Origin of the sequence: Pandoraea sp. E26 (assembly GCF_000681415.1) — a bacterium.
Classification (GTDB): Bacteria; Pseudomonadota; Gammaproteobacteria; order Burkholderiales; family Burkholderiaceae; genus Pandoraea; species Pandoraea pnomenusa.
In genome coordinates this window covers 1-40,691 of record NZ_AYXJ01000003.1, presented here as the reverse complement: position 1 = coordinate 40,691, position 40,691 = coordinate 1, and the positions used below count along the sequence as shown (strand labels likewise).

At 66.0% G+C, this 40,691-nt stretch carries 37 protein-coding genes and 1 tRNA gene; 26 read left to right on the top strand and 12 right to left on the bottom strand.

The genetic code is table 11. The features are described 5' to 3' along the window. Positions 1 to 122 precede the first annotated feature (122 nt). The 3 genes from W930_RS0102895 (at position 123) to W930_RS0102885 (ending at position 2,686) form a co-directional block, all read left to right on the top strand. A complete protein-coding gene (locus W930_RS0102895) occupies positions 123 to 1,016 on the top strand; it encodes a LysR family transcriptional regulator (RefSeq protein ID WP_023594792.1) in 894 nt (297 codons plus the stop codon). Between the two features lie 147 nt (positions 1,017 to 1,163). Beyond that, a complete protein-coding gene (locus tag W930_RS0102890) occupies positions 1,164 to 1,931 on the top strand; it encodes a LuxR family transcriptional regulator (protein ID WP_023594793.1) in 768 nt (255 codons plus the stop codon). 488 nt (positions 1,932 to 2,419) lie between these two features. Beyond that, positions 2,420 to 2,686, top strand: coding sequence for a DUF4148 domain-containing protein (locus tag W930_RS0102885; protein WP_023594794.1), 267 nt, complete (start codon positions 2,420 to 2,422; stop codon positions 2,684 to 2,686). Between the two features lie 243 nt (positions 2,687 to 2,929). On the opposite strand, the gene W930_RS25840 is transcribed toward W930_RS0102885, so the two are convergent. From W930_RS25840 to W930_RS25835, 6 genes are all read right to left on the bottom strand, one after another. Beyond that, positions 2,930 to 4,393 carry an efflux transporter outer membrane subunit gene (locus W930_RS25840; RefSeq protein WP_023872024.1) on the bottom strand — a complete coding sequence of 488 codons (1,464 nt, stop codon included), beginning with the start codon at positions 4,391 to 4,393 and terminating at the stop codon, positions 2,930 to 2,932. Further along, the gene (locus W930_RS0102875; protein ID WP_023594796.1) at positions 4,390 to 5,346 is read right to left on the bottom strand and encodes an efflux RND transporter periplasmic adaptor subunit; all 957 of its coding nucleotides are present in this window, start codon (positions 5,344 to 5,346) and stop codon (positions 4,390 to 4,392) included. Before W930_RS0102875 ends, W930_RS25840 begins: the two co-directional genes overlap by 4 nt. Then, positions 5,343 to 5,552, bottom strand: a complete 210-nt coding sequence (locus W930_RS0102870) for a DUF1656 domain-containing protein (protein ID WP_023594797.1) — start codon at positions 5,550 to 5,552, stop codon at positions 5,343 to 5,345. The genes W930_RS0102875 and W930_RS0102870 overlap by 4 nt, the downstream gene beginning before the upstream one ends. Beyond that, positions 5,549 to 7,567 carry an FUSC family protein gene (locus tag W930_RS0102865; protein ID WP_023594798.1) on the bottom strand — a complete coding sequence of 673 codons (2,019 nt, stop codon included), beginning with the start codon at positions 7,565 to 7,567 and terminating at the stop codon, positions 5,549 to 5,551. Before W930_RS0102865 ends, W930_RS0102870 begins: the two co-directional genes overlap by 4 nt. A gap of 3 nt (positions 7,568 to 7,570) precedes the next feature. Then, on the bottom strand, positions 7,571 to 8,044 hold the full coding sequence (locus tag W930_RS0102860; RefSeq protein WP_023594799.1) for a MarR family winged helix-turn-helix transcriptional regulator: 474 nt from the start codon (positions 8,042 to 8,044) through the stop codon (positions 7,571 to 7,573). A gap of 211 nt (positions 8,045 to 8,255) precedes the next feature. Further along, positions 8,256 to 8,771: a MarR family winged helix-turn-helix transcriptional regulator gene (locus W930_RS25835; protein WP_023594800.1), complete on the bottom strand. Its 516-nt coding sequence runs from the start codon at positions 8,769 to 8,771 to the stop codon at positions 8,256 to 8,258. A 180-nt stretch (positions 8,772 to 8,951) separates the two neighbouring features. Here W930_RS25835 and badH point away from each other — a divergent pair, with 180 nt between their 5' ends. The 11 genes from badH to W930_RS0102800 all read left to right on the top strand — a co-directional run bounded on the left by badH (position 8,952) and on the right by W930_RS0102800 (position 23,499). Then, on the top strand, positions 8,952 to 9,719 hold the full coding sequence (gene badH, locus W930_RS0102850; RefSeq protein ID WP_023872022.1) for a 2-hydroxycyclohexanecarboxyl-CoA dehydrogenase: 768 nt from the start codon (positions 8,952 to 8,954) through the stop codon (positions 9,717 to 9,719). Positions 9,720 to 9,872: 153 nt separating this feature from the next. Then, positions 9,873 to 10,655: a 2-ketocyclohexanecarboxyl-CoA hydrolase gene (gene badI / locus W930_RS0102845; protein WP_023594802.1), complete on the top strand. Its 783-nt coding sequence runs from the start codon at positions 9,873 to 9,875 to the stop codon at positions 10,653 to 10,655. Between the two features lie 14 nt (positions 10,656 to 10,669). After that, positions 10,670 to 11,824 carry a cyclohexanecarboxyl-CoA dehydrogenase gene (gene aliB, locus W930_RS0102840; RefSeq protein ID WP_023872021.1) on the top strand — a complete coding sequence of 385 codons (1,155 nt, stop codon included), beginning with the start codon at positions 10,670 to 10,672 and terminating at the stop codon, positions 11,822 to 11,824. Between the two features lie 149 nt (positions 11,825 to 11,973). Next, on the top strand, positions 11,974 to 13,617 hold the full coding sequence (gene aliA / locus W930_RS0102835; protein WP_023872020.1) for a cyclohexanecarboxylate-CoA ligase: 1,644 nt from the start codon (positions 11,974 to 11,976) through the stop codon (positions 13,615 to 13,617). Between the two features lie 45 nt (positions 13,618 to 13,662). Further along, complete coding sequence (locus tag W930_RS0102830; RefSeq protein WP_023594805.1) at positions 13,663 to 14,832, top strand: acyl-CoA dehydrogenase family protein; 1,170 nt, start codon at positions 13,663 to 13,665, stop codon at positions 14,830 to 14,832. A gap of 372 nt (positions 14,833 to 15,204) precedes the next feature. Beyond that, on the top strand, positions 15,205 to 17,667 hold the full coding sequence (nirB, locus tag W930_RS0102825; protein WP_023594806.1) for a nitrite reductase large subunit NirB: 2,463 nt from the start codon (positions 15,205 to 15,207) through the stop codon (positions 17,665 to 17,667). Between the two features lie 10 nt (positions 17,668 to 17,677). Then, entirely contained in the window at positions 17,678 to 18,049 is a 372-nt protein-coding gene (gene nirD / locus W930_RS0102820) for a nitrite reductase small subunit NirD (RefSeq protein ID WP_023872018.1), read from the top strand. 57 nt (positions 18,050 to 18,106) lie between these two features. Continuing rightward, positions 18,107 to 20,818 (top strand): nitrate reductase, encoded by a 2,712-nt coding sequence (locus W930_RS25830; protein ID WP_023872017.1) that lies wholly within the window; start codon positions 18,107 to 18,109, stop codon positions 20,816 to 20,818. Between the two features lie 108 nt (positions 20,819 to 20,926). Continuing rightward, a complete protein-coding gene (gene cobA / locus W930_RS0102810) occupies positions 20,927 to 21,733 on the top strand; it encodes a uroporphyrinogen-III C-methyltransferase (protein WP_023594809.1) in 807 nt (268 codons plus the stop codon). Positions 21,734 to 21,735: 2 nt separating this feature from the next. Further along, positions 21,736 to 22,311, top strand: coding sequence for an ANTAR domain-containing response regulator (locus W930_RS0102805; protein ID WP_023594810.1), 576 nt, complete (start codon positions 21,736 to 21,738; stop codon positions 22,309 to 22,311). Positions 22,312 to 22,320: 9 nt separating this feature from the next. Beyond that, positions 22,321 to 23,499, top strand: a complete 1,179-nt coding sequence (locus tag W930_RS0102800) for a CmpA/NrtA family ABC transporter substrate-binding protein (protein ID WP_023594811.1) — start codon at positions 22,321 to 22,323, stop codon at positions 23,497 to 23,499. Between the two features lie 17 nt (positions 23,500 to 23,516). Here the strand turns inward: W930_RS0102800 and W930_RS25825 are convergent, their stop codons facing one another. Further along, a complete protein-coding gene (locus W930_RS25825; protein ID WP_023872016.1) occupies positions 23,517 to 23,774 on the bottom strand; it encodes a hypothetical protein in 258 nt (85 codons plus the stop codon). Positions 23,775 to 24,198: 424 nt separating this feature from the next. Here W930_RS25825 and W930_RS0102790 point away from each other — a divergent pair, with 424 nt between their 5' ends. Continuing rightward, positions 24,199 to 24,603 carry a hypothetical protein gene (locus tag W930_RS0102790; RefSeq protein WP_023594813.1) on the top strand — a complete coding sequence of 135 codons (405 nt, stop codon included), beginning with the start codon at positions 24,199 to 24,201 and terminating at the stop codon, positions 24,601 to 24,603. Between the two features lie 50 nt (positions 24,604 to 24,653). Here the strand turns inward: W930_RS0102790 and W930_RS0102785 are convergent, their stop codons facing one another. Further along, complete coding sequence (locus W930_RS0102785) at positions 24,654 to 25,139, bottom strand: PaaI family thioesterase (RefSeq protein ID WP_023594814.1); 486 nt, start codon at positions 25,137 to 25,139, stop codon at positions 24,654 to 24,656. 161 nt (positions 25,140 to 25,300) lie between these two features. Here W930_RS0102785 and W930_RS0102780 point away from each other — a divergent pair, with 161 nt between their 5' ends. Then, on the top strand, positions 25,301 to 26,641 hold the full coding sequence (locus W930_RS0102780) for a PLP-dependent aminotransferase family protein (protein ID WP_023872014.1): 1,341 nt from the start codon (positions 25,301 to 25,303) through the stop codon (positions 26,639 to 26,641). A gap of 99 nt (positions 26,642 to 26,740) precedes the next feature. Beyond that, positions 26,741 to 27,709 carry a bifunctional helix-turn-helix transcriptional regulator/GNAT family N-acetyltransferase gene (locus tag W930_RS0102775; RefSeq protein WP_023594816.1) on the top strand — a complete coding sequence of 323 codons (969 nt, stop codon included), beginning with the start codon at positions 26,741 to 26,743 and terminating at the stop codon, positions 27,707 to 27,709. 152 nt (positions 27,710 to 27,861) lie between these two features. Here W930_RS0102775 and W930_RS0102770 read toward each other — a convergent pair whose 3' ends face one another. Further along, positions 27,862 to 28,674, bottom strand: a complete 813-nt coding sequence (locus W930_RS0102770; protein ID WP_023594817.1) for a class I SAM-dependent methyltransferase — start codon at positions 28,672 to 28,674, stop codon at positions 27,862 to 27,864. Positions 28,675 to 28,798: 124 nt separating this feature from the next. Continuing rightward, positions 28,799 to 28,875, bottom strand: a tRNA-Met gene (locus W930_RS0102760). A 198-nt stretch (positions 28,876 to 29,073) separates the two neighbouring features. Here W930_RS0102760 and W930_RS0102755 point away from each other — a divergent pair. The 8 genes from W930_RS0102755 to W930_RS0102720 all read left to right on the top strand — a co-directional run bounded on the left by W930_RS0102755 (position 29,074) and on the right by W930_RS0102720 (position 37,749). Then, positions 29,074 to 29,718: a TetR/AcrR family transcriptional regulator gene (locus tag W930_RS0102755; protein WP_023872012.1), complete on the top strand. Its 645-nt coding sequence runs from the start codon at positions 29,074 to 29,076 to the stop codon at positions 29,716 to 29,718. Positions 29,719 to 29,906: 188 nt separating this feature from the next. After that, the gene (locus tag W930_RS0102750; protein ID WP_023594819.1) at positions 29,907 to 30,710 is read left to right on the top strand and encodes an ABC transporter permease; all 804 of its coding nucleotides are present in this window, start codon (positions 29,907 to 29,909) and stop codon (positions 30,708 to 30,710) included. Between the two features lie 244 nt (positions 30,711 to 30,954). Beyond that, complete coding sequence (locus W930_RS0102745; protein ID WP_023872011.1) at positions 30,955 to 31,953, top strand: ABC transporter substrate-binding protein; 999 nt, start codon at positions 30,955 to 30,957, stop codon at positions 31,951 to 31,953. A 74-nt stretch (positions 31,954 to 32,027) separates the two neighbouring features. Continuing rightward, positions 32,028 to 32,792 carry an ABC transporter ATP-binding protein gene (locus tag W930_RS0102740; protein ID WP_029754739.1) on the top strand — a complete coding sequence of 255 codons (765 nt, stop codon included), beginning with the start codon at positions 32,028 to 32,030 and terminating at the stop codon, positions 32,790 to 32,792. 82 nt (positions 32,793 to 32,874) lie between these two features. Next, the gene (locus W930_RS0102735; RefSeq protein WP_023594822.1) at positions 32,875 to 34,338 is read left to right on the top strand and encodes a mandelate racemase; all 1,464 of its coding nucleotides are present in this window, start codon (positions 32,875 to 32,877) and stop codon (positions 34,336 to 34,338) included. Between the two features lie 190 nt (positions 34,339 to 34,528). Then, positions 34,529 to 35,692, top strand: a complete 1,164-nt coding sequence (locus tag W930_RS0102730) for a Gfo/Idh/MocA family protein (protein WP_023872010.1) — start codon at positions 34,529 to 34,531, stop codon at positions 35,690 to 35,692. Between the two features lie 3 nt (positions 35,693 to 35,695). Further along, positions 35,696 to 36,865, top strand: coding sequence for a dihydrodipicolinate synthase family protein (locus tag W930_RS0102725; protein WP_023872009.1), 1,170 nt, complete (start codon positions 35,696 to 35,698; stop codon positions 36,863 to 36,865). Beyond that, entirely contained in the window at positions 36,862 to 37,749 is an 888-nt protein-coding gene (locus W930_RS0102720) for a sugar phosphate isomerase/epimerase (protein ID WP_024788748.1), read from the top strand. The genes W930_RS0102725 and W930_RS0102720 overlap by 4 nt, the downstream gene beginning before the upstream one ends. A gap of 173 nt (positions 37,750 to 37,922) precedes the next feature. On the opposite strand, the gene W930_RS0102715 is transcribed toward W930_RS0102720, so the two are convergent. Then, positions 37,923 to 38,666 carry a transporter gene (locus W930_RS0102715; RefSeq protein ID WP_023872007.1) on the bottom strand — a complete coding sequence of 248 codons (744 nt, stop codon included), beginning with the start codon at positions 38,664 to 38,666 and terminating at the stop codon, positions 37,923 to 37,925. Positions 38,667 to 38,945: 279 nt separating this feature from the next. Here W930_RS0102715 and W930_RS25820 point away from each other — a divergent pair, with 279 nt between their 5' ends. Continuing rightward, positions 38,946 to 39,404 (top strand): metal-dependent hydrolase, encoded by a 459-nt coding sequence (locus tag W930_RS25820; RefSeq protein ID WP_023594827.1) that lies wholly within the window; start codon positions 38,946 to 38,948, stop codon positions 39,402 to 39,404. Between the two features lie 96 nt (positions 39,405 to 39,500). Here W930_RS25820 and W930_RS0102705 read toward each other — a convergent pair whose 3' ends face one another. Beyond that, positions 39,501 to 40,511 carry a serine/threonine protein kinase gene (locus W930_RS0102705; protein WP_023872006.1) on the bottom strand — a complete coding sequence of 337 codons (1,011 nt, stop codon included), beginning with the start codon at positions 40,509 to 40,511 and terminating at the stop codon, positions 39,501 to 39,503. Positions 40,512 to 40,691: the final 180 nt, after the last annotated feature.

Genomic DNA, 40,691 nt, shown 5'->3' with positions numbered 1-40,691 from the left:
GGGGAGGGAGAGGGGGAGGCGGGCGCGCGGCCCAGGGGCGAGGACACATTCTGCATGGTGCGCCTCCGCCATCCCTTGGTAAAGTCTTGGCATCTTATTCGCGCCATAAGGAAAACTTTGAGATGCGACGCCTGAACCTGGACCAGCTTCACACGTTTGCCGAGGTGGTCGACGCGGGGAGCTTCTCCGCCGCCGCCGCCCGCCTGGACTTGTCGCAGCCGGCCGTGAGCCTGCAAGTCCGGCAGTTGGAGCAGCGTCTTGGCGTGCGGCTCATCGAGCGTGTCGGCAAACGGCTCAAGCCGACGTCGGCGGGGATGGCGCTGCTCGAACATGCCCGGCGCATCGACGCGGCGGTCGACGACGCCATGCAGGCCGTATCGAGCCACGCGCGCGGCGTGGCGGGCGAGGTGGCGATCGGCACTGGCGCGACGGCGTGCATTCACCTGCTGCCGCCCATGCTGCGGGCCATGCGCAAGCGTCACCCGAAACTCGACATTCGTGTGAGCACCGGCAACACCGATGGCGTGGTGAGCGCCGTGACCGAGAACCGGCTCGATATCGGGCTGGTCACGTTGCCCGCCGCCGGGCGCAGCCTGCACATTACCCCGGTGCTCGACGACGCGTTCGTGGCAATCGCCCCGGCCGGCGACGCTGACTGGGTCGACGAGGCCTCGCCCCACACACTGGCCGACAGGCCGATGGTGGCGTTCGAGGCGGGCAGTAGCACGCGCCTGCTGATCGATGAATGGTTTCTGCGCCAGGGGCTGCGCGTGCGGCCGGTGATGGCGCTCGGCAGCATCGAGGCGATCAAGGAAATGGTGGCGGCGGGCCTGGGATACAGCATTGTTCCCCGCATGTCGGTGAGTTCCGCCCATTACCGACGTGGATTGCGTATATCGACGCTGGCCCCGGGCCTTTCGCGAACGTTGGCGATTGTCGTGCGGCAGGACAAGCCGCTCACGCCGGGATTACGAAAAGTCCTGTCGGCGCTGGAGGGATTGGGCGGCCCGGCATGATACACAATGCGCAATTGATTCGCAGTCCACGAGAAAAGCGATTGTTGTTTTATTGGGCAAAATTACTGCCCGCAAAAACCAAAGCTGGGACTACAATGCGCGGATATTGGCAATTCGCCGGCAATTATAGAGAACGTGCAATTCGCAATGCATCACAATATTCATCGATATGAGGGGCTGCTCGGAGCACGCTCGGTGGAGGCGCTGGACGCCGAGTTCCAGAAGCTGACGCATGCGCTGGGTTATGACGCGTTGTTCTATGCGCCTTTATTACCGAGGCGCGAAAGGGAGGCGGCGGCCTTTCAGATCGAAGACCAACGTATTAGCGCGCAGGGAATGCCGAGTCGCCATATCTTCACGACGTTTCCCGCTTCTTGGATCGAGCGCTATCAAAGCGCGGGATATGCGGAGGTCGATCCCATTCTCGTCGCGGCGAACCTGTCGCCGCTGCCGATTCTCTGGCGCACGTTTTTACAGCAGAAACGGCCGCATCCCATTTTCGCGGACGCGCGTGCGCATGGCCTGAGCTGCGGCGTGTCGATCCCGATCTACGGGGCCGCCGGCGAGCGCGCGATTTTCAGCGCGGCGACGGCCCGGTCGCCCGAGGAGTCGGCGGAGCACGAAGCGCGCATGGTCGGCGAGATCTATCTGAGCGCGGTGTACTTCCATCAGGCGATCCAGCAGCTCGACATGCAGTGGGTGGCAAGCCGTAGCACCGGCAAGCTCAGTCCGCGCGAGATCGAAAGCCTGTTGTGGGCTGCGCGCGGCAAGACGGCATGGGAGATCGGTCTTATCCTCAAGATCTCGGAGCATACCGTCACGTTTCATATCAATAACGCCAAGCGCAAACTCGGGGCCGTGAATCGGCATCAGGCCATTGCCGCGGCGATCAGCAGCGGTTTGATTTCTCCCTGAGCTGATCCCGATTCGAGCCTGTTTTGATCCGGCTTTGTTCCTGATTCGTTCTCGATTCGTTCCCGATTTGCCGCGGGCTTTTCCCCGATTTCTTCGCGATTGCCTTATTCCCGTGAGTGTTTTTTAACGCTGGCTCACGGGGGCGGTTCGCTTGGATTCGCTGGTAATTGCGCGCGCGCGTCGTTCGACGATTTCCGGTAACAGCGCAAAACATTCCGTCGCTTTTCAGGCGGACGATTCGCTCGATCGTCGAGGGATCGCTGTGCTTTCGCGTGGTCCGGAAGACCGACGTCCCGTCGGCGATGCGTCTTTTTCGGGACATTCCGCATCCCGATCCTGTCGATTTCCCGGCGTTTCCGAAACAGTGTGTTGCCGCTTTAGGGCTGGTTCATTACCTAGGGAAAACTATAATTTACTCATGGCGAAAACTGATTGGTTGGTGGTTTTCGTGTCCATGAGCGACGTACTAACGATAAAAGGAGTTTTCCATGAAAAAGAACCTGTTGACTGCCGTCGCGCTGGTTGGCCTGACGATGGCTGCCGGCTCGACCTTTGCCGCCGAGCAGATGCAGACGGGCGGCGTGACGCGCGAACATGTACGCGCCGAACTGCAAGCCGCACGTGAGCTGGGCCTCTCGCCGGTCACGGAATTCAATTTCCCGTACACCTACGAACAATCCCTGCAGCTGCAAAAACTGACGGCGAAGATCGAAGCGCAGAATCAGGGCGCACCGAAGGCACCCGTCGCCGACTGAGCGGCGCACGGAATTACTATTGCGGCTATCGGGCCAGTCCCGAATGTTCGTGAAGTTGCTTGTCGTTCCCGCAGTCCCTGTTGTTTTCGCCGTTTCCGCAGTTCCTGGATTCGGCGCCGGCCCGCCCGATTCACCATCGAATCCCGCCCGAGCCGCGCGATTCCAGCCTTCGACGCCGTACCGCGTCACTGTCCACAGCCCCGCCCGAGAATTCGTTCCCGACGGGGCTTGTGCATTTCCGGACTACTCCTTCGCCGCGGTCTTCGTGGTGTGCGCGCCGGTATTGGCGCTCGACTGCCATCCGCCGCCGAGCGCGAGGAACAGGTTGACCTGATCCATTGCCAACTGGGTTTCCGATGCCGCCAGGGCCGCTTGCGCGCCGGCGTACGTGCGCTCGGCGTCGAGACTGGTCAGGTATGGCGCGCGGCCGGCCCGATAGAGCCTGCGATTCTGATCGGCCGCGGCGCGCGACTTGTCGCGGGCGTCGCGCAACGCGTCGTCGCGTTGCAGTTCCCGGCTGTAGGCCGAGAGCGACGTTTGCGTTTCCTGCAATGCCTTGAGGACCACACCGTCGAAGTGGGCGAGCGCGGCGTTCGCGCCGGCTTCCATGCCCTTGATGTGCGATCGCACGCCGTTGGTCGGCAACGACCATGTGATCAACGGTCCGACGGACCATTGTTCCGTGCGCGCCTGACCGAAGTGCTCCAGCATGCCGCTGGCGCCGACCGAGGCGCCGATCCGGATCGACGGATAGAGATCCGCGGTCGCCACGCCGATCCTGGCCGTGGCCGACGCCAGTTCCCGCTCGGCCTGGCGCACATCGGGGCGGCGCTTGAGCAGTGCGGTGCCGTCGCCGACCGGCAGCGGTTGGCGCAATTTCGGGATGTGTCGACATTGCGTGGCGCTGGTGTCGATCGTGCCGGGCACTTTGCCGAGCATCACCGCGAGGCGATAGGTCGCCGCATCGTGCTGCGCCTGAAAGCGCGGCAGCGTGGCGCGCAGCATGTCGGCCTGCGCCTGGGCGCGCAACAGATCCGTCGGCTGTTCCCGACCGGCGTCGACGAGCTTGCGCGTGATTTCCACGCTTTTTTCCTGCAGCGCCAGCTGTTCGCGGGCGATGTCGTATTCGTGATTGGCGGCGCACCCCTGCACGTAAGCGCGCACGGTCTCCGCCGCCACGCTCACGCGGGCGACGTCCAATGCCGCCTGACTAGCTTCGGCCGCCGCGAGGGCGGCCTCATCGGCGCGCGCGAGCTTGCCGAAAAAGTCGATCTGATACGAGACGGACAAGGCCGCCGACGCCAGATTGATGACCGGCAACTTCTCTTCCTGCAGGAAGCTCTCCCCCGAGAGCTGCGCGCGGGCGGCGTTGGCTTCCACGCCGCCCTGCGGCAGATTCTCCGACGCCACTTCGTGATACATCGCCACGGCGCGCCGCACGTTGGCGACGGCGACCCGCACCTGCGTGTTTGCCGCGAGCGCTTCCTTGACGAGCGCATCGAGTCGCGCGTCGTCGTAGAGTTGCCACCAGTCGTCGGGCACGGCGCCGATCGAGACGCCGCGTTGCGTGCCACCGACGAGCGGGCCGTTCGCTTCAGGCGCGCGCATCACCGACGTCTGCGGCAGGTGGTAGTCGGGGCCGACGGTTGTGCAGCCGGCCACGAGCGCCGCGGTCACCGCGCTCGTCAGCAATATCCGCGGACTCATTGACCGGCCCCGGTGCGGGTGCCCGCCAGCGTGGTGGCAGTGCCGTCGTTCCGCGCCGCCTTGCCCCCGGTCTTCGCGGTGCCGGTGCCCCCTTCCACGATAGTCACGGTCGCCGTGCGCCCGGCCACGAGGCGCATGTCGGCCGGTACGTCGTCGAGGGCAATGCGCACCGGAATGCGCTGCGCGAGGCGTACCCAGTTGAAGGTCGGGTTGATGTTGGGCAGCATCGACGCGCCGCTCGTGCGGTCGCGGTCTTCGATGCCGGCGACGATACTCTGCACGTGACCGTGCAACACCTTGTGCTCGCCCATGAGGCGAATTTCCACGCGGTCGCCGATGTGAATGCCGCGCATCTTGGTTTCTTCGAAATAGCCTTCGACGTGCAGCGAGTTGGCGTCGACCATCGACAGCACGGGGCGGCCGGTCGTGACGTAATCGCCCACGCGCGGCAGCCGGTCGTTCAGATAGCCATCGGCCGGCGCGACCACGCGCGTGCGCTCGAGATTGAGCTTCGCGAGCCGTACCGCCGCTTCGGCCTGTGCCACGGCGGCTTCGCCCGATTCGACCTTGGCCTGGCCGGCCTCCACGACCTCCTTGGCCACGACTTCCGCCAACTGATGGTTGCGTGCGTTTTCGCGGCGGGCCTGGGCGAGCGTGGCACGTTTGGCGGCCACATTCGCTTCGGCCTGTTGCAAGGCAAGCGTATAGCGGTCACGGTCGATCACGAACAGCAGGTCGCCGCGGCGCACAGACTGGTTGTCCTTGACTTCGACATCCGTGATGAGGCCGGAGACGTCGGGCGCCACCTGCACGATGTCGGCGCGGATGCGACCGTCGCGAGTCCAGGGGGCGACCGTGTAGTAGTCCCACAGGTGCAGCAGCACGAAGATCGCGACGCAGGAAACTGCGAGCGTCAGAACGACGGGGCCGAGAGAGCGAAGTTTCAGTTTCATGGATGGAAGGCGCGCGCGATGGCCACAATGCCGCCCAGCGCGATGATGTACACAGCAAGGTTGAATAACGAACGGTGCCAGACCAGCTTGTAGAAGCCGATGCGCGCCAGTACGAAACGAAGCGCGCCGGTCAGCACGAACGCCACGACCATCAGGGCCAGCAGCGTCGGCACGAAAACGCCATAGATATCGATCTCTCCGCTCATTGAGCACTCCCCGGGCGCGGCGCCGGGAACAACGCGACGTGGATGTCCATGAGCGAGGCGCGCGCGCTGCGCGAGGCCTGGTCGCTGTGGGCCACCAACGAGCGCACCGCGCCCAGCAGTTTGTCGCGCAGCGTCGTGTCGGGCTCGCTCACGTTGTCGTCGAGCCGCGCCTGATAGAAGCGCGCCACGTCGGTGAGCACGGCCTGCACGGCGTCGCGCTGCGATGGATTGAGGTGCGGCAGCTCGCGCTGCAGCGCCAGTGCGGAGAGTTCGACGCGCACTTCGGTAAAGCCGTCGCTCGACGTTTCGCTCTCGCTCGCGGCCAGGCGCGGCACGAGTTGCCCGAGACGATCGAGCAGGCGGGCGCGCAGGCGGCCGTGCTCGGCGACGGAGCGACCCACCGCGTTCTTCGCGATGTCGCGCCAGCTCGAGTGGATCAGCCGTCGCATGGCCACGCGCGTGCCAAACGGGCGCGTCTGCAACGTCCAGAGCAACGCGAACAGCACGCCTGCCAGACCGGCGACGTTGCCGTTGAGGAATCCCTGGAAGTCCGCGCTGTATCCGCCCTGGATGCCCACGAAGGTCGCCGTGTTCACCGCCACGAGCATGGCCACCATGGTGAAGCGCGGCTGCGGAATCAACGTTCCCAGCAACAGGAATGGCGGCGCGAACAGCGCCACGAGCAGGCCGAAGTCGTGGGCGTTCGTCAGGATGAAGAACACGTACACGGCGGCGAACACCACGCACACGGCCGTCGCCCAGAAGAATGAGCGGATGAACGGTGCCGGCTCGTCCAGCGCGGCGAAGAAGCAGCAGGCGACGGCGCCAAGCGAAACGGCGGCGGCGCCGTCGTTCCAGCCCGTGTAGATCCAGGCCATGCCCATGAGAAACGTGCACAGCGCGGCGGAAATCGTCGAGAAGAGCAACAGCCCGTGGTCGTAATGCCGCGCGCCGCCGAGTTCCCAGTGTTGGAAGGCGGGCGACCACGGGGCGGTGGCACCCTCGGCGCCGGGGGTATCGTGTTGGCCGAAGCGGCGTTGCAGCGTGGCGCAGTCCTGCCAGAGCTGAACGAGCGAGCGCAGACGGTCTTCGGTGGCCGAGACCAGCGCGCCGTACCAGTCCGACGCCTCGCCCGCGGACCTTGCCGGGCTGAGCAGGTGGGCCGGAGCAGGCGACGGCGCGCCCAGGCGCAACCACGCCACGACGTCGGCCATCTTGGCTTCGAGCGCTTGCGGCGCGCCTTGCGGATGCTGCCGCAGCGCATGCACGAGCGACGCCACGGTCGAGAGCACCGGCATCATCATCGTCATGCGCCCGCGCAATTCCTGCGCGTCGCGCACGCGCTCGGAAGTGTCGGCGTCGTACGAGAGCTGGCTGATCAACTGGTCGAGCGCGAGAATGTCCGCCGCCATGCGGTGGCGGCTCATGTGACGCGCGGCTTTGCCGTCGGGATCGGCCGAGAGCATGTCCGTGGTCCAGCGCGCGGCGTCGGTCAGCCAGCGCGCGGAGCGGTCGTGCAATACCCTGGCCACGCTGGTGGGCAGCACGATCGCGCCGACCACGCTCGCGCAGACGATGCCGAGAATGATCTCTTCGGCGCGCGCCACGGCGATGTCGAAGATGCCGCTCGGGGTGCTCACGGCGGGCAGGGCGATCAGTGGGAGTGTGTACGACGCGAGCAGGAAAACGTAGCTGCGCGGCGAGCGGTGGAGCAGCGAAATGTAAAGCAGCGTGCCGGTCCACAGGCCGACGGCCGCCATCAACAGCTCAGGCGTGTTGACGAGCGCGGGAACGAAAACAATGGCGGCGGCCGCGCCGAGCAGCGTGCCGAGCACGCGGTACAGCGCCTTGGAGCGCGTGGCCCCCGTGAGCGGGTGCGACACGATGTAGACGGTGGCCATCGCCCAATAGGGGCGCGGTAGTCCCAGCGCGAGCGCGATGTACAGCGCCAGCATCGAGGCGCTGAACGCCTTGATGGAGAAAATCCAGTCGCGTGAAGAGGGCCAATTGAGCACGGTTTACTTCTTGGGAGGCGCCATGGCGAGGATCGACCCGTCGGGTCCCGCCGCGCTGGAGAGGGCTTCGAACACGCGTAACACCGCCTCGAAATCCTCGCGCGGGATGCTCGCGAACACCTTCGCGCGCAATTGGCTGAGTTCGATTTCGAGCTTTTCGGCGAGCGCCTCGCCGGCCTGCGTCAGTCGCAGCGCATTGGCGCGGCGGTCGCTGATGTCGACTTCGCGCAGCACCAGCCCGGCCGCGCACAACTGGTCGAGCAGCCGCACCAGCGATGCACCCTCGAGCCCGACGTACTCGGCGAGCTCGACCTGACGCACCCCCTGGCCGAGCCGGCGGATGAACAGCAACGGGCCCGCGCTCGCCGCGGAAATCCCGTATTCGACGATCGCGCCCTGCGACAACTGGCGCCACTGTTTGCCTGCCAGCAGCAGATGGCTGGTGAAGACAAAACGGAGCGATTCTAGGGAGGTCATGGCGAAAGATTATATGTTAACTAATAATTAGGATGCTAGTTAATGGCGCATTGCGCCAGACGGCGGAGTCGTTGGAAAGCGAGGCGGGGCGGGGGTTTGCGGGAATTGAGAAACCGCGTGTGCGTGGGGGCGAGGCGTGATTTCGGCCCGTGCGCGCCGGTTTTATTTTCGAGGGTCGGCGCGTCACGTCCCGAAATCGGACGCTGCCTCGCTAGCGTTCATCCGCGTCTTCGTCTGCTTCGTCGGGCGTCGCCGAGGCATCCGCCGAGCCCGTGGGGCCCGCCGCCTCGTCGATGCGCTTCATGTTCTCGAGCAGTTTGAGAAGGTAGTGAAGTGTGTGCGTCATGTCGCCGGTCGAGAACTCGTCGAGCGCCTGGCCGTAGTAGCCGTGAATGCGCGGCACGGCTTCGCGGTGCCATACCTTGTGCCCTCGCTCGGTCATGGTCACGCGCCGCGAGCGGCGGTCTCGTCCGTCCGGGGTGCTCACGACATGTCCGTCGCGCTCCATGCGGCTGATCAGGCCCGACAGATTCTGACGGCTCACCATCAGGTACCGCGCAAGCTCCCCCACGCTCATGCCATCGGGCACCTCTGGGCGCGACAGTGCGCCGAGCACCGCCCATTGCTGTGTCGTCAGGCCCAGGCTTTCCACGGCACGGGTACCGGTTTTATGCAACATGTTGGCGCATTGATATAACCGGAAGAACAACCGGTTAGCCAACTCCATTCGCGTAATTTCCAGATTTTTATTAGGGTATTCCATATCGTTGTCTCCGCTTTCTCACGCTTGCGCATCACCGACGCCGTGACTAGTATGCGTCAATATGTTGACGTAATTTGATCGGCGGGCCGGGATCTGCGAGATGACCAAGGATACCGCGCCCCGCCAGCACTCTGGAGGCGAGACATGCAGCGGTTCGAAGGCAAGACCGTCATCGTGACGGGCGGCGGGGGCGGGATCGGCGGGGCAACGTGCCGGCGACTCGGGTGCGAGGGGGCGGCCGTGGCGGTGTTCGACCGCGATCGCGCCGCCGCCGAACGGGTCGCGGGCGACATCGTGGCGGCCGGCGGCCGCGCGCAGGCATTTGCCTGCGACATCACGTTGCGCGAACAGGTGGATGCGGCCGTCGCCGCCGCGTCGTCGGCATTGGGTCCGGTCGACGTGCTCGTCAACAACGCCGGGTGGGACATCTTCAAGCCGTTCATCAAGACGACGCCGCCGGAGTGGGAGCGCCTGATCGCCATCAATCTCGTGGGCGCCCTGCACATGCACCATGCGGTGCTGCCGCAGATGGTGGAGCGCCGCGGTGGCCGGATCGTGAACATCGCCTCTGACGCCGCGCGCGCCGGATCGTCGGGCGAAGCCGTGTATGCGGCATGCAAGGGGGGGCTGGTGGCGTTCTCGAAGACGCTCGCCCGCGAGCATGCCCGTCACGGCATCACCGTCAACGTCGTCTGTCCGGGGCCGACCGATACGGCCCTCTTCGCCGACTACAAGGAAGGCGCGGGCAATCCGGAGAAGTTGGTCGAAGCGTTCACGCGGGCGATTCCGCTCGGACGCATCGGCCAGCCCGAGGATCTGCCGGGGGCGATCGCGTTCTTCGCGAGCGACGACGCCGCGTTCGTCACGGGCCAGGTGCTCAGTGTGTCCGGCGGCCTGACGATGAGCGGCTGACGCGCTCCTGCCCGGGGTATTGGACCGACGCCCGACCGACATTCGAACGACTTACCGGCGATCGCTGGACGATGACACGACGATCGCCCGGCGACATGCCATCGACATCACGATCGCCATGCGCTCTCGCGCATGGCGGCAAGGAGCGAGACGATGCAGTACGAAGACATTCTGTATGAAGTGCGCAACGGCGCGGCCTGGATCACGATCAACCGTCCCGAGAAGATGAACGCTTTTCGCGGGCGCACCTGCGACGAACTGATTCACGCGATCAACCGGGCGGGTTACGACCGCGAGATCGCGAGCATCGTGCTGGCCGGGGCGGGTGACAAGGCGTTTTGCACCGGCGGCGATCAATCGGCGCATGAAGGTCAGTACGACGGACGCGGCACCATCGGCCTGCCGATGGAGGAGTTGCATAACGCGATTCGCGATGTGCCGAAGCCGGTCATCGCGCGCGTGCAGGGTTATGCCATCGGGGGCGGCAATGTGATCTGCACGCTGTGTGATTTCACGATCGCGTCGGAGCGGGCGGTATTCGGTCAGGTCGGCCCCAAGGTCGGGTCGGTCGACCCCGGTTTCGGCACGGCATTTCTCGCCCGTGTGGTCGGCGAGAAGAAGGCGCGCGAGATCTGGTATCTGTGCCGCCGCTATCCGGCCGGCGAGGCGCTGGCGATGGGCCTGGTGAACACTGTCGTGCCCCACGATCAGCTCGACGCCGAGGTGCAGAAGTGGTGCGACGAGATTCTCGAGCGCAGCCCTACGGCCATCGCGATCGCAAAGCGCTCGTTCAACATGGACACCGCGCAGCAGGCCGGCATTGCGGGCATGGGCATGTACGCCCTCAAGCTCTACTACGAGACGGAAGAGTCGCGCGAAGGCGTGCGCGCGTTCCAGGAAAAGCGCAAACCCGACTTCCGCAAATACGCAAAGTAAGCGAGGCAGACGCGATGCACAATCCGTATCTCGACGACGACCTCGTCGCGCTGGCCGAGCACACGCAGCGCTTCGCGCAGGCGCGCATCGCGCCCGGCTTTCTCGAACGCGACCGCACCCGGGTGCTCGACCGCGCCATCATGCGCGAGATGGGCGAGCTTGGCCTGATCGCACCGGAACTGCCAGAAGCGTACGGCGGGCAGGGCATGGGGCGGCTCGCCGCGGGGGTGATTCACGAAGCCGTCGCCCGTGCCGATCTGAGTCTGTCGTATATCAATCTGCTGGCGTCGCTCAACGGTCAGATTCTTGCCGAGCACGGGCAGCCGGAGATCGTGGCGCCCTGGCTTCACAAGCTCACCCGCGGACAGACGCTGCTTGCCATCGCCCTCACGGAGCCGCGCGGCGGCTCGGACGCCGCCAACCTGCGCATGCGCGCCGAGTTCGACGGCACCCACTATGTGGTCAACGGCGAGAAGACATCCATCTCCGCGGCCGATCAGGCCGATGCCGCCGTGGTCTTCGCGCGCACGGGCGATGTGGCATCGGGTGCTCGCGGTATTTCCGCGTTTCTCGTGCCGCTCGATTTGCCGGGCGTGACGCGCCAGCGGTTCGATTGCCACGGACAGCGCGCCATCGGGCGCGGCGCGCTGTTCTTCGAGAACGTGAAAGTGCCCGCCGACCACGTGCTCGGCGCGCCCGGCGAGGGCTTCGTGCAGGTGATGCAGGGCTTCGACTTCTCGCGCGCGCTCATTGGCCTGCAGGTGCTGGCCGTCGCGCGCGCCTCGCTTGACGAGACATGGGAATACGTCGCGCAGCGCGAAGCGTTCGGCAAACCGCTCTCGGCCTTCCAGGGGGTGTCGCATCCGCTGGCGGACTTCGACACGCAGGTCGAGGCGGCCCGTCTGCTGTGCCTGCAGACATTGTGGCTCAAGGATCGTGGCCTGCCGCACAGCGCCGAGGCCGCGATGTGCAAGTGGTGGGGGCCGAAGCTCGCCTACGATGCGATCCATCAGTGCCTGCTCATGTTTGGCCACGGCGGCTACGACCGGGGCTTGATGGAGCAACGGTTGCGCGACGTGCTTGGCTTTCAGATCGGCGACGGTACGGCGCAGATCATGAAGACGATCATCGCCCGGACCCGCGCGGGCCGGCAGGCGGTGCCCGTCTGAGGGCGCGAGCGGCCCATTGCTGCTCGTCGCCAGTCGTTGCCAGTCGTCGCCAGTCGTTGCGGCGACGGCGCGGTACGACAGCAGGTGCAGGACAGGCAGGCGCAAGACCATAACAACGTGAGCGTTGCGACAGCACAGGAGACGATGCGATGGAATTCGATGCGGTGTTGCTTCCCCCGAGGCGAGAGCAGAGCGTGGCGCGCGGCTGGTGGCCCGAGCGGACGATCAACGATGCGCTCGAGGCCGCGCTTGCGGCCACGCCGGACAAAGTGGCGCTCACGGCCGTCTCGACGGCCAACGGCGAGACGACGCAACTGACCTATGCCGCGCTTGCCGACGCCGCCGAGCGTCTGGCGCTCGGCCTGTGGCGACGCGGCGTGCGGCGCGACGACGTCGTTGCCTGCCAGTTGCCCAACGGCTGGCCGTTCGCGGTGAGCTATCTCGCCTGCGCCCGCATCGGCGCCGTGCTCAACCCGCTCATGCATATCTTTCGCGAGCGCGAACTCTCGTTCATGCTGCGTCACGGCGAAGCGAAGGTGTTCATCGTGCCGCATATGTTCCGAGGCTTCGATCACGCCGCCATGGCGCGTGCGCTGCAGGCCGACCTGCCGGCGCTGGAACACGTGATCGTGGTCGGGGACGCCGCCTCGCCCGATGGCTTCGATGCCGTGCTCATGGCCGGCGAGCCCGCGGCCACCGACGACGAGCGCGCCGGGATGCAAGCTTCGCGCGCGCGGCCCGACGACGTGATGCAACTGATGTACACGTCGGGAACCACGGGCGAGCCCAAGGGGGTGATGCACAGCGCGAACACCACGTTCTCGAACATTGGGGCCTATGCGGAGCGCATGCGGCTCGGTCGCGACGACGTCGTGCTGATGGGCTCGCCGCTCGCGCACCAGACCGGCTTCATGTACGGCCTGATGATGCCGATCCTGCTCGGGGCCAGCGCCGTCATGCTCGACGTGTGGGACCCCGCCACGGCGGTCCGCCTGATCCGCACGTATGACGTGACGTTCACGATGGCGTCGACGCCGTTTCTTGCCGACCTGACCAAGGCGGTCGCGGCCAGTGGCGACACGGTGCCGACGCTGCGGGCGTTTCTCTGCGCGGGCGCGCCGATTCCGGGCCCGGTAGTCGAGCAGGCGCGCAAGGTGCTCGGTGCGAAGATCGTGTCGGCATGGGGCATGACGGAAAACGGGGCGGTCACGCTCACGCGCCTGGAGGATGACGACACGCGGGCGTCGACCACGGACGGCTGCCCGCTGCCGGGCGTGGAATTGCGTGTGGTCGATGCGCAGGGGCGGGAGATGCCCCAGGGCGAGACCGGACGTTTGCTGGTGCGGTCGTGCTCGAACTTCGGCGGGTACCTGAAACGCCCGCAGTGGAACGGCACCGACGCCGAGGGCTGGTTCGACACCGGCGACATGGCCTGGCTCGACCCCAGCGGCTACGTGCGCATCGCCGGGCGCAGCAAGGACGTGATCATCCGGGGCGGCGAGAACATTCCGGTCGTCGAGATCGAGGCGCTGCTTTACCGGCACCCGGCGGTGGCGACGGTGGCCATCGTCGCCTACCCGGACGAGCGGCTCGGCGAGCGCGCGTGCGCGGTGGTGGTGCCGCGCCCGGGGCAGTCGATCGACTTGCCGGCGATCACCGATTTCCTGGCGTCGCACAAGGTCGCACGACAATACTGGCCCGAACGGATCGAAGTGCGCGACACGCTGCCGACGACGCCCACGGGTAAGATACAGAAATTCAAATTGCGCGAGATGCTGCACACGGGCGCGTGAGGACGCGCGTGCGCAGGCGCTGCATTCTTCAAGGATCGAAGATCGATGACATCGAAAGGACTGGATAGCGAATCGTTCGAGCTGCTGCTCGCCGCCGTGCAGCGTTTCATTCGGGAACGGCTGGTGCCGGCCGAGAACGACGTGGAGGAGCACGACGAAGTGCCCGCCGCGATCGTCGACGAGATGAAGGCGATGGGTCTGTTCGGCCTGTCGATCCCGGAGGAATTCGGTGGCATTGGCCTGTCGATGGCGCAGGAGGTGCGCGTGGCCTACGAGTTCGGGCAGACGTCGCTGGCGTTTCGCTCGGTGTTCGGCACCAACGTGGGCATCGGTTCGCAGGGCATTCTGATGGACGGCACCGACGCGCAAAAGCGCGAGCTGCTGCCGCGCGTGGCCAGCGGCGAGCTGATCATGTCTTTCGCGTTGACCGAGCCGGATGCCGGTTCCGACCCGGCCGCGCTCAAGACGCGCGCCGTGCTCGATGGCGACACCTATGTGATCGACGGTGTGAAGCGCTATATCACCAATGCGCCCCGCGCCGGGGCGTTCACGCTCATGGCCCGCACCGGCGGCGAGGGCGCGGGGGGCATCTCGGCGTTCATCGTGCCCGCCGACACGCCAGGGCTCTCGCTGGGCAAGCCCGACAAGAAGATGGGGCAGCGCGGCACGAAGACCTGCGACGTGGTGCTGCAGGGCGCGCGCGTACCCGCCGCGAACATCATCGGGGGCGAGGCGGGCAAGGGCTTCAAGACGGCCATGAAGGTGCTCGACCGGGGCCGTCTGCATGTGGCGGCGCTGGCCTGCGGCATGGCGCAGCGCATTCTTGACGAATCGGTCGCGTATGCGCGCGAGCGCAAGCAGTTCGGCCAGCGCATCGGCGATTTCCAGCTGGTGCAGGCAATGCTCGCCGACAGCCAGGCCGAGTTGTATGCCGGTTGGTCGATGGTGCAGGACTGTGCCCTGCGATACGACGCCAAACCCGCAGGCAGGCGCGACGCCGACGTCAGCACGCGGGCGTCGTGCGCCAAGCTCTTCTGCACGGAGATGGTGGGGCGCGTGGCCGACCGGGGCGTGCAGGTCCACGGCGGCGCGGGCTACATCAACGAGTACAAGGTCGAGCGCTTCTATCGCGACGTGCGTTTGCTGCGTCTTTACGAAGGCACGACGCAGATTCAGCAGTTGATCATCGGTCGCGCCCTGATGCAGGACGACTGACCGGCCCCCCCTCTGTGCCGAACGGCGGCGCGCGCCTGCCTCATCGTGGTGCGCGTACGCCGGGCTCCGTAGCGCGTTGCACTGCTGCGGTGCAGCAGATTTCGCACGCCTTTCGGGTATTTCCCATAGACAATTCTCCTGTTCTGCCTTGTCCTGCAACGCGCCGCGCGGGATCGGTCATCGCCTGGCACGCTTGTTGCGTTAGCGTCTAGGCCAGCGGCAAAGGCGTCGCAGGCAACGAATTCCGGTGCGACGTCAGGCGTGTCAGCTTGCGACGCACCCACAGGACAACGGCGTCCCTCCGTGCTGCGGCACGGTCGGACGCCGTTTTGTTTTTCGGGCGCTGCAAGCGCAGCAACAGGAGAAGACAGCATGGGCAAGCCTCGTCTGGTCGTCATCGGCAACGGCATGGCCGGCATTCGCACGCTCGAGGAGCTGCTCGAGATCGCGCCGAACCAGTACGACATCACCGTGTTCGGTGCCGAGCCACATCCGAACTACAACCGCATCCTGCTCTCGCCCGTGCTTGCGGGCGAGCAGTCGTTTGCCGACATCGTGCTCAATCCGCTCGACTGGTATGCGCAAAAGGGCATTACGCTGCATCTGGGCAAGGAGGTCACGCAGATCGACCGCCCGCGGCGCGTGGTGCGCTGCGCGGACGGTACCGAAGCCCCGTACGACCGACTGCTGATCGCGACCGGCTCCAGTCCGTTCATCCTGCCGGTGCCGGGCAAGGATCTGGCGGGCGTGATCAGCTATCGCGATATCCGCGACACGGAGATCATGATCGAGACGGCGCGCATGAAGCGCCATGCGGTCGTGATCGGCGGCGGCCTGCTCGGACTCGAGGCGGCCAACGGCCTGAAGCTGCGCGGCATGGACGTGACGGTCGTGCATCTGGCCGACACACTGCTTGAGCGCCAGCTCGACAGCACGGCGGGCAAACTGTTGCAGCAATCGCTCGAAGCCCGGGGCCTCGCTTTCCGGCTTTCGCACCAGACGTCGGCCATTCTCGGCGACGACAACGGCCACGTGCGTGCCGTGCAATTCGCGAGCGGTGACGAAATCCCGGCCGATCTCGTGGTGATGGCCGCCGGCATCCGACCGAATACCTCGCTGGCCGAAGCCGCCGGGCTGCACTGCTCGCGGGGCATTGTCGTGTCCGACACGCTGCAAACCTACGATCCGCGCATCTACGCCGTGGGCGAATGCGTGAGTCACCGAGGCGTGGCGTACGGTCTCGTCGCGCCGTTGTTCGAACAGGCCAAGGTGTGCGCGAATCACCTCGCGCTCATGGGCATCGGCAGCTACCGCGGCTCGGTGATGTCGACCAAGCTCAAGGTCACCGGCATCGATCTGTTCTCGGCGGGCGACTTCCTGGGCGGCGAAGGCACGGAGGAGATCGTGCTGTCGGACCCGGCGAGCGGCGTGTACAAAAAACTCGTGATCCGCGACGACAAGCTGGTGGGCGCGTGCCTGTATGGCGACACCGCCGACGGCGCCTGGTACTTCAAGCTGCTGCGCGAGGGCCGCGCGCTGGGCGAGTTGCGCGAGCGCATCATGTTCGGCGAATCGAGCGTGGGCGACGTCGGTACGCAGGGACAGAACCGCGCGTCGGCCATGGCGGACACCGACGAGGTCTGCGGCTGCAATGGCGTGTGCAAGGGCACCATCGTGAAGGCCATCACCGAGAAGGGGCTCTTCACGCTCGACGAAGTGAAGAAGCACACCAAGGCGGCCAGTTCGTGCGGTTCGTGCGCCGGGCTGTGCGAGCAGATCCTGATGAGCACGCTGGGGTCGACCTACGACGCGGCGCCCAAGGAGAAGGCCGTGTGCGGCTGCACGGACCTCTCGCATGCCGACGTGCGCCGCGCCGTGCGCGAGCACCGGCTCACCACGCACCGCGCCGCGTTCGACTTTCTCGAATGGCGCACGCCGAACGGCTGCGCCACGTGCCGCCCGGCACTGAACTATTACATGTTGAGCACGTGGCCGAAGGAAGCCGTCGACGATCCGCAAAGCCGTTTCGTGAACGAGCGCGTGCACGCCAATATCCAGAAGGACAACACGTTCTCGGTCGTGCCGCAGATGAAGGGCGGCGTGACGAACCCCGGCGAGCTGCGTCGCATTGCCGACGTGGCGGACAAGTACCGGATTCCGATGGTCAAGGTCACCGGCGGCCAGCGCATCGATCTGCTCGGCGTGAAGAAGGAAGACCTCGTCAATGTCTGGCGCGATCTCGGCATGCCGTCGGGGCACGCCTACGGCAAGTCCATCCGCACGGTGAAGACCTGCGTGGGCAGCGAGTTCTGCCGCTTCGGCACGCAGAACAGCACGCAGATGGGGATCGACCTGGAGACGATGCTCGCGAACATGTGGTCGCCCCACAAGGTCAAGCTGGCGGTATCGGGCTGTCCGCGCAACTGCGCCGAGGCGGGCATCAAGGATGTGGGCGTGATTGCCGTCGATTCGGGATGGGAACTCTACGTGGGCGGCAACGGCGGCATCAAGACCGAAGTCGCGCAATTCCTCGTCAAGGTGAAGACGGCCGAGGAGGTCAAGGAGTACACCGGAGCGTTCCTCCAGCTTTACCGCGAGGAGGCCTATTACCTTGACCGCACCGTGCACTACCTCGCGCGCGTGGGACTCGACTACGTGAAGCAACGCGTGGTGAACGACGCGGCCAACCGTCGTGCACTCTACGAGCGCTTGCTGTTCGCGCTCGACGGTCTGCCCGATCCGTGGAAGGCCCGCATCGACGGTGCGCAGGCCAACGAATATCGACCGCTCGCGGCGCAGGGCGCGCGATCGGAAACCGAACCGGCGACGGTCTGAGGAGACTTCCATGACGCAATCCCGAACGATCTGGCTGCATGTGTGCGACATGGGCGCGATTCCGCGCCTCGGTACGCGGGTGCTCTCGCACGAGAGCGGCGATATTGCCCTGTTTCGCACCGAGAGCGACAAGGTGTTCGCGCTGCGCGACCGTTGTCCGCACAAGGGCGGGGCGCTCTCGCTGGGCATCGTGCACGGCGAGAAGGTGACGTGCCCGTTGCATGCCTGGAACATCGATCTGGCCACCGGAGAAGCCTGCGCCCCGGACGTGGGCTGCGCACAGCGCTTTGCCGTGCGCGTCGAGGCGGGCGAAGTGTATGTGTCGCTCGACGCGCAGGCCGGCGGGGCCGCCGACGCGACGGCGCTTGCCGCCGTCGTCTGAAGCCGCTGTCCCTGTTCGCGCTGCCCGCGCGCTCGTCGCACGAATTCCGGAGTCCTCATGACAACCCTCACGCAAACCACCTGCTGCTATTGCGGCGTCGGTTGCGGCATGCTCGTCGAGAGCGATGGTGAGCGCATCGTCGGGGTGCGGGGCGACCCCTCGCATCCGGCCAATCACGGACGACTGTGCAGCAAGGGCATGACCTTGCCGCTCACCGCCAGTTCGCTCGCCGGGCGCGTGCTCACACCGGAGTTGCGCGCGACGCGCGACGCCGCTCGCGCGCCCACCTCGTGGGACGATGCGCTGGCGACCGTGGCGTCGCGCTTCGCCGACGTCATTCGTCGTCACGGTCCGCACGCCGTGGCGTTCTATGTCTCGGGCCAGTTGCTCACCGAGGATTACTACGTCTTCAACAAACTGGCCAAGGGGCTGGTGCGTACCAACAACATCGATACGAACTCGCGCCTGTGCATGTCGAGCGCGGTGAGTGCCTACAAGATGGCGTTCGGCGCCGACGGCCCGCCAACGTGCTACGACGATCTGGAAGCTGCGCGGACCGTGCTTTTCGCGGGCAGCAACATGGCGTATGCGCATCCGGTGCTGTTTCGCCGCCTGGAGGCGGCCAAGGCGGCCGACCCGTCGATTCGCTGGATCGTGGTGGACCCGCGCCGCACCGACACCGCGTCGATGGCCGATCTGCACCTGCCCATCGTGCCGGGCACCGACGTGGCGCTGTTTCACGGCATGCTGCATCACCTCATCTGGGAGGGACGGGTGGATCGCGCGTTCGTCGACGCGCATACCGAGGGATTCGAGGCGCTCAAGCAGGTGCTGCGCGCCTATCCGCCGCAACTGGCGGCCGACATCTGCGGCATCGAGGAAGCCACGCTACGGCAGGCGGCGGACTGGTTCGGCGAGAGCCCGGCGGCGCTCTCGCTTTATTGCATGGGGCTGAATCAGTCGAGTCACGGCACCGAGAAGAACCTCGCGCTCATTCATCTGCACCTGGCGACGGGGCAGATCGGACGCGCGGGCGCCGGGCCGTTTTCGCTCACCGGCCAGCCCAATGCCATGGGCGGGCGCGAGGTCGGCGGTCTGGCCACGATGCTCGCCGCGCATCGCGAGATCGGCAATCCGGCGCATCGTGCCGAACTGGAACGGCTTTGGGGCGTACAGGGGTTGTCGGAGACACCGGGGCTGCCGGCCGTCGAGATGTTCGACGCGGTACGCGACGGGCGCATCAAGGCAATCTGGATCGCCTGTACGAATCCAGTGCATTCGATGCCCGACAGCGCGCGCGTGCGCGAGGCGCTCGCGGCGGCGGAGTTCGTCGTGGTGCAGGAAGCCTTTCATCAGACCGACACCGTGCCTTATGCCGACGTGCTGTTACCCGCCAGCACCTGGGGCGAGAAGGCCGGCACGGTCACGAATTCGGAGCGCCGCATCTCGCGCGTTCGCGCCGCCGTGCCGGCGCCCGGCTCGGCGCGGGCGGACTGGTGGATCGCCAGCGAAGTCGCCCGTCGCCTCGCGCCGGCACTCGGCGTGAGTGCCGAACCGTTCACGTTCGCGTCGACGCAGGAAATCTTCGACGAGCATCGCGCACTCACCGTGGGGCGCGATCTCGACATCGGGGGGCTGGACTACGCGCGGCTCGAACGGCAGGGGCCGCAGCAGTGGCCGTTTCCGGCAGGCGCCGAGCGCGGCGCCGCGCGGCGCTATGAGGACGGCGTATTTGCCACCGCCGACGGGCGGGCGCGGTTTCACGCGTTCGACTATCGGCCGGTGGCCGAGCCGATCAATGCCCGCTACCCGCTGCGGCTCATCACCGGGCGCCTGCGCGATCAGTGGCACGGCATGAGCCGGACCGGGCGCGCCGGTGCGCTGTTCGAGCATGCGCCGGAGCCCACGCTCACGATGCATCCTGCCGACGCGTCGCGTCGCGGCCTGCGCGCGGGCGATCACGTGCGGCTGGCGAGTCGGCGCGGCGAGCGGGTGCTGGTACTGGCCGTGAGCGATGACGTGAGCTCGGGTACCGTGTTCGTACCGATGCACTGGAGCGCCCAGTTCCTCGGCGGCGGGGGCGTGAACGACACGACGCTCGGCAGCGTCGACAACTATTCGAAGCAGCCGGAACTCAAGCACGCCGCCGTGAGCGTCGATCCGCTCGCGCTGCCATGGCGCGTGGCGGCGGTGCGCCGTGGCGACGCGCTGCAACTTCACGCGGCGGTGCAGCCGTTGCTGGCCGCGCGACGGTTTGCTACGGTGCGTCTTGAGGGCGACGACCGGATCGTCGTTGTCGCCGCCGACGAGCAGCCCGACGCCGATTGGCTCGAACAGTTGCACACGGCGCTCGCGTTGCCGCGCGACGCGTCGTTGCTGGAATACCGCGACGTGCGTCGCGCGATGACCAAGCGCGTGGCCTGGCGCGACACGTGGATCGATGGCGTGCTGGTCGCGGGCACGGAAGCGGATGTGACGGCGTCGACGTCGTTGCTCGCAAGGGTTGGCGACAGCGAGCCGTGGCCGCGGGCGCGTCATGCCGTTTTTGTGGCGGACAGCGGACCGGCCGCACCGAGGGATCGCACCGTGTGCCAATGTCAGGCGGTGAGCGCGTCGCGGATCGACGCCGCGATCGTCGCAGGTGCGGACGTGGCGCAGCTCAAGGCGACACTCGGCTGCGGCACCGTATGCGGCTCGTGCGTGCCGGAGTTGCAGCGCATGTGCGCCGCGCGCGGCCGGGCAACGTCGATATCGACGAACGCGGCATGAGCCGGCCCGCGTGTCCGGTGGCGCGATTCACGCCCGTCGTCACGCCGGCGACCCCCGCGGTGACGTCGGACGACAGACAGACCATGGAAGGATTGAGGGAGAACGATCATGAAGCACGGCAAGGTGACCTTGGTGAGCGCCGGACCTGGCGCGCTGGATTTGCTCACGCTGCGCGCCGCGCGCGTGCTCGGGGAGGCCGATGTGCTGCTCGTCGACGATCTGGCCAATCCGGAGATCGCCACGCTCGCGCCGCGGGCGCGCGTGATTGCGGTGGGCAAGCGCGGCGGTTGCCGCTCGACACCGCAGGCGTTCATCGAACGGCTCATGTGCCGTCTGGCCCGTCGCGGCGCGCATGTGGTGCGCGTCAAAGGCGGCGACGCATTGATGTTCGGACGTGCGGGCGAGGAAATGGCGGCATTGCGGCGTGCGGGCGTGCCGGTGGAGATCGTCAACGGCGTGTCGTCGGCCTTCGCCGCCGCGGCGGGGCTGGGCATGTCGCTCACGCACCGCGATCACTGCGCGGGCGTGACGTTCGTCACCGCGCACCGGCAGGACGGCAGCGCCCCGAACTGGGCCGCGCTGGCGGCCACCGGCACGACGCTGGCGATCTACATGGGCGTGACGCGGATCGAGGCGCTGACCGGCACGTTGATGGAACACCTCGCGCCGACGACGCCCGCGGCCGCGGTGCAATGGGCGGGCACGCCGCGGGAGCGGCGGCTCGTCACGTCGCTGGGGCGGCTCGCGGCCGACGTGCGCGCCTCGGGATTCGCCAGTCCGGCCATCTTGCTCGTGGGCGGCGCGGTGAGCGAGGCGGTCGTGATGGCCGATGACGCGCCGCGCGCCGACCCGGCCGACCGGGTGCATGCCGTGCACCGTGCGGCGCCGGTTGCCGATCTGGCCGTGGCGGCGTGACCATGCTGCGTGTGTTGCTCGTTACCGATACCGACAAGCCGATCGGCGAATTGCGCGCGGCGCTCGCGCGGCTCGGCTGCGAGATGCTGGCCGAAGTCGCCAAGCCGCAGGCGTTGCCGCGCGTGGTCGAGAGCGAGCGTCCGGACGTGGTCATCATCGATACCGAGTCGCCGTCTCGCGACACGCTGGAGCAACTGGCCGTGATGAATGCCGAAGCGCCGCGCCCGGTGTTGATGTTCGCGGCCGACGGCAATCAGTCGCTCATTCGCGCGGCGGTCGATGCCGGGGTGACGGCGTATTCGGTCGAAGGACTGGCCGCCGAGCGCCTGGCGCCGATTCTTGAAGTCGCGCTCGCGCGCTTCGCCCATGAGGAGAAGCTGCGCGCACGGCTGGCCAAGGCCGAGAGCGAACTGGCCGACCGCAAGCTGATCGACCGCGCCAAGCGTCTGCTCATGGACCGGCGCAGGATTTCCGAGCAGGAGGCGTACGCCATTCTGCGCAAACGGGCGATGGATCAGGGCGAGAAGCTCGTCGAGGTGGCGCGCCAACTCGTTTCGATCGCCGAATTACTGGGATAGACACTGCTCATGTCGACGTCATCATGGTTGGCCAGCGCCGCGAAGGTACCCGACGGTGTGCCGGAGAAGCGTCATTTGCGCGTGGGTTTCGTCGCGCTCTCCGATGCCGCGCCGCTGGTCGTGGCGAAGCGTCTCGAACTGGGACATGAACATGGACTGACGCTGGAGTTGAGCCGCGAGTCGTCGTGGGCGGCCGTGCGCGACAAGCTCATCACCGGCGAGCTGGATGCGGCGCATTCCCTCTACGGCCTTGTGTACGGCGTGCAACTGGGTATCGGGGGCTTGCGCGAGGACATGGCGGTGCTGATGGTGCTCAATCGCAATGGGCAGGCCGTGACGGTAACGCCGTCGCTTGCCGAAGCGATGGCCGACACCGGCGACTTGCGCGCGGCGCTTGCCTCGCTGGGGCGCAAGCCTGTTTTCGCGCAGACGTTTCCGACGGGCACGCACGCGATGTTCCTCAATTACTGGTTCGCGGCGCAAGGCATCGATCCGCTCACCGAGGTGTCGCGCCTGGTGATTCCACCCGCCCACATGGTCGCGGCGATGGAGGAGGGCGGCCTGGACGGCTTTTGCTGTGGCGAGCCGTGGCACGCGGTCGCGCAGGCCCGCGGGCTGGGACGCACCGTCGCCGTGTCGAGCGATATCTGGCCGAACCATCCGGAGAAGGTGCTGGCGTGTCGGCGCGATTTCGTTACGCGCTACCCCGGCACGGCGCAGGCGCTGGTGCGCACGCTGCTCAGCGCCTGCCGCTGGCTGGACATGCCCGGTCACCGTGCGGAAGCAGCGGGCTGGCTCGCCGAACCGGTCTGGGTGGGCGCACCGCGTGACCTGATCGCCGCACGTTTGCTCGGAGACTTCGGGCGCTTGCCGGGACGTCATGCGCTGTTGCCCGTGAGCTTTTTCGACGAGGGCGCGGTCAATTACCCGCACCCGTCGGACGGGATGTGGTTCGTGGCGCAGTACCGGCGCTGGGGAATGGTCGGAGACGAGGCCCTGACGCACGCCGCGCAGACCGCGTCCGCCGTCAGTCAGACGGCGCTGTACGAGGCGGCGGCACTTGCCGAAGGTGTGCCGGTCGTGTCGATGCCTTCAAGCGAGCGGCTTTGCGACGGCCGGGTGTGGGATGCGGCCGCCGCGTCGGACTTGCGCGCCTATGTGGAAGCGTTCGGGATTCGGGCGCGATGACGACCCTGAGCGCGGCATTACTGCGCCAGGACGTCGCGGTCGCCGGTGTGCGCCTGGCAGGCACGCAGCGCGCGCTCGTGATGACGGTGGTGCAGGTTCAGGTGGTACACGAGCGCAAGCAGCACGACCTGGCGCGACACATTCGCCAGCACCGGTTCGAGACCCGCCGCGCGGGCGAGCGAGCGCCGCAGGACAGGGTGCAGGCAAGCAAGCGCCAGGATCGCGAACGAACCGGGCACCGCGAGAAACGCCGCTAGCGCAATCTTCTTTTTCATGACCGTCGGATGTGGTGAGCGCGCGTCGACGACGCGACTTCCGGAGACGGTTGGGGTTCGGAACGCAAACCGGCGCACGCGCGTGCGCCGGTTTCGTCGTTTTGGCGGGCGTCCCCCCCGTCTCGCTGCATGGGTCTCAGTGTAGGGACGGGGGGCATCTCGATAAACGCGGGAAAACGAAAGCCTCTGTTGCGCGAAGTGCGGAGAATCACGCCAAGCCGGCTGCTCGAGGCCGCACCGTCTCTCTCGAAGCCGTCCCGACACTCGCCCGGAACCGAAGTGCCCCCGCCGGGGTTGAAATCCCTAATGGATGGGCGGGCGTCGCACAGGCGATACTGCCCGCATGGGCTGCGTTCGGCGCGCCCATGTGTCGGATAATGGGCGTCTTGCCCCCCGTTTCTTTCACCCCAGCGCTGTCCCTGTCATGGCCGCGGAGATTCAGATCCTCATTCGTACGGAGTGCCCGCCCGGTGCCTGCACCTGCGAGCGCGACGGCCTTCTGCAAGACCCGCAAGGGGATCGTCGCATTCTCATGCTCACACAGGCCGAGGAGAAGCGGCTCATCGCGCGGATCGAGGCCATCGAGACTTACGATGAGCTCAAGCGCATCGTCGAGCGCATTCACGCGCAACTGGGCGTGCGGCTGCACATCGCGCCGGGAGACAACGAAGTCAAGACTGTCAGCGGGTTCGACATCCATCTGGACGATCACCCGGGCCTGTGCCGCAAGACCCGGGCGGCGATTCCCGCCGCCGTTCGCCGGTGCCTGAAGTCGCATCCGAGCATCGCATACGCCATTCTGGACGCCCACGACCTTTTCGGCATCTGACCGCAGGCGTTTCGCGGCGTGGCGGAAAGCCCATCGCGCGCGTCACGCGTTCATCTTCCCCTGGCGTGCTCGCCTCGCAAGGTCATGACCGCACTGTCGATGCGCGCGACCGCCTTGCCGTCCTCTCGCCGGATGTCGCACTGGTAGTGCGACACGGTCCGCCCCCGATGCGTGGCATACGCATGTGCGAGCAACCGGGCGTTCCAGACAGGACGCAGGAACGTCGCCTTCAGATCGATGCTGGTGAACGACTCGCCTTCGGCCATCAATGTCGAGTGCGCCGTGCCGATGGCCGCGTCGGCCAGCTCGCAAAGCAGTCCGCCATGTACGGTGCCTTGCTGGTTCCCGTGGCGTTCCGCGCGCGCCTGCAACGCGATGACGGCGCTCGCTTCGCCGACCTCCACGATCTGGAATTGCAGGAGTTCGGAGATGGGCGTCGGATAACGCATGTGCGTGCGCTCGCCGTCGCGAAGCGTGCCTGCCAACTGGCGTTGAAGGTAGGTCAGTACCGGGAGCGGTGGGGCGGAGTCGGACATGAGAGACCTCGGGTGGCGTTTGCTGCGCCCAGTGTCGTCGCCTAGAATCGGACAATCAAGAAATTGTCCTAGGTGCAATCGTGGCCAATACCTCCGCGCTTTCCGCCGCTTCGACTGCTTCTTCCGCTGCGCCCGCGCCGCGCTCGTCGAGTGGCTCACGTATGTCGTCATCGCGGCTACCGGCGATCGTCGAGCGGCTCGCGCACGACATTCGCATCGGCGTGCTCCCGCCGGGCACGGCGCTACCCACGCATCGCAAGCTCGCCGCGCAGTACGGTATCGCGATCGCCTCGGCAACCAAGGTCTACGCCAAGCTGCAGGGCCTCGGGCTGGTGATCGGCGAAGCCGGCCGCGGCACCTTCGTGCGCGATCGTCCGCCGCAGCGCGAATGGGACGGCGACGACGAAGCGCGGCTCAGCTCGAACGCCGTCGACCTGTCGTTCAATCATCCATGCTGGCCGGAGCAGGCCGAGCTGCTGCGCGCCACGTTGCGAGAGCTTGCCACCTCGGGAGATTTGAGCGCGCTGATGCACCAGCAGCCACCAGGCGGACGCCTCCACGAGCGAGAGATCGTCGCCCGCTATCTGCAGGAGCAGCGCGGCGTGGTCGCCGACGCGGGCCAGATATTCCTGGTCGGTGGCGCGCAACAGGGACTCGACGTCGCCATTCGCAGCACGCTCCGGCCGAACGACGCTGTGGCGGTAGACGCGCTCACCTATCCCGGCTTCAAGATGGCCGCCGCCGTGGCGGGCGTGACGCTCAAGCCTGTGGCGCTTGTCGCCGATGGCCCCGACTTCGACGCGCTAGAGTCGCAATGTCGACGTGGTGCGGTTCGGGCCATCTATGCGATGCCGACGATGCACAACCCGCTTGGCTGGGTGCTGAATCCGGCGCAGCGACGCCGGCTGGTGGAGATCGCGCGACGACATGAATGCGCGATCATCGAGGACGCGACTTATGCATATCTCGTCGACGATGCGGCGCCGTCCATCTTCTCGCTGGCGCCTGAGCGAACGTGGTACGTGGGCAGCGTCTCGAAGAGCGTGGCGACGGGGCTGCGATTCGGCTACGTCGTGGCGCCACAGCACAAGGCAGCCGACGTCAAACGGGTGGTGCGAGCGAGTTTCTGGAGCCAGTCGAGCGTGGTCACGGCGATTGCGACGCGCTGGCTGGTCAGCGGCGAGGTGGTGCGGCAGGAAGCGCGCCAGCGCGAAGACGCGCGTCGCCGGCAGGCCGTGGCGCGCCGGGTGCTGCGCGGGATGGACCTGGTCGCCCATCCCGCATCGATGTTTCTGTGGTTGCCGCTGCCCGAGGGCTTGCGAATGGACCGGGTGGCCAGCGCGCTTGCCGCGCGCGGTGTCGCCGTCTCGAAGGCGCAAGCGTATGCCACCACCCGTCATGCACCGCACGCGCTGCGGCTCGGGCTGAGCTCGATGCCTTTCTCGCAGGTCGAAGGTGTGCTCGCGCAAGTGCGCGACGTGATCGAGCGACTGCCCATCTGAGCGTCGGCAATGCCCGTCTCAACGCATGCCTTGCATAAGTTGCGAGTCGCAACTATATTGGTTGCGTATCGCAACTGATGGGCTTCGGGAGGCTGCACCATGGATATCATCGACTTGCCTGGCCAACCGCGCGAAGCGGAAATCCTGGCGCTGCGGGACTTTTCGCGTCGGCTGGTTCGCGAACTCGGTTTCATGCGCACGACCCTGGCCGACAGTGATCTAGCGCCGTCGGCGGTACACGCGATCATCGAGATTGGCGCGGCGCCGGGAATCAGCGCCAAAGACCTCGGCAATCTGCTTCGTCTGGACAAGTCGAATACGAGCCGTCAGGTGGCCAAGCTCGAAGCTGCCGGCCTCGTGCACCGTACCACGGCGAGCGGCGACGCGCGAACCTCGCAGCTTCAGCTCACCGAGGCCGGGCAAAGGCTTCGGCGAAAGATCGATCGGTATGCAACGGATCAGGTCTCGAGTGCGCTGCGGCGTATCGTGCCCGCTGACCAGGAAACCCTGGTTCGCTCGCTCGCGCTATACGCGGACGCCCTGGCGCAGGATAACCGGGCAAAGGGTTCGGCGCCGCCGGCGCCGACCGGGCAGATTGTCGAAGGCTATCGGCCGGGATGTATCGGCGACATCGCCAGTCTGCACGGGCGTTTCTACGCCGAACACTGGGGCTTCGGTGCATTCTTCGAGAAGCGGGTAGCGACGGAGCTTGCCGAGTTTGCCGGCAATCTGCCCGCGGACGGCAAGCGGCTCTGGCTCCACGTCGAGAACGGGCGCACGCTCGCGTCGCTCGCCATCGACGGCGAACCCGGGACGGGCAAGGCTCACTTGCGCTGGTTCATCGTCGACGATTCGCTGCGAGGCACGGGTGTCGGGCGGCATTTGTTGACTCAGGCGATGGCCTTTGTCGATGCGCAGTTTCACGAGACTTGCCTCTGGACGTTCAAGGGGCTCGACGCCGCGCGCCATCTTTATGAATCATTCGGCTTCCGGCTCGCAAGCGAGGCCGAGGGCGAGCAGTGGGGCAGCAGGGTCGTCGAACAGAAGTTCATCCGTGCCAAGGCGTGATTGGCGTGGCAATGCGGTGCGCGTGTGACGCGATTTATTTCAGCGCCACGCGGGTCGACACGATGCCTACCATGATTTGCGTGTCGATGCCACTGCGCGTGCGTGAGTTATGGAGATCGGCCTGTCGGCGCGGGGCCCGCGAAGCTGCGGTGTCAGGGTGTTGCGACGATGAAGTGCGCCTGTATCTTGCCTTCGATGCGCCCGTCGCCGTGACGCTCGGCGATGACGGCTGTGGCGCGCGCGAGCGCGGCGGAAAATCGGCTGGGGTCTCGCGCGTCTATCTCGTCGCGAAGACGGGTACCGAAACAGTACGCCGCCGCGACCTCGTGCGCCGACGCCGCCACGCTGGTCTTCGCGCGTGTCTCGACGTCGACTGTCGAGAATCCGGCCAGATGCAGCGCCTGCCGGATGCGCTCGACGTCGAAATGCCCGTGCGGGGTGCGGGCGAGGAAGCGGGGCGGGTCCTCGGGAAAGATTTCCGCCACGGCCTGCGTCACCTCGTGGGCGAATGCGTTCTCTTCGATTCGATCCCAGACGCTGAACAGAAAGCGGCCGCCTGGCCGGAGCGTGCGCCGTGCCTCGGCGTATCCCCGCACCGCGTCGGGAAAGAACATGGCGCCGAACTGGCAAACCACGACGTCGAACGCCTCGTCGTCGAACGGCAGGGCAAGCGCATCGGCCTGCTTCCACTCGAGGCGCGCATCACCCCGTTGACGGGCCGCGGCGAATTCGAGCATCGGCGCGTTCAGATCGGTCACGACGTAATGCGCGTCGGCACCCAGTTTCGGGGCGAGCGCTCGCGTGAGCGCACCGGTGCCCGCGGCGGTCTCCAGCACGCTGCCCGGCGATGACTCGGCAACCCGTGCCGCCATGTCGGCCGCGTAGGCGTCAAAGATCAACGGCACCATCAGTGTGTCGTAGCACTCGGGAAGCGAGCCGGCAAAGACGTTGTCGCGATCGGTCATGATGCGCTCCCGGAGTGGATATGCCACCGACGTTTCTGATATGGATTCTAGGCCGGTGCACGACGAACCGGTCGCGCAGAATGACGAAAGCCCGTCGACCTTGCGATCGACGGGCTTTCCAATTTGGTTGCGGGGACAGGATTTGAACCTGTGACCTTCGGGTTATGAGCCCGACGAGCTGCCAGACTGCTCCACCCCGCGTCTGAGAAGAGAGATAATACGAGTATTCCGCGCATTGTGTCAAGCATTTATGACATTAACTTTATGGCGTGCGCAAAATTCATGCGTAACGCGTGCATTTTCGCAGCGTCCCGTGCGTGCCTGTTGTGCGTGTCCGCTTCCCTTGCCGGAGCCCCTCGTTTAGTATTTGTGTTACCAACCAGTTAATTAAGCCTCTCCATGACGACCGATCCCCAGGCAACGCGCGTCACCCGTAACCGCGATCGCACGCGTGCCCAGATTCTCGCCGCGGCGCGCGATGAATTCTCGCTGCGCGGCTACGAAGGTGCTCGCGTGGAAGCCATCGCCGAGCGCGCGGGCTCCAACAAGCGCATGCTGTATTACTACTTCAAGAACAAGGACGAGCTCTTTCTCGCCGTGATGGAGGACACGTATCGCGGCATTCGTGACGCGGAAGCCGATCTGCGCCTGCTCGACCTGCCCCCCATCGACGCCATACGCGCGCTCGTCACGTTTACCTGGGAGTATTACCTCGCACACCCCGAGTTTCTCTCGCTGCTCAACAGCGAAAACCTTTACCACGCCCAGCATTTGCGCCGGTCGACCGACATCCGCTCGCTAAACTCGCCGCTCATCGATACGCTGGGCGAAATCCTCACGCGCGGGCATCGCGAGAAGCTCTTTCGCGGCGGCGTCGATCCGCTCCAGCTCTATATCTCCATCGCCGCGCTCGGCTACTTCTATCTCTCGAACAACGCCACGCTGTGCACCGTCTTCGGGCGCGATCTCTCGACCCCGAAGGCACGACTCGAGCGCCTCCAGCACATGATCGACATGGTCTTGGGGTATCTACTGATCAGCTGACTTTTCGCATTTTTCCCCGTTGACAGCCCCATGTCGCCTGCCTAAGATAATTAACCAGTTGGTAACAAAAAGAAGGGAAGGCGAAAGCCGTGCAAGCGAAACACCGTGCATAGACCGCACGCCGGCGATGTTCGGGCCAGGGGCCCGGGCACGACTGGCGTGTACCTCGCCAAGGATGGAGACAACTCATGGCGCAAGCGACACCGCTGGTTCGTAAGGTATTCGAGTCTCGGGCGTTCAGGCCCATTGCCCTGATCGCCATCATCGTCATCGGCTGGGAGCTGGCCATTCAGCTCTTTCACATCAAGCCGTATCTCGTGCCCGATCCGCTCGTCGTCATCCGGCAACTGGTCACCGATTTCCCGAAGCTCTGGCAGGACACGCTGATCACCACTTATGCCACGGTCGGCGGTTTCGTGCTGTCCGCGCTGATCGGCGTGCCCCTGGCCATGCTCATCGCGTACTCGCGGCTCGTGGAGAGCTACGTCTATCCGTTGCTCGTGTTTTCTCAATCAATCCCGAAGATCGCCATCGCGCCGCTGCTCGTCGTGTGGTTCGGGTTCGGCATCGTGCCCAAGATCGTGACCGCCTTCCTGCTCGGCTTCTTCCCGGTCGTCGTCTCGACGGTGATGGGTTTCAAGTCGGTCGACCGCGACATGATCGACCTGGTGCGCTCGATGAAGGCAAGCCGCTTGCAGACCTTTCTCAAGATCAGCCTGCCGTTCGCCATGCCGAGCATCTTCAGCGGCCTGAAGGTCTCCGTGACGCTGGCGGTCGTGGGTGCCGTGGTCGGTGAATTCGTCGGGGCCAACTCTGGCATCGGCTACGTGCTGCAGGTTGCCAACGGCAACTTCGACCTGCCGCTGATGTTCGCGGCACTCATCCTGCTCTCGCTCGTCGGCGTGGTGCTTTTCGTGCTCGTCGACGTGGTTGAGCGCCTGATGATTCCCTGGCACGCCTCGCATCGCGACGACTACTACGTCAGTACCTGATTCGCTTCACCGAATTGCGCCGTGGCGCGAAGGCTATCCCGTCGCACGGTCCGGGCGGGTGGCCCCGGCGACACCGTCGACGCGACACACGGCTCATCGCATCCCCCCGTTAGAAGAACGACATTAGGAGACTGGCATGATTCGAATGGAAGCGCGGAGCGCGGACGTGTCGCGGCGGGTGTCTACGCTATCGTCGGTATCGGGTGAAAGACCGAAGGCGGTCCGCCTGGCCCGGCCGCCCGGAATGGCTCGCGTCGTTCGCGCGATGGCGACGTTTGCGGCCGGCGCCGCGCTGGCCCTGGGCATGGCGTCGGCGGCCCAGGCCCGCGACAAGGTCACGCTGATGCTCAACTGGTACACGTACGGTGAGCACGCACCGTTCTATCTCGGCGTCGAGCGCGGATACTTCGCCGCGGAGAACATCGATCTAGATATCCAGGAAGGGCGCGGGTCCGCCGTCACGGTGCAGGCGGTCGCAGCCGGGTCGACCACGCTCGGCTATGCCGACGTGAGCACGATGATCAAGGCGGCCGCCAAGGGCGCACCGGTCGTGACCGTGGGTGTGATGCTGCAAAAGAGCCCGGCCTCGGTCATGGGCTTCGCCGAGAAGAACATCGTGAAGCCGGCCGACATCAAGGGCCGCACGGTGGCCATGACGCCCGGCGATTCGCTCTCGCAGCTCTGGCCTGTCTACCTGAAGGCGAACCATCTGAGCGACGACGATTACAAGCCAGTGTCGGGCGACGCCACGACCAAGCGCAATGCCGTGGTCAACGGCCGTGCCGATCTGCTGCTCGGCAACGTGAACGACCAGAAGCCGATCATCGAGGAGATTACCGGCAAGCCCGTGCGCGCCTTGCTCTTCGCTGACTCGGGCGTCAACCCGCTCAATGGCGGCATCATCGCGCGCAAGGACATGCTCAAGTCGAACCCCGATCTGCTGCGCCGGTTCCTGCGTGCCGCGACCAGGTCGGTGCAGGCCGCCACGCAGTCGCCGCAGGACGCCGTGAACGCCATGCTCAAGATCAATCCGAAGGCGGGCAAGCCGGAGACGCTCGCCAAGAGCTGGAGCGCCACGATCCCGCTGCTGCATACGGCCAGCACGCAGAACCTGCCGCCGCTGCGCTTCGATCCCAGGGACATGGCCGCCACGCTCGATCTGATGGTCCGTTATGGCGGCGTGGACGCGGCCACGGCGGGCAAGCCCGAGGACTACTACTCGCTGGAGTTCCTGCCGAAATGAACCGCCCAGTGGAACGCGTGGTGACGGATTGGCCGGCGTCGCCGGACGTCGCGCCGGTGCAGGTGCCGGCGCCGATGATTCGCTTCGATGGCATCGCCAAGACATACGAGACCAAGGAGGGCGCCGTGCGCTCGCTCAATCCGGTCTCGCTCGACGTGGCGCCCGGCGAGTTCGTGTCGATCGTCGGCCCGAGCGGCTGCGGCAAGAGCACGCTGCTGAAGATCGCCGCCGGGCTGCTGCCCGCCACCGAGGGACGGCTCGTCGTCAACGGCAAGGCCGTGGACGGGCCGCCGGACGACATCGGCATGGTCTTCCAGAGTGCGGTGCTGCTGGCCTGGCGCGACGTCCTGTCGAACATCATGTTGCAGATCGAGGTGCGCAAGCTCGATCGCGCGAAGTATCTGCCCCGTGCCAAGGCGCTCATCGAGATGGCGGGACTCACGGACTTCGCGCACAAGCTGCCATGGCAACTGTCGGGTGGCATGCAGCAACGCGCCGCGATTTGCCGCGCACTCGTGCACGACCCGCAGATCCTGCTCATGGACGAGCCGTTCGGCGCGCTCGACGCCATGACGCGCGAAAAGATGAACCTGGAATTGCAGCGCATCTGGCTGTCGACCGGCAAGACGGTGCTGCTCATCACGCACAGTATTCCGGAAGCGGTGTTTCTGTCGGATCGCGTGGTGGTGATGTCGGAGCGCCCGGGCAGCATCGCGGCGATCTATGACGTGAACCTGCCGCGTCCGCGTGGGCTCGACGTCATGGGCGATCCGGAATTTGCCCGACTCACGCGCACGATCCGCTCGCATTTCTACGCGCAAGGAAATCTCGACGAGTGATGTCGGCGGGCGGCGCCCGCTTCGCTTCGGTCGCCCTCGGGCGACCCCGGATTCAACCCGTGATCTTTTTTGGGACTGACGTATGTCGGCGGTAACGCTCACCCTAACGTTTTGCGATCTGTTCGAGCGCGATGTCGCGCTGCGGCTGCCGTTTCGCTTCGGCGTGCTCACCCTGCGCCACGCGACGCAGGCGTTCGTGCGCGTCGGCGTGCGTCTGGCCGACGGGCGCGAGGCCGTCGGCGCGGCCGCCGAACTCATGGTGCCGAAGTGGTTCGATAAGTCGCCTGCGCTGTCGGAGTCGCAGAACATCGAGCAACTGCGCGATTCGTTGCGGCTCGCGCGTCGCCTGGCGCTGGCCGACAACGCGCCGGCGACACCGTTCGGACGCTTCGAGCGGCAGTATCCCGCGCAACTTCGCGAAGCGGCGGCGCGTGAGGTGAATCCGCTGGTAGCGTCGTTCGGCCTCGCACAGATCGACAAGGCGGTGCTCGACGGGGTCTGTCGGGCGCTGGGCGTGTCGTTCTTCGAGGCCATGCGGCGCAACGTGCCGGGCCTGCGAGCCAGCCCGCTGGTTCCCGACCTGGATGGCTTCGACTTCGATGCCATGCTCGCGGATCTTCGGCCCGCGCGCACGCTCGCGCTGCGCCACACGGTCGGCATGGCGGACCGGCTGACCGATGACGTATACGCCGCGAAGGGCGCTGGCGATGGCAGCGATGTTGCCGAGACGCTTCCCGTCGACGGCCTGCCAGCCACGCTCGAAGCCGTGGTGCGCGCTTACCGTCCGCGCGAGTTCAAGCTCAAGCTCGGCGGCGACGCCGGGCAGGACCGGGAACGTCTGGGCGCGATCGCCGCGTTGCTCGCCCGGCAATGCCCGGACTACCGGGTCACGCTCGACGGCAACGAACAGTACAGCGACGCCGCGACATTCCTCGCCTTCTGGCAGGCGTTGCAAATCGACCCACGATCGGCCGATCTTGCACGCCGAGTGCGTTACGTGGAGCAACCGCTCGCGCGCGGTGTGGCGTTGCGGCACCCGTTAGGCCCGCTCGCCAGCGCCGTGCCGATGATGATCGACGAGTCGGACGACACGCTCGATGCGTTCGCCGTCGCTCGCGATCTCGGCTATCGCGCGGTGTCGAGCAAGAGTTGCAAGGGGCTGTACAAGTCCATCGTCAATCGCGCGCGCTGCGAACAATGGAATGCGCAGGCGGGTGTGCGCCGCTACTTCATGACGGCCGAAGACCTGACCTGCCAGGCCGGGCTGGCCGTGCAGCAGGACCTGGCACTGGCCGCGCTGATCGGGGTGGCGCACGTCGAACGTAACGGGCATCACTATGTGGCGGGCATGCCGGGGGCCGACGCGGCGGAACAGCGTGCCTTCGCGCAGGCGCACCCGACGCTGTATGCCTGGGATGCCCGGGCCGCTGCCCTGCGCCTGCGCGTCGCGCAGGGGGACATCTCGCTCGCGGATTTGCACGGCGAGGGATTTGCTTCGCGCGCCATGCCTGACTGGCGCGCACTGCGGGAGATGCCGCCGCACTGAACCATGATGGCGTCGCGGGCAAGCGGTGCGACGCTTTCATAACAATTAGTTATACGAAATATTGAGCAGGGTATTCCGACCGGCGGTTTCGATGACCGGCCCCGGAGGATTTCGAATCATTCCGAATCAGGTGGCATCGACGACGAATCGATAGGGCATCGCTACAAGGGAAGTCACAGGAGATTACGCAATGGCAACGCTTAGAATCGGCATCATCATGCACGGCGTGACCGGGCGCATGGGCATGAATCAGCATCTGATCCGCTCCATCGTGGAGATTCGCAAACAGGGCGGCGTGACGCTCGCCAATGGCGACCGGCTGTTGCCGGACCCGATTCTGGTCGGCCGCAACGCCGAGAAAATCGCGGCCCTCGCGCGTCAGTACGGTATCGAGCGTTGGAGCGTGGACCTCGACAAGGCGCTCGCCAACCCCGACGACACGGTGTTCTTCGACGCGGCAACGACGCAGGCGCGTCCTGCGCTGCTCAAGCGCGCCGTGCAGGCGGGCAAGCACATCTACTGCGAGAAGCCGGTCGCCACCAACCTCGCCGAAGCGCTGGATCTTTACCGGGCGGCGCAGGCCGCCGGCGTGAAGCATGGCGTGGTGCAGGACAAGCTCTGGCTACCGGGGCTGCGCAAGCTGCAACTGCTCAACGATGCGGGATTCTTCGGACAGGTGCTGTCCGTGCGCGGCGAGTTCGGCTACTGGGTGTTCGAGGGCGATCTGCAACCGACCCAGCGGCCGTCGTGGAATTATCGCAGCGAGGACGGCGGCGGCATCATCCTCGACATGCTCTGTCATTGGCGCTATGTGCTGGACAACGTCTTCGGCAAGGTCCGGAGCGTGTCGTGCCTGGGCGCCACGCACATTCCGCAGCGCTGGGATGAGCAGGGCAAGCCGTATCGCGCCACCGCCGACGACGCGGCCTATGCCACGTTCGAGCTCGAGAACGGCGTGATCGTGCAACTGAACAGTTCATGGTGCGTGCGCGTGCGTCGAGACGACCTCGTGACGTTCCAGGTCGACGGCACGCACGGCTCGGCGGTCGCCGGATTGACCGACTGCTGGACCCAGTCGCGCGTGAATACGCCCAAGCCGGTGTGGAATCCGGACGTGCGCCAGACGCACGATTTCTTCGACGACTGGGTGAAGGTGCCCGACACGACGGTCTACGACAATGCGTTCAAGGTGCAGTGGGAACTCTTCCTGCGCCACGTGGCTGGCGAGGGCGAGTTCCGTTGGAACCTGCTCGAAGGCGCGAAGGGCGTGCAGCTCGTCGAACTGGGGCTGCAAAGCTGGAAGGAGCGCCGCTGGCTCGACGTGCCGGAACTCACCGGTCGCGAAGGAGCGTAAGTCATGGCACCCACGCTCAAGTTGGTCGATCGCGACGGGCAGCTCGTGCCGTTTACCGTGCGCACGGAACGCACGTGGCGGCCGAGCCCGTCGCCGAGGATGAATCGCATCGCCTACTCCGCCGCGCACGTGGTCGCCGACCCCCGCTCGAGCGCCGATCCGTGGCTGACGGCGGCGCTCGATTGGGAGGCGACGCTGGCTTATCGGGAGCGCCTGTTTTCGTTGGGGCTCGGTGTGGCCGAGGCGATGGACACGGCGCAGCGCGGCATGGGGCTCGACTGGCCGACGTCGCTCGAATTGATCCGGCGCAGCGTGGCACAGGCGAAGGGGCATCCGGGGGCGCGCATCGCCTGCGGCGCCGGCACTGACCATCTGGCGCCGGCGCCGGGCCTCACGCTCGATGACGTGATCCGCGCCTACGAGGAGCAGGTCGAGGCCGTAGAGGCGGCGGGCGGCCGCATCATTCTGATGGCCAGCCGCGCGCTCGCGGCACTCGCGAAAGGGCCGGACGATTATCTGCGCGTGTACGAGCGGATTCTGCGTCAGGTGCGCGAGCCGGTGATTTTGCACTGGCTCGGCGAAATGTTCGATCCGGCACTTGCGGGCTATTGGGGACATGAAGATACCGATCGGGCCATGGACGTCTGTCTGCAAGCGATCGCGGCACAGCCCGAAAAGGTTGATGGCATCAAGATATCGTTGCTCGACAAGGACAAGGAAATTGCGATGCGGCGCCGTCTGCCCAAGGGGGTACGTATGTATACGGGCGACGATTTCAACTACGCGGCACTGATCGCGGGCGATGCCCAGGGGCATTCGGACGCCTTGCTCGGGATTTTCGATGCCATCGCGCCCGCAGCGTCGGCCGCGCTCGACGCACTCGGTCGGGGCGACCGCGCGACGTTCGATGCCATTCTGGCGCCGACCGTGCCGTTGTCGCGCCACATCTTCGCGGCACCCACGCGTTTCTACAAGTCGGGGGTGGTGTTCATGGCCTGGATCAATGGACATCAGGATCACTTCGCCATGATCGGCGGGCAGCAAAGTGCGCGCAGTCTCTGGCACTACTGCGAGCTGTTCCGGCTGGCGACCGCCGCGCAGTTGATCGAAGACCCTGCGCTGGCCACTTATCGCATGAAGTTGTGGCTCGCCGTGAACGGGGTGGAAGCATGAGCGACGCGACGCGAGGGAATGGGCTCACGACGGCGACGTCGGTCGCGCCGTATGTGCCGCCGCCGGCGCACAAGCTGTCGATCAATACCGCGACGGTGCGCCAGCAGTGGAAGCTCGACGCCATCATCGACGGCATTGCCCGGCATGGCATTCGCGGGATTTCGCCCTGGCGCGACCAGGTGGCCGAGCTGGGACTGGCCGAAACGGCGCGCCGCATTCGCTCGCACGACCTGACCGTGACCGGCTATTGCCGCGGAGGGATGTTTCCCGCGGCGGACGCCGCAGGGCGACTGGCGGCGCGCGACGACAACCGGCGAGCGGTGGACGAAGCGTTGAGCCTGGGAGCGCAGTGTCTGGTGCTGGTCGTGGGCGGCCTGCCCGCGGGATCGAAGGACATCGCGGGCGCGCGTGATCAGGTGCGCGACGGTATCGCGGCGCTGCTCGATTACTCGCGCGGTGCGGGGATGCCGCTCGCCATCGAACCGCTGCACCCGATGTATGCCGCCGATCGCGCCTGCGTGAATTCGCTGGCACACGCCAACGATCTTTGCGACGAACTCGGCGACGACGGGCTGGGCATCGCCGTCGATCTCTATCACGTGTGGTGGGACCCGCAACTCGCGGCGCAGATCGCGCGTGCGGGGAAGAAGCGATTGCTCGCGTTTCACATCTGCGACTGGCTCGTGCCGACGTGCGACCTGTTGCTCGATCGGGGCATGATGGGCGACGGAGTGATCGATATTCCCGCCGCGCGCGCGCTGGTGGAGGCGCAAGGGTATGCCGGTATGCACGAGGTCGAGATATTTTCGTCGCATGACTGGTGGAAACGCCCGCCCGACGAGGTGCTCGAGACCTGCAGGGCGCGCCATCTGACGTGTTGCTGAGGATAGCGCGACGGCAAGCGGATACCGCACGATGCGGGAACCGCTTGCCGGCGGCTTTCCTGTCGGCTCGGCTATTTGCTTACCTGCTTGATCGCTTCCGCGCCTCTGGTTTCGGGGCGTGCAGGTATACGGGCATCCCCGATCGACGCTGGACCGCTCACCAGCTCACCAGCTCACCAGCGTATGGTGACCCCCGCCTGCACCGAGTGCGCGAGCGACGTGGGGTTCAGGCCGCGCTTGTAGCCCACGTCCAGATCGAGGTCTTTCGTCGGGCTGTAGATGGCGCCCACCAGCGCGTAGGCAGGCTTCGTCTGCGTGGAGGTGTCTGTGTTGGTGGCAATGCCGATGTCGGCGGCAAGCCGCAACTCGTCCGTCACGCTGAAGAGCACGGCCGTGGACGCGTTCCACAGATTCCGACGGTTGCCGATGCTGTTGTTGTTCCACGTGTAGCCCGCATTGGCCAGGAACGTCCAGCGATCCAGGTTGTATTGCATCAGCAGGTTCGCGCCGGTCGTCGCGCGGCCATTGCCCAGATTCCGCTCCTGGCTCGCCGTGGGCAACGTGACGAAGGGCTTCAGGCCGAGGCTCCATTGCGCCGTCTCGATGAAGCGCCATTTCGCCTGCAACGTCAGATCGGTCAAGCCGCTGGTCCAGCCGTCGCCGTCAGGGCGGATTCGCTGGTAAGGTGCCTGGAGCGCTAGGTCGAGATTGGGCAGCACGCCGTAAGTGAGCGTGTTCGTCCACTGTTGTTGCCGGGCCGTGGGCAGCGTCAGCCACTCGCTGTTCAGTTCGAGCTGCCAGTTGCCGGTGTCCTGCGTACCGGTGTCGTCCGTGACCAGCGGGTTCGCGGCCTGGGCGGCGAGCGGTGCGAGGGCGGCGATTGTCACGATCGCCGCCGGAATCACATACTTCTTCATCGAAAGCTCCTGCGCAGACGTCCGCCTCGATGCGAACGCCGGGAAATCCGTCGGGCGGATCGTACGGGCCGTCCATGACAACGTCAACCAGATATCGCCCGTCGCCCTGCGAGTGTGGCGATCGTGGGATTTTCACGCGATGGCGTTGCGCTTTCATGGGCGCAGTGATCTGTCTCGAGGCGAGCCGGGAGCGGGCAGGTGGGCGCGGTGGTAGACTTCGCCCCCTTTTTTTGTGCAGACGCGCAGGTCGGACCGGCCTCGCGTCGATGGCCGTCCTTCATGCAATCCAGAAGTCATCTCATTTTCGGTATCGGCGCGACGTGGCTCATGCATCGCACCGGGTGGGCCGCCAGCGTCCACGCGTGGCCGTTGACGCTCGTCGGTGCGCTGCTGCCCGATATCGATCACCCAAAAAGCCTGCTGGGGCGGCGCATCGCGCCCGTTTCGTTCGCGATCTCCGGGGTGTTCGGTCACCGCGGTATGACGCATTCGCTGCTGCTGCCGCTGCTCATGCTGGCGGCATGCGTGTATCACTGGGGACGGATACCCCCCTGGATGCTCGCGCTATGTGCGGGATATCTGTCGCATTTGCTCGCGGACTGGTTGACCCCGTCCGGTGTGCCGCTTTGCTGGCCGCTGCGAACGCGCTTTCGTTCGCCGCTCTATGTGACCACGGGCTCCGCCGCCGAAGGATGTGTGGCCGCGGCTCTCGCATTCGCCATGTGGCGTTGGTGGTGAGCGCTGGAGGGGGCGTCCTTTGGGTCGGCGGGGATAGGCTGGGGGAGTCGGGGGACGTCGGAGAGTCGGGGGAGTCGGGGAGTCGCGGCCCGACGTTCAGCGCCAGACGAGCGGTGGTTCGTCCATCAGCGCGACCTGCTCGCGCAACTCCAGAATGCGATCCTGCCAGTAGCGTTGTGTGTTGAACCACGGGAAAGCTGCGGGGAACGCGGGGTCGTCCCAGCGGCGGGCCAACCAGGCGCTGTAGTGCAACAGGCGAAGCGTTCGCAGTGCTTCGGTCAGGTGCAGTTCACGGGGATTGAATTCCGCAAAGTCCTCGTAGCCGGAAAGCACTTCGTCAAGCTGGACGGTCATCTCCGCACGGGTGCCCGAGAGCAGCATCCACAAGTCCTGCATGGCGGGCGCCATGCATGTGTCGTCGAAGTCGACAAAATGCGGGCCTGCGTCCGTCCATAACACATTGCCTCCGTGGCAGTCGCCATGCACGCGCAGCAGTTTCACGTCTCCCGCCCGTTCGTAGGCGCGGGCTACGCCGTCGAGCGCCAAGTCGGCGATGGCGCACCATGCGTCCCGCAGGTCGCGTGGGATGAAGTCGCTTGACCACAGGTAATCGATCGGCGCGCGGCCGTAGCTGACGATGTCCAGCGTCAGGCGGTGAGCGAAGGGCTGCACGGCACCCACGGCGTGGATGCGGCCGAGGAAGCGTCCGAGCCAGTTCAGCGTGTCCGGATCCTGCAACTCGGGGGCGCGTCCGCCGCGACGCGGAAAGAGGGCGAAGCGAAAGCCATCGAAACGATGCAAGGTGCGTCCCCCGATGACGAGCGGCGCGACCACGGGAATTTCATTGTCGGCGAGCGTTTGGGTGAAGGCATGCTCTTCCAGAATGGCCTCGTCGGTCCAGCGCTCCGGACGATAGAACTTGGCGATCAGCGGCGGGCCGTCTTCCATCCCTACCTGATAGACGCGGTTCTCGTAACTATTGAGCGCGAGCAGACGCCCATCGCTGAAACTTCCCAGTTGCTCGACGGCGGCAATGACAGTGTCGGGCAACAAGGCGGAGAAGGGATGGGCATGGCCGTCGCCGGCGTGCGGGAGTTCGGTGTTCATGTTCGCTATTGTGCCAAAGGCGTTGACGGCGGCGTGGGCTTTGGGGCGCCCCGTGTGTATATATATGTGGGCCGCCCCTGATGTTTGCGTCAGAGCGCACCTGAAATTGCAGCCCCGTAAAAATAGTTTCACAAAAGGCTTGCGCGGTTGGACGAACGTGACTAATATCTCGTCTCTCGC

Coding starts and splice junctions, on each gene's coding strand:
- W930_RS0102895 (WP_023594792.1), top strand. CDS start 123: ATGCGACGCCTGAACCTGGACCAGCTTCACACGTTTGCCGAGGTGGTC.
- W930_RS0102890 (WP_023594793.1), top strand. CDS start 1,164: ATGCATCACAATATTCATCGATATGAGGGGCTGCTCGGAGCACGCTCG.
- W930_RS0102885 (WP_023594794.1), top strand. CDS start 2,420: ATGAAAAAGAACCTGTTGACTGCCGTCGCGCTGGTTGGCCTGACGATG.
- W930_RS25840 (WP_023872024.1), bottom strand. CDS start 4,393: ATGAGTCCGCGGATATTGCTGACGAGCGCGGTGACCGCGGCGCTCGTG.
- W930_RS0102875 (WP_023594796.1), bottom strand. CDS start 5,346: ATGAAACTGAAACTTCGCTCTCTCGGCCCCGTCGTTCTGACGCTCGCA.
- W930_RS0102870 (WP_023594797.1), bottom strand. CDS start 5,552: ATGAGCGGAGAGATCGATATCTATGGCGTTTTCGTGCCGACGCTGCTG.
- W930_RS0102860 (WP_023594799.1), bottom strand. CDS start 8,044: ATGACCTCCCTAGAATCGCTCCGTTTTGTCTTCACCAGCCATCTGCTG.
- W930_RS25835 (WP_023594800.1), bottom strand. CDS start 8,771: ATGGAGTTGGCTAACCGGTTGTTCTTCCGGTTATATCAATGCGCCAAC.
- badH (WP_023872022.1), top strand. CDS start 8,952: ATGCAGCGGTTCGAAGGCAAGACCGTCATCGTGACGGGCGGCGGGGGC.
- badI (WP_023594802.1), top strand. CDS start 9,873: ATGCAGTACGAAGACATTCTGTATGAAGTGCGCAACGGCGCGGCCTGG.
- aliB (WP_023872021.1), top strand. CDS start 10,670: ATGCACAATCCGTATCTCGACGACGACCTCGTCGCGCTGGCCGAGCAC.
- aliA (WP_023872020.1), top strand. CDS start 11,974: ATGGAATTCGATGCGGTGTTGCTTCCCCCGAGGCGAGAGCAGAGCGTG.
- W930_RS0102830 (WP_023594805.1), top strand. CDS start 13,663: ATGACATCGAAAGGACTGGATAGCGAATCGTTCGAGCTGCTGCTCGCC.
- nirB (WP_023594806.1), top strand. CDS start 15,205: ATGGGCAAGCCTCGTCTGGTCGTCATCGGCAACGGCATGGCCGGCATT.
- nirD (WP_023872018.1), top strand. CDS start 17,678: ATGACGCAATCCCGAACGATCTGGCTGCATGTGTGCGACATGGGCGCG.
- W930_RS25830 (WP_023872017.1), top strand. CDS start 18,107: ATGACAACCCTCACGCAAACCACCTGCTGCTATTGCGGCGTCGGTTGC.
- cobA (WP_023594809.1), top strand. CDS start 20,927: ATGAAGCACGGCAAGGTGACCTTGGTGAGCGCCGGACCTGGCGCGCTG.
- W930_RS0102805 (WP_023594810.1), top strand. CDS start 21,736: ATGCTGCGTGTGTTGCTCGTTACCGATACCGACAAGCCGATCGGCGAA.
- W930_RS0102800 (WP_023594811.1), top strand. CDS start 22,321: ATGTCGACGTCATCATGGTTGGCCAGCGCCGCGAAGGTACCCGACGGT.
- W930_RS25825 (WP_023872016.1), bottom strand. CDS start 23,774: ATGAAAAAGAAGATTGCGCTAGCGGCGTTTCTCGCGGTGCCCGGTTCG.
- W930_RS0102790 (WP_023594813.1), top strand. CDS start 24,199: ATGGCCGCGGAGATTCAGATCCTCATTCGTACGGAGTGCCCGCCCGGT.
- W930_RS0102785 (WP_023594814.1), bottom strand. CDS start 25,139: ATGTCCGACTCCGCCCCACCGCTCCCGGTACTGACCTACCTTCAACGC.
- W930_RS0102780 (WP_023872014.1), top strand. CDS start 25,301: ATGTCGTCATCGCGGCTACCGGCGATCGTCGAGCGGCTCGCGCACGAC.
- W930_RS0102775 (WP_023594816.1), top strand. CDS start 26,741: ATGGATATCATCGACTTGCCTGGCCAACCGCGCGAAGCGGAAATCCTG.
- W930_RS0102770 (WP_023594817.1), bottom strand. CDS start 28,674: ATGACCGATCGCGACAACGTCTTTGCCGGCTCGCTTCCCGAGTGCTAC.
- W930_RS0102755 (WP_023872012.1), top strand. CDS start 29,074: ATGACGACCGATCCCCAGGCAACGCGCGTCACCCGTAACCGCGATCGC.
- W930_RS0102750 (WP_023594819.1), top strand. CDS start 29,907: ATGGCGCAAGCGACACCGCTGGTTCGTAAGGTATTCGAGTCTCGGGCG.
- W930_RS0102745 (WP_023872011.1), top strand. CDS start 30,955: ATGGCTCGCGTCGTTCGCGCGATGGCGACGTTTGCGGCCGGCGCCGCG.
- W930_RS0102740 (WP_029754739.1), top strand. CDS start 32,028: ATGATTCGCTTCGATGGCATCGCCAAGACATACGAGACCAAGGAGGGC.
- W930_RS0102735 (WP_023594822.1), top strand. CDS start 32,875: ATGTCGGCGGTAACGCTCACCCTAACGTTTTGCGATCTGTTCGAGCGC.
- W930_RS0102730 (WP_023872010.1), top strand. CDS start 34,529: ATGGCAACGCTTAGAATCGGCATCATCATGCACGGCGTGACCGGGCGC.
- W930_RS0102725 (WP_023872009.1), top strand. CDS start 35,696: ATGGCACCCACGCTCAAGTTGGTCGATCGCGACGGGCAGCTCGTGCCG.
- W930_RS0102720 (WP_024788748.1), top strand. CDS start 36,862: ATGAGCGACGCGACGCGAGGGAATGGGCTCACGACGGCGACGTCGGTC.
- W930_RS0102715 (WP_023872007.1), bottom strand. CDS start 38,666: ATGAAGAAGTATGTGATTCCGGCGGCGATCGTGACAATCGCCGCCCTC.
- W930_RS25820 (WP_023594827.1), top strand. CDS start 38,946: ATGCAATCCAGAAGTCATCTCATTTTCGGTATCGGCGCGACGTGGCTC.
- W930_RS0102705 (WP_023872006.1), bottom strand. CDS start 40,511: ATGAACACCGAACTCCCGCACGCCGGCGACGGCCATGCCCATCCCTTC.